The sequence below is a fragment of the Sedimentibacter acidaminivorans genome (assembly GCF_017873955.1).
GTDB classification, from domain to species: domain Bacteria; phylum Bacillota; class Clostridia; order Tissierellales; family Sedimentibacteraceae; genus Sedimentibacter; species Sedimentibacter acidaminivorans.
In genome coordinates, this window is record NZ_JAGGKS010000005.1 from 115,344 (window position 1) to 173,014 (window position 57,671).

The window sequence follows — 57,671 nt, forward strand, 5'->3', positions numbered from 1 at the left end:
AGATATTTATTATAGACTTAGTGTTTTAAATATTAATATACCTCCATTAAGAGACCGAAAAGATGACATACCACTACTTGTGAGCTTTAATGTAGCAAAATATAACAAAGTATTTAATAAAAATATTAAATATGTTTCTAATAAGCTATATGATAAGTTAAGAGATTATGATTGGCCAGGTAATATACGGGAGTTAGAAAATGTAATAATACATGGATTAAGCGTTGTTGATAAAACAAAAGAAAAACTAGAATTTAGAGATATAGAGGATAAGTACAATGAATTAATACAATTTAATGAGGATGTTGAGTTGAAAATTGAGCCATTGACAGAAATGGTTAATAATTACGAGAGATGTATAATAGAAAAAACATTAAAACATGTAGAATATAATGTGACTAAAGCTTCAAAACTTCTAAATATTCCAAGACAAACATTGCAAAGGAAAGCCAAACAATATAATTTAATATAAAAATTAGTGGTACTATATGAAAATAATAGTATCACTTTTGCGTTAAGGTGGGTTATTTTTATTAATAACATTAGATTATAGTTCATATATGAGCAGTTGTATGACCATAAATGAGCGATTTGTTTATATATAAAAAATTATTTTTTGTTAATTATAAAATAAACGTTGAAAATACTAGCATTTTTTATAATTAATGCTTAAGCAATTCTTGGCACTAAAATTGCTTATATAATAAGCATATATATTATTAGGAGGCAATAAATTGATTTTTGGAGTATTAAAAGACATTAAAAATGGTGAGTATAGGGTTATAGCGACTCCGTCAGAAGTATCAACAATTATTGGAGATGGTCATACAGTACTTGTTCAAAAAGATGCAGGTAAAAATGCAGGATTTAGTGACGAGGATTATAAAAAAGAAGGCGCTGAAATTGTAGGTACTATGGAAGAAATTTATCAAAGATGTGATTTAGTTGCTAAAGTAAAAGAAATTGAATCAAGTGAGTATAATTTATTAAGAGATAAACAAATAATATTTACATGTATTCATCCAGCTGCACATAGAGAAGAAGTAGACGCATTGTTAGAAAAAAAAGTAATTTCATTTACTGCTGAGGATTCCCATAGATATGGTTCGCCTAATTGCGAAGCAGCTGGTAAACAAGGTGCTTTAATGGGTTTAGAATCTCTATTATCAATAAATGGAGGGAGCGGTAAATTTGTTAGTGGACTTGCTGGAGCACCAGGAATAAAAGTTTTAATATTGGGTGCAGGTATAGTAGGTAGGAGTTCATTGCAGGTTCTTCAATCACTAGGTGCATGGGTTACGGTAATGGATGTAAATATAGCAGCTTTAAGAGAAGTGGGAAAGATTTACAATGAGCATGTTAATACTCAAATATCAACAAAATACAATATCAAAAAAATGCTGCCTGAAGTAGATTTGGTAATTAATTGCGTAAAATGGCCTAAAGGTAGTAAAGAGTTTTTAATTGATAGAGAAATGGTTAAATCTATGCCAAAAGGATCAGTAATAGTAGATATAAGTAATGATTTTGGCGTTATAGAAACATTCCGTGAGACTACACATGAAAATCCAAGATATATTGAAGAAGGAGTAGTTCATTATTGTGTTGGGAATATTCCAGGAGCGATATCTAATTCAACTTCAGTTGCATATGCAGCTTCGGTTTTACCTCATTTTAGAAACATATTAAATCTTGGTGTAAAGGAAGCTTGTATTAAGGATGGCTTTTTAAGAAGAAGTCTAACTACGTATAATGGATATTTGACACATGAAGAAACTAGTGGATTACAAAATAGACCGTGGATTAGACCAGAAGATATATTAGAAATAGCCGACAAAAAATTAGATTATGCACCAACAGCAACAGTAACAAGGTCAAATAACTTCTTGAAAATTTAATAATTTAAATAAATTTTAAATTTCGTAGCCTCATAAATATATTTATATATGAGGCTACATGATAAAAAATATTAGGAGGACAAAATGGAAGTAATGGATTTAGGAATTTTATCGTTAGTACCTGCTGTGATAGCGATTGTACTATCATTTGTAACAAGGAACACAGTAGTGTCTTTGGCATTAGCATGTTTGACAGGAACACTTATTGCAGGACAAGGATTATTAGGATTTCCAACATTGTTAAAAACAAGTTTAGGTTCAACAAGTTTTGCTTGGGTAATGCTTTTAAACACATTTATCGGTATAATAGTAGCGTTTTTTCAAAAAACTGGAGCAATACAAGGATTTTCTCAATATATACAAGACAAGAAACTAAGTAGAAAAGCTGTTCAGTTAGTTGCATGGTTTTTAGGAATGTTTGTATATTTTAGTGATTCTTTTAGTCCTTTATTCGTTGGAACAACTATGAGAAGTATATCTGATAAGGCAAAGGTTTCTAGAGAAAAATTATCATATATAGCAGACTCAGGAGCTGCTCCTGTAAGTGTTTTAGTTCCTATAACTGGATGGGCTGCATATCTTAGCAGTTTAGCTATTGGTGTAGGAGTAATTGCAACACAAGAAGATGCAATGAATTTATTTATAAAAGCAATTCCTTTTAACTTTTATGCTGTATTTACAATTATTTTTGTTGGCTTGATTGCTGGTGGAGTAATAAAAGACTTTGGTCCTATGAAAAAGGCAGAAGAAAGAGCTATAAAAGAAGGAAAAGTATTGAGAGATGGAGCAGAACCATTAATAGGTAAAGAATTAACTGAAATGGAACCATATCCAGGAATAAAACCAAGAGTATTTTTAAATTTCTTATTACCAGTAATGATGATAGTTGTTATAGCAATGGGAACTTATTTAACAATTAAATCTGCAAAAACAATGGAAGCTTTCTTATTTGTTCTTATATTTATGGGAATAAGCATGTTTGTACAAGGAATTCCATTTAAAGTAATTATGAATACACTTACAGACGGAGTTAAAGGTGCAGTGCCAGCTATAATAATATTAGCATTAGCATATTCAATTAACTCATTAAGTAAAACAATGGGAACAGCAAATTATATAATTTCAGTAAGCGAAGGATTATTAACTCCACAATTACTTCCAGCTATCATATTTATAATTTCTGCAATAATGGCATTCTCTACTGGTTCATCATGGGGTACTTTTGCAATCTGTATGCCTATAGCACTTCCATTAGCATTTAACCTTACTGGTGGAGATGTAACAACATTGGTAGTAGCATCATTTGCAGCTGTTGCAGGTGGAGGAGTATTTGGTGACCATTGTTCACCATTATCAGATACAACTATATTAGCATCAACAGGTGCTGCAGCTGACCATATTGACCACGTTAAAACTCAGATTCCATACGCTTTAATATGCGGAGGAGTTGCATTGGTAGGATATTTAGTATTAGGATTTATGAGTATATAATAATTGTTAAATTTAATATGAATATATTAGTTTAAAATATAAGGCTGGGAAAATCCCAGTCTTATATTTTTTTTAGCTTCAAGGTTATAATAATAAAAATAATTATTTATGTATAAGTTAAATTATAATAAATTTGTTTTTATATACCAGTATTAATTATCATTATTTACGTACTTTATAAAAGAAACTTAATATATTTTTAAATATAAAAACAGGTAAATTATGGAGGAACTTATGAAAGAATTATATTTGGCAACTGAAAATGGAAATGTTAAAATTAACCAAGATCAAATTGAAAAATACAATTTAAAAGAAGGTGGGGTTTCACCTTATACAAAATATCGTATAGTTGATGAAGAAGGAAATTTTAAGCATCAAATAAGTGAAGATAAAAAAACAAAGACAGAAATGCCCGAAGGTGAAGGCTTAGAGGATGATGAAATTATAGAATTTCCAGATGGACAAATATTGTCTCAGTCAGAAATTATTGATTTTTCTGAAGGAACAGATTCATCTGTAGAGGGTAATAAAGATGATTAACAAAATATTTTTATATTATATCATTAAGTTTAGTTAGCAAAATTATTCTACTAAGGAGTTAAAATACATGAAATCTTTTTATTCGCTATATGATCATCTTTTAAATGCTGCTATAAATAAAAAAATAGATGACGAGCTTAAAAAATTAACAAAATTTGATCCGCATCATTTAGATTGCCTTTTAAATCCAAACATGCATCCCACTGTAATTAGATTGGGTGACTGTGATTGTGATGAAGAGCAAAAGGAAAAATGCCAAAATATATGTGACTTTGGTGCAGTAACTAAAGATAGTAGTGGAAATTTTGTTGTGTTAGATGATCAATGTGTAGGGTGCTCAAAATGTATCGCAAACTGTATAAAACATAATCTCAGTGATAGGAAAGACTTATTACCAGTCTTTGATCTTTTAAATAATAGTGATAAATCAGTATATGCTATGATAGCACCTGCATTTTCGAGTCAATTTAGTGAAAATGTAACTCCAGGAAAACTCCGAAGTGCATTTAAAGAATTAGGTTTCACTGGCATGATTGAAGTAGCACTTTTTGCAGACATACTTACATTAAAAGAAGCTCTTGAATTTGATAAGGCCATAAAAACTGATAGTGATTACTTATTGACAAGTTGTTGTTGTCCTATGTGGATTGGAATGATAAAGAAAGTTTATAATGATTTAATTCCTCATATGCCACCATCAGTATCTCCTATGGTAGCATGTGGACGTTCAATAAAAAAATTATATCCAGATGCAAAAACAGTTTTTATTGGTCCTTGTGTTGCAAAGAAAGCGGAATCGAGAGAAAAGGATATTGCTGATGCTGTAGATTTTGTTTTAACATTTCAAGAGGTAAGTGATATTTTTAAGATTGCAAATATTAAACCAGAAAATCTCAAAGAAGATTTAAGGGACCATTCCTCAAAAGCGGGAAGAATTTATGCTAGAACTGGTGGTGTTAGTGAGGCTATTCAAAACACCTTAGATTATTTACGACCCAATAGAACAATTCCATTAAAGTCAAAGCAGGCAAATGGTGTTCCAATGTGCCGAGAGCTTTTAAATGAAATAAAAGAAGGAAAAATAACTGAAAACTTTCTTGAAGGAATGGGATGTGTAGGTGGATGTGTAGGAGGACCTAAAATAATAATTGATAAAGATCAAGGTACAAACTATGTTAATAAATATGGGGAAGAAGCAGTATATAATACACCAGTAGATAATCCATATGTAATGGAACTTCTTAAAAAATTGGGATATGATACTATTGAATCCCTTTTAGAAAATGATAATATGTTTATTCGTAATATGACAAAATAAAAGAGTAGTAGAGGTTAACACTCTACTACCTGTATAATATTTATTAAGCAAGCATTTTTAGTATAGCTGATTTTGGTCTAGCACCTACTATACTATTTACAACTTTACCATTTTTCATTACAGCTAATGTAGGTATGCTCATTACATTAAATGCTGCAGCTAGTTCTGGTTGCTCATCTATATTTACTTTACCAACTTTTGCATCTGTAACTTCACTTGCTATTTCTTCAACTATAGGCGATACCATTTTACAAGGCGTGCACCATGCTGCCCAAAAGTCAAGTAAAACTGGTTTATCAGAATTTATAACCTCTTTCTCAAAATTTTCCTTAGTTATTTTTAATGTACTCATAATTTATATCTCCTTTTCTTAATTATCATATTATGTATTCATTATATCAAAAAAAAAAGAGGTATCAGTGATTAAATCACATATATGGTGCGCTTTAGTTTTATGAATAAAACACAGCATTAAATTTAAAATTTAATGCTGTGTTTTTATTTATCTAATGAAATTTGTATAAACTCTTTTTTCTAGTACAGGCTTTTCTATTTTATCTTCGCCACACTCAATTAAATTCATAATCCATGCCATGTTTTTACCAAGTACTTTCATTATTTGAATGCCCTCTTCATCCTGCATCACCTCTCCAGGTTTTGCACCATGAATAACGTTCCAATAATTAGAATTAGGCATAATCATTTCAGCATAATTTATATAATTGTTTAATTGATTAAAAGCTGGTAATCCACCTGAACGTCTAACCGCTACAACTGATGCACAAACTTTGTGCCTATACATGTATTTGTTTGCGCTTCCTACATACATAGCTCTATCTAAGAATGCTTTCATAGTTGCAGTTATAGATGAAAAATGAACTGCAGAACCAAATATTACTCCATCTGCTTGTTTCATTTTTTGAATCCAATCATTTACTTCATCATCGATTATACATCTTTCATTACGAGTTTTAGAGCAACTGTTACATGCGGTACAACCTCGTATAATTTTATTTCCTACATGTACTATCTCTACTTCAATTCCTTGATTTTCTAGTTCGTCAGCTACAAATTTTATAGCGTGATACGTATTTCCCTCTTTTTTCGGACTTCCATTAAATGCAACAACTTTCATTTCTATACCTCACTTTTTTAGCTTTATATTTATTATACTTAAAGTTTTTTAAAATTGCAAGGTAAGTTATTTGTTAGGAAATTCAAGCTTAAATACAGTTCCTTTATTCTGAATACTATTAACTGAAATATTGATATTATGTCTATCTGCAATTTGTTTTGCAATAGCTAATCCAAGTCCAGTTCCATCTTTGTTATCCTCAGATTTCAATTTATAGAATCTATCAAATATAAATGGTAAATCATCATTAGATATTCCTATACCATTATCTTTAATTTTAATTATATTATCATTTATATCTATCATAACTATTTCATTAATACTTGAAAATTTTATTGCATTATCAACTAGTATCATAATCATTTGACGGAGTCTTCCATAGTCACCTAAAAACAATAATACTTCGCTATCTTTTTTATACTTTATATCTATATTTTTCAACTTAGCTATATTTCTAGCACTACGAACTACATCACTCACAACATCACACATGTTAATTTCCTGCATTTCAATTTTAAAATCTACATTTTGCAATCTAGATAAATCGAGCAAATCATTTACAAGCCTTTCTAGAAATTTGCTTTCATTAAGCATTTGTTGATGATATTCTTTAATTTGTTTTGGTTCTATAACAACTTCATCACATAAGGCTTCTAGAGAACCTCTAATTACTGTAACTGGTGTCCTCAACTCGTGTGATATATTAGAAACGAAATCACGACGTAATTTTTGAAGCTTTTCACTTTCTTGACTTGCTGTATTTAATCTGCAACTTAATACATCCATTGTAGAAGCTAAATCACCAATTTCATCCCTTTGTACTACACCAGTTTTTGCTGTATAGTCTCCTTTAGAAAGTTCCATAGCTGTGTTTTTAATTTTCTTCAATGGAAGAGTAAATGATACAGCAAATACTATAGATAAAATAGTTGATAATATAAGTGCAAATATGATACTTATACCTAAAATTTTAAAACCTTGGTTAATTGCACTGTTCATTCCTTCAACAGGTGTGTGTAACAATAATGCTCCTATAACGTTTCTATTTGATTTTATAGGAGTTCCGACGGTTAGCGTTGGTATGTTTAATAGGTTACTGAATCCCTCGCTAAAAGTTGTATTGCCTTCAAAAACCTTATCAACTACAGATTCCGCATCTTTAGGCAAATCAGTATAGTTATACTGCTTATTTGTCATATGACCAATTGTTATAAGATTTAAATTTTCATCAACTATCCATACATCTGCCATGGCAATAGTATCTAATGAATGAATATATGAGCCGTACCCATTTTGCATTCCACCCATCATCATTCCACCTTTATTATTAGCACCTTTTTTAGAAACATCCATGAAATCATTGAGAGTGCTAGCAATAGAAATTGCACGTTTTTCTAAATCTGATTTATAAATGTTGAGTGTGTGATTTTTAAATAATGTCATAAAGATACTACCAATAATAATAGAAAAAAGAATGAGTGTGGCTGAAAAATACATAATTAATTTAATTGCAATTTTATTTTTCATTAATATTTACCTCAAACTTATACCCTACACCCCAAATTGTTTTAATTTCCCAATTAGGATGATCAAATTCATCTAACTTAGAGCGAAGTCTTTTTATATGAGAATCAACTGTTCTGGTATCACCAAAATAATCGTAACCCCATAAACTGTTTAACAAGCTATCACGTGAGAAAACTTTATTTTTATTTGTAGATAGTGTCCATAAAAGTTCAATTTCTTTTTTTGTAAGAGAAATACTTTTGTTATTAATCATAACTAAATAGTCATCTATATTAATTTTTAAATTATCATATAAAAATAAATTTTGTTTTTCTTCTTCTATATGAGTTATTCTTCGCAAAACAGCTCTTACTCTTGCCATAACTTCTGCGGGCGAGAATGGTTTCAATATATAATCATCAGCACCGATATCAAGACCCATGATTTTTTCAAAGTCCTCACCCCTTGCTGTTATCATAATGATTGGTACATTTGAAGTTTTTCTAATTTTTCTACATACCTCAAAACCATCCACTAATGGCATCATAACATCAAGTAATATAACATCTGGATGAAATTTTTCAAAAATATCCAGTGCCTCACGACCATCTAGAGCTATTTTAGTAGTAAATCCTTCCTTTTTAGCATATTCCTCTAAAATAGATGTAATTTGTTTATTATCATCTGCAATTAGCATAACTGGCATAGTAACACCTCTTTAATTTAATAATTAATTGTATTTATTATATCATAAAGCAAGCCAGATAACGGCTTGCATCACAACGATTCAATAAATACATCAAGACAAAGACTTATGTCTTTGTTTCATTAGTTGTATTTATTATATCATAAAGAAAAAAATAATTGTGACAAAACTATGTTTTTATTTGAAGTTAGGTTGTAGAAAATTCTAATTGTAAAATCATGGTGTAGTGGTATAATATTATTGTTAGAATTAGTTAATAAAGAATTATTAAAAAAATGCAGGTGATAGTATGAAATATAAAGTAATATATGAAGAACATAAGAACTTCATGATAAAACATTTAAATTACTCTATAAGGTTAATTTTAATTTGTTCCATTTCTACAATACTGTCAATTGCTATGAGTAATGCAGGAATCGGCAAAGAAAATGCATTAATGGTATTTTTAGTGGGTGTTTTAACTGTGACATCATTTACTAGGGGATATATTTATGGTGCAGTAGCAGGTGTTTTAAGTGTATTGTTGTTCAATTATTTTTTAACTCAGCCTATTCATACATTAATTATAAGTTATTCTCAAGATTTTATTCTTATTGTATTTTTTCTTATTGCATCGTTAATTTCCAGTACTATGACTTCTAAATTTCAATATCAAACAGAGGTTGCAAAGAATAATGAACGAACTGCACGTCTATTATATGAAATTACTAGAGGTTTTTTGAATGTTACTGGTAAAGAAAATATCATACTTAAGGGTATAAATTTTATAAGTGATTATGTGGGTTATTATTGTTATGTAAAGTTGGATGATGAAGAAAAAATATTTTTCACACCAGGAATAGATGCTGATTATATTGAAACAAATCAAAAAGACTTATATAAAATACCAATAAAAGGCGTTGCTAAAGAAATTGGAACTATGGGTATAATAGATATAAAATTGCCAATGTCATCTGAAAACAATATGATAATTAAGACAATAGTCTATCAGATGGCCCTTGTTTTGGATAGAGAATTTATATATGATGAAAGAGAGAAAATTAAAATTGCTATGGAAAGTGAGAGGTTGAAAAGCACATTGTTAAGAAGTGTTTCACACGATTTGCGAACACCACTTACAGGGATTGTTGGTTCAAGTGAACTTATATTAGACAGCTATGATAATTTAGATTTAAAATCAATAAGGAAATTAGTATCAGATATTAAAGAAGAGTCAATATGGCTGATTAAATCAGTGCAGAATATTTTGGATATGACTAGAATTAGTGAGGGAAAGCTAACTGTTAATAAAAATTATGAAGCTGTTGATGATCTTATTAATCAAGCATTAACACATATGCCACATCTTACATCATCTTGTAGATTCCATGTTTTTGTACCAGATGATATAATTATTGTAATGGTTGACGGTAGGTTAATAGTTCAAGTACTTGTTAATATTTTAGATAATGCATACAAGCATACTAATGAGGAAACTCAAATACAACTTAAAGTATATAAATCGGGTAATAATGTAGTTTTTGAAGTGTCTGATAATGGAGATGGTATTGATCCAACTATTATGGATACGCTTTTTGATGGATTTGTTACATATCATAAGAATATTGTTGATGGTAGCAGGGGTGTTGGTCTAGGACTTGCAATTTGTAAAGCAATTATTACTGCACATAATGGTGTTATATCTGCATCCAATAAGAAAAATGGTGGAGCAATTTTTAAAGTTTTATTGCCAATAGAGGAGATTTAATGTGGATAAAAATATAAAAATACTAATAATAGAAGATGATAATAAAATAGCAAATTTTATGTCTATGGCATTAAAGGCTAAGGGTTATCAACATTTAGTATCTAGAAATGGAAATTCAGGTATTCTAAGTTTTTGTACTGATAATCCGGATATAATTCTATTGGATTTAGGACTGCCTGATATAGATGGTGTTGAAATCATTCGTGAAATAAGAGCGGTTTCGGAAATACCTATTATTATTGTATCCGCTAGAGAACAGGAGAGTGATAAAATTATTGCTCTAGATGCAGGTGCAAATGATTATGTTACAAAACCATTTGCAATGGGTGAACTTTTGGCTCGTATTCGTGTTATGGAGAGGTTTATTGATAGAAAGGATTCGAATTTGCAAGAAAGTGTTTATAAATTTGACTATCTTACAGTGGATAGTGAAAAGTATAAGATATTTATTGATGATACTGAAATTCATTTAACTCCTATAGAATATAAATTATTGTTGTTATTAATTTCAAATCGTGGGAAGGTTGTAACTCACAGTCAAATTTCAAAAGAAGTTTGGGGATATGGCGAAGCAGGTGATTCAAAAAGCATAAGGGTATTTATGGCAAGTTTAAGAAGAAAAATAGAAAAGGATACATCGTGTCCTCGATTTATACTAACTGAAATTGGTGTAGGATATAGATTCGCTGATGAATAAAAATAATTTTTAACATACAGTATTTTTATTTTTAAATTTATTAAAAGAATCCTAAGATAAATGTGTGTATTTTGTTTAGGATTCTTTTTATTAATTTATATAATATTATATTTGATTTGCAAGTCTAATAACATCATTAGATTTACCAAGTACAATAATGATGTCTTTTTCTTTAAAGATATAATCTGCTTTTGGTACAGCCATAATATTATTACCATTTTTAATCGTTAGAATATTGATGTGATATTTTTTTCTAACATCAATCCCTTGTAAACTAGAACCAATCCAGCTTTTCATGATAGGTATTTCAAATATTGAGTATTCTGGAGTGATTTCTATAAAGTCAAATACATTTTCAGCACTGCATCGTATAGCTAATTTTTTAGCCATATCTTTATCAGGGTAAATTACTTCATCAGCTCCATTTCTTAATAAAAATTTAGCTTGAATATCTCTGCTTGCTTTAGAAATTACATATTTAGCTCCTAATTCTTTCAGTAGAGATGTAATTTCTAATGACGATTGAAAATTATCTCCAATTGTAACAAAACAAATATCAAAGTTACTAACTCCGAGAGATCGCAAAACTTCTTCTTTGGTGCAATCACCTATATGTGCATCTGTAACTATAGTTGACATGTCATCAATAATAGTCTCGTTTCGGTCAACTATCATGACATCGTTTTTCAAATCAACCATTTTTTCAGTTAGATGCCTTCCAAATGCACCAATACCTATAATTAAAATAGATTTCATTTTATTCACCATTCCATATCTTTATTTTTTAACCTATTATTATTTTTTCAACAGGTCTACTAAGTGGCACTATTTCTCTTTTTTCAGCTAACACAAGTGCCATTGATAAGCTACCTACTTTGCCACCATACATCAAGAAAATAATAATTAACTTTGAAAGGTTATTTAGATGTGGTGTTATACCAAGTGATAAACCAACTGTTCCTGCTGCTGAAAACACTTCAAACAATACTTCTTTTAAAGAAAAAGTTTGAGTAGCACAAATTACTATTGTTGAAACTAATGCAGTAAACATGTATATAACTGTTATCGAACTAGCCCTTTTAAGTGCATTATCTTCTAATCTTTTTTTAAAAATTGTAAGGTCCGTAATATGCATTGCTGAAGATATAGATGCAATTATTAAAACCACAAGAGTAGTCGTTTTAATACCTCCTGCTGTGGAACCTGGACTACCACCGATAATCATTAATATCATGGTTAAGAAGATTCCGCTTTCCGAAAGATTTGAAATATTAATAGTATTGAATCCTGCAGTTCTAGGAGTCACAGACTGAAATAAACATCCTAGGATTATTTCAGTGATACTTTTCTTATAAAAAATACCATTCATCTCAAGTATATAAAAGAGTAAAGCACCGCATGTAATAAGAATAACTGTAGTTGTCAAAACTATCTTTGTATGCAATTGATATTTTCTAAAGTAAAAACGATTTTTTGCAATGTCATCCCACACTAGGAAACCAATGCCTCCAATAATAATAAGTATCATAATTGTTAAATTTACAATTATATCATTAGAATATCTAGTGAGTGATGTGAATTGTCCATACTTGCCCATAATATCAAATCCAGCGTTACAAAAAGCAGAAACAGAGTGAAATAATGCGTTATATATACCTGCTTTAAGACCCATTTCAGGGCAGAATCTAATTGCAAGTAAAATTGTTCCAATACCTTCAAATATAAGTGTTCCAATGGATATTTTTTTAATAAGCAAAACAATACCGCCAATTCTCATTGTGTTTGCAGATTCCATTAAAAGTCTTCTTTCTCTTAAACCTATTTTACGCCTTAGAAACATTGAAAAAAGTGTAACAATTGTCATAAAACCAAGACCACCAATTTGTATAAGTGATAGTATAACGATTTGTCCAAATATAGACCAATGTGTATATGTGTCATAAATTACTAAACCAGTTACACATGTAGCGGATGCAGCAGTAAAAAAAGAATTTAAAAAAGGAGTTGCTTCGCCACTTCTAGATGCGATTGGAAAACTTAAAAGAATACTTCCAATAAGAATTATAACTAATGTACCTAGGGCTATTATTTGTGTATATGATAATTTAAGTCTCTTGAATATGAACATCAGAAATTCCCCCTGGTCTCATTGAAGATGAAAATAAAATTTTTACAATTTGTGAAGCTTGGATATTATCTCCATATAAATATGGAATATGATTGTCTTCAAAAATCTTTTTGTTATATGGACAGTTACATATCGCAATAAACTCTGTAGAATTCATCATTTTTTTTCCTAGTGAACAAATCATTAAGTTTTCTAGATCAAATTTATCTACTGCAAATATAAACTTGTAAGACTTAAATTCATTTATTTCGTTTGTTTTAGTAATCATAGAATATGAGATGTTATAATTTTCTAGGATTTTTGCTATATCAAAAGAAATTTCATTGTCTCCAAATAGTAAGATATCTTGCGAACTATTTGTGTTTAAAATTGAGTTTTTATCATCAATTATGAAATCTTTTGGATTTAGTAGTACACAGATTTTATCAATAAAGATAAAACCTAAATAGAATATAATAATCATAGAGATGACTATAATAAAATCCATTTATTCTCCACCTCACATTTTTTGTTTAATCTATTTTTATTTTATCACTTATTGTATAAAATTGATGTTAAGAATTGAGATATGTTGCTAAGATTGTGTAAATATTGCATTATAAATCTTAACAGAATCTTTATTTGTAACACATGGAAATAATCGGTAAACACTATAAGGTGTTGCACTTATAACAAGATTATGTTAAAATAATAACTAAGCAATAATCTTACCTAAAGAAAGTTCTGAGGGAAGGATTTACAATTTAATTTTATAGATAAGAATCGTGCGGAGCGCATAAGGGTTTGTCCTGAATGGGAAGGCGATGGATATCATAGTAAAGATATATTCTATCCTTGTGCTTTTTTTGCACAAGGGTTATTTTTTTGTGGAGGTGTAAGCTTGAAATTTAATAATGTTATTAAGACACTGCTAATTCCTTTTTTATTAGTTCTCGTTTGGTGGATAGGTAGTTATTTAAAATTATGGAATGATTATGTATTACCAAGTCCTAATAGAGTTTTTGCGGTTTTTATAACAATGATTAAGTCTGGTGAATTAATTGAACATGTTTTATCCAGCTTATCAAGAGTGATGATTGGATTTACTATTGCATTTTTATTTGCTTTTGCAATTGGAGTTTATGCGGGTTTGTCACCAAAAAAAACAATATATTACAATTTGATTGTTGAATTTATGCGCCACGTGCCACCTCTTAGCTTAGTACCACTACTTATTTTATGGTTTGGTATTGGAGAAAAATCTAAAATAATAATAATTGTATTAGCAGCATTTTTTCCAATGTTTCTAAATATAAAAAAAGGAATAGCCTTTTGTAATTTAAAACTTTTAGAGGTAGGAGATACCTTAGGGTTTTCTAAACTTAAAAAATTTTATAAAATAGTACTTCCTTATGCCTTGCCAGATATTTTAGTTGGAATGCGAATTGGCTTTGGATATAGTTGGAGGGCTATTATTGGAGCTGAAATGATAGCTGCTGCAAGTGGTCTTGGATACCTAATTTTAGATGCTCAACAAATGTCACGTTCAGACAAAATTATTGTAGGAATATTCACAATTGGTTTAGTCGGAGTTTTATGTGATCGATTAGTTGCAATTTTAATAAATAAACTTTTGCATGGAGGTGTTAAAGATAGCTGGAGTTAAAATTGAAAACCTGTATAAAAACTTCTCTGTTGATGGAAAAGAAATTCCAGTATTAAAGAATTTGTATTTGAATATAGAAGAGGAAGGAATAACAGTTATTGTTGGGAAAAGTGGTTGTGGTAAAACTACTTTACTTAGATTACTAGCTGGATTAGAAATAGCTGATAGAGGTCAAATAACATTGGATGTTAAAGGAAAACTTGGAATGGTTTTTCAAGAGCCTAGATTAATGCCTTGGCTTACAGTGTGGAATAACATTACGTTTGGTCTCAATAAGGGGACATATACTAAGGAATTTATTGAAAATTTAATTAGTTTGGTTGGAATTAAAGGTTTTGAAATGGCATACCCTGACCAACTTTCAGGTGGTATGATGCAACGCGTTGCAATTGCAAGAGTATTAGCATATAAGCCCTCTATTATTTTGATGGACGAACCATTTGCTTCTCTTGATTATTTTACTAGAGAAACCATGCAAAAAGAATTAATAAATATTTACAAACAAAGCAAAAAAGCAATTGTATTAGTGACACATAGTATTGATGAAGCGCTAATTGTTGGTCAAAATGTAGTTGTTTTAAAGGATGGTCAAGTTTCAAATAGCTATAATTTGTCAAAGTATACATATCCAAGGGATATTTTAAATGATAATTTTGTTAAAATAAAGAAAGAAATTCTCGAAAATATATAAATAAATATAATAAAAAAAATATGAGTGTTTGACACTGCATTAAAAAAAGGAGATTAAAATGAAAAAAAATTTATTAATTACATTAGTTTTAGCTTTAATAGTAGTAACTGTAACAGGTTGCAGCACAAAAAATGAAATACCAAGCAATGGAACATCAGAAGAAGCGAAATTTTACAATGCGAGCAAAATAGCAGTAACTTATGTTAAATCACCACTTAATGTTCCTTCTATTATTGAAAAAAATAAAGGTTTTTTTCAGCAACACTTTGATGAATACAACTTACCAGTAGAATATTCAAACTTGACAACAGGCCCAGAACAGACACAGGCGCTGGCATCTGGTGATTTACAGTTTCTGAACGCAGTTGGTGCAACATCTGTAATATTGGCAGCATCTAATGGTAGCGATATCAAGATAATAAGCATGTATAGTCGTTCCCCAAAAGCCTTCATGTTATTTGCAAATGATAGTCAAATTAAGACAGCAGCTGATTTGAAAGGTAAAAAGGTTGCAGGTCCAAAGGGGACAATATTGCACGAACTATTGATTGCGTACCTAAAAACAGCAGGGCTAACTGAAAAAGATATAGAATTTATATCATTAGGTATTCCAGATTCGCAAGCTGCACTTGTATCTGGAGAAGTGGATGCTGCTTTATTAGCTGGTCCAGCAGCATATAATATTAAAAAAGCTGGTAACATGGTGTTGACTACTGGCGAGGGGTTGGTAGATGCAACAATTGTAGTTGCAACAAGTCAGAAATTTTATGATGAAAATAAGGTGCTTGTAGATACGTATTTAAAAGCACAAAAATTTACATTGGATTACATGAGAAAAAATTATGATGAAATTGTTCAAATTACAGCAGAAGAAACAGAACTTAGCATTGATGCAGTAAAGGAAATGTATACTATGTATGATTTTATTATGGAGATTACTGATAAAGATATAGAGGGAATGAAAAAAACAGAACAATTTTTATTTGATAATAAGATGATTGATAATCATGTTGATATTACAGATATACTCATTAAATAAGGAGAGAACATTCTATGGAGATGACAATAGTAGATAAGACAAAGCAAAAAAATATAGATTTAATTAACAAATTACTTCAAAAACAAATGCTTGATAAAGTTGAATTTGTCACATTGTTGAATTCCTTTACTAAGGAAATAAGTCAATATCTTTATGAAGTAGCTAGGGAGGTATCTAAAAAGCATTTTGGAAATAAAATATATTCCAGAGGACTGATTGAATTCACAAATTATTGCAAGAATGATTGTTATTATTGTGGTATTAGAAGAAGCAATAGTAAAGTAGAAAGATATCGTCTGAATTATGAAGATATAATGAATTGCTGTAGAAATGGTTATGCGTTAGGGTTTCGTACTTTCGTGTTACAGGGTGGAGAAGATTTAAACTATACGGATGAAGATATTGTTAATATTGTAAGTTCAATAAAAAAATTATATCCTGATTGTGCGGTAACACTCTCTATTGGTGAAAAATCTTATGAATCCTATTTGAAGTATTTTCAAAACGGTGCTGATAGATATTTGTTGAGACATGAAACTTCAAATGAATTTCATTATGGTAAGCTACATCCTAAGGAGTTAACAATATCCAATCGTAAAAGATGTCTTTTAGATCTTAAGAAAATAGGATATCAGGTTGGGACAGGAATTATGGTTGGTTCTCCATATCAAACTGTTGAAAACATAGTAGAAGATTTACTTTTTATGAAAGAATTAAACCCACAGATGATAGGGATAGGGCCATATATACCTCACCATGATACTCCATTTAGTGATGAAAAAACAGGTAGTTTAGATTTAACTTTATTTTTAATAGGAATTTTAAGACTTATGTTTCCAAATGCACTTATTCCTGCAACTACATCATTAGGTACTGTAGATCCCAATGGACGTGAAAAAGGAATATTAGCTGGTGCCAATGTTGTAATGCCAAATTTATCACCTGTTAATGTGCGTAAAAAGTACGAATTATATGATAATAAAATTTGTACAGGTGAAGAAGCAGCTGAATGCAAGGAGTGCTTGAGCAATAGAATGAAGAAAATTGGATATGAAATAGTGGTTGACAGAGGGGACTTTGTTCAAAAATAATAAAAGGAAATGTATAATATATAATCAAAAGTGGAGGAAAATATATGAGCATTACAGATACGCCTAGAGCCAATCAGCTGCATATTGGTATATTTGGAAAAAGGAATAGTGGAAAATCTTCATTGATAAATGCGCTCACAAATCAAGAAGTTGCACTTGTATCGGATATAGCGGGTACAACTACAGATCCAGTTTATAAATCTATGGAAATTCACGGTATAGGTCCATGTGTTTTCATTGATACAGCAGGATTTGATGATATAGGTGAGCTAGGTCAATTACGTATTGATAAAACTAAGAAAGCAATTGATAAAATAGATATTGCTATAATGGTGTTAAATGATAGTGAACTTAAAGAAGAATTAGAATGGATAGAAATTTTAAAGCAGCGTAAAATTCCTTTAATTTCAATATTAAACAAAATAGATATTATAAATAATATTGAGGATATGTGCAATGAAGTAAAACTTAAATATGATTTATCTCCAATTATAGCAAGTGCAAAAGATAAAATAGGCTTAGAAAAAATTAGAGAAGAAATTTTGAGGGTATTACCAGAAGGGTATGAAGTTAAGAGTATAACAGGAGGGCTAGCTCATATTGGTGACACTGTACTTCTTGTAATGCCTCAAGATATACAAGCACCAAAAGGACGACTTATATTGCCACAGGTACAAACTATTAGAGATTTGCTGGATAAAAAGTGTATTGTAATAAGTTCTACTGTGGATAGTTTAGACAAGGCACTAGACAGTCTTTCTAAGCCTCCTAATTTAATTATCACAGACTCACAAGTATTTAAAACAGTGTATGATAAGAAACCTCATGAAAGTAAACTAACTTCATTTTCTGTATTGTTTGCAAATTATAAAGGAGATCTGAATTTTTTTGTGGAAGGGACCAATTCAATTGAAAAGCTTACGGAAAAGTCTAAAGTATTAATTGCTGAAGCATGTACTCATGCACCATTATCTGAGGATATAGGTAGAGAAAAAATTCCTAATATGTTGCGTAAAAAGGTAGGTGAAAATCTTACCATTGAAGTGGTAAGTGGCTCTGATTTTCCAGATGATTTAACTTCTTATGATCTAATTATTCAATGTGGATCATGTATGTTCAATAGAAAATATGTTATGTCACGTATTGAAAGAGCAAGCAGGCAAGGCGTTCCTATGACTAACTATGGTGTTGTAATTGCTTACTTAGCTGGAATATTAGATAAAATTGATTTGAATTAATCAAAAGACTGCCTCAAGATAGAAATTTTATCTGCTTTGAGGCAGTCTCTTACATTTACACTTCATCATACAATGAAGATAATATCAATACAGTTGATGATTCTTTAACTCCATCAATTTTATATAATTCATCTTGAAGTGTTTTTAATTCAAGGGGAGTTGTGGCACGAATTTTCATTAGGATACACCAAGTACCTGTTACAATATGACATTCCTCAATTATTAAATTTGGAATTTTTAATTTTTTTAATTCTATAAGCATTTTATCATAATTAGTAGTTCTTACTCTTAGAGAAACCATTGCATTTGTAACATATCCGAGCTTAATCCAGTTTATGTTTGCTTTATATCCAGATATTATACCTTGATCTTCTAATTTATTGACTCTGTTATGAATTGCAGGTCTAGATAAATTTAGTCGTTTTGATAATTCTTCGTGTGAAATTCTTCCTTCTTTTTCAATAATATTTATAATTTGCATATCTAATGAGTCCATAATTGTTTCCTCGCTTTCTTGTATTTCATTCAAATCGTAAAATTATATGTTTCAAATCATACGAACAGACATAATATACCATATAAAATGACATTTTGTAAATGTTCTTTTAAAAATTTTTTTATTATTATAGTACTATACTATAAAATTATTAATTTTTTTGAATTATAATAAATTAAAATTTGTATATGGATAAAAAATTAGTTTTAGGAAATTATAGGAGTAAATATATAATAAATTTGGAGGAATTACATGAGAAACATGAAAAAAACAATAGTTATATTAATTTTTATATTATCCCTAAACCTTGTTTTTGTAGGTTGTACAAACAACGGAGAAGAAAATAATGGAAATGGAAATAATTTAAATAGAGACGAACAGACTGGAGAAAACAGTATTGGTTCACAAGGACAGGATGTTATATTAGGTAAATATAATACTCAGGGACGAATAGTTAAAATTGATGAAAGTGGAATTCACGTGCAAGTTAATGATAAAGTTGAAAAATATAATGTTGCAAATGAGAGAGCTAGCAATCATTATGTTGGTGAATATGTAGGACTGAACAAGCTTGATGGGGATAATTATGATATCTTTGCAGATGAAACATACGATTATAAGAATAGAGTTACACCAACAGGCGGCTCAATTAAAAGAGTAACAGGAACCGTTGGAGAAGTAAAAGATAATTTTGTAACTGCAGTAACAGAAATGGGTGATATGAAATTATCACATGAAGGAAATTTTAATTTAGAAAGTGGCTCTCAAGTAATGTTTGATTACATAGAGTTGCCAGACGGAAATCAAATGTTATCATATTATGATGAAGCTTCTAAAATCAATGTTGATGTTAAAGAAATATCAAGAGATGCATCTGGTATGATGATGATTTTTGCAGTTGCTTTAGATAATAAGGAATATGATATTAGGCTGGACACAGAGACTGTAACAAATTTTGCTCTTTCATCTTTAAAGGTCAATGATAAGATAATAGTTTATCCTGATGAGATGACAGGAGATGTACCAGCCGTGGTTAATGCAAAATTAATTGTTATGGCTGAAAAATAATTAGTGTATAATTATCTTGCAAATGATATAATTCTGTTAAATATAAGCGATATAATGGAATTTAATTGAGGAGGTAATTATTCTGGATAAAAATGAATTGATAAAAAGTAATAAATATCTTAAATTAGTTTCAGAATTAAAGGAAACATTGTGGATTAATGAAAAACAAAAACCTTATTTGAGAGCAGAATCTATAATAAATATAGGTACTGAACGAATTGATGATGCAGAACAAAGGTTGAATAAATTTGCACCATTAATCGAAAAATTGTTTCCTGAAACTAGATTATCCAATGGTATTATAGAATCGCCATTAAAAGAAATAAAAAATATGAAAAGAAAATTAGAAATTTGTAACAATGTGCAGATTTCAGGAAATTTACTGTTAAAAATGGATAGTCATCTTGCGATAGCCGGTTCGGTTAAGGCTCGTGGTGGAATTTATGAAGTTTTGAAATATACTGAATCTATTGCCTTGAAAAATAATTTAATTACAGAAGAGGATGACTATTCTATATTAGCAGAGAAAAAATATAAAAATTTTTTTGGTCAATATACAATACAGGTTGGTTCAACAGGAAATTTGGGATTAAGCATTGGAATAACATCAGCAGCACTTGGTTTTAAGGTTAAAGTACATATGTCATCTGACGCAAAAAAGTGGAAGAAGGACTTGTTAAGGTCTAAAGGGGCAGAGGTTATTGAATACAATAGTGATTATTCTAAAGCTGTTGAAGAAGGACGTAGAATATCTGATTTAGATTCTATGAGTTATTTTGTAGATGATGAAAATTCAATAAATTTATTTTTAGGGTACAGCGTTGCAGCAAGGCGATTAGATAAACAGTTAGAGGATATTAACATAAATGTCGATGATGACCATCCTTTATTTGTTTATATTCCATGTGGAGTAGGAGGTGCACCTGGTGGAATAACATATGGATTAAAAACCATATATAAAGATAATGTTCATTGCTTTTTTATAGAACCCACACACGCTTGCTGTATGTTAATAGGAATGGTATCAGGGTTACATGATAAAATTAGTGTTCAGGATTTAGGACTTGATGGCATAACACATGCAGATGGTTTAGCTGTAGGAAGACCATCAAAACTAATAGGAAAAATGATGGATCATATTTTAAGTGGTATATTCACAATTGATGATTATAAACTTTATGACAATATGCGTAGTCTCTATGAAACGGAAAATATTAAAATAGAGCCATCGGCATGTGCATCATTTCAAGGATTAGCAATGTTGTATTCTTCAGAGGAAGGACAAAAATATATTAAAAAAAATGGGTTGCAAGATAAAATGAATAATTCCACCCATATAGCATGGGCCACAGGAGGGAGCTTGGTTCCAGAGGAAGTTAATAAAACATTTTTAGAAACTTTCCTAAATAAATAAATATATTATTATGCTAGAATTAAATAATTGATGTTATTTTGTAAATATAATACTCAGTATGAATAAGTTTTAAAAATATGAATAAAAATTCCAATATGGTAAAATTTAGATATTGACAAAAACATTTTCATAGAATACAATTTAATAAATTAGAAAAAAATATGACAGCCTATAGATATAAGATATGAGGAGGCGAGTTTTGGTGTAATTGTTATGCCAAGATTCGCTTTTTGTTTTTTTCTAAACAAAATCTAAGGAGGCTTATTATGAATAAAGTAGTAATCACGGGGAATACATTAACATTAGAAGAAGTTGTTGGTGTTTGTAGAAAATATGATCAAGTTGAATTATCAGAATTGGCAAAAGAAAAAGTTTTGAAATCAAGAAAAATTGTGGACGATTTTGTTGATAATGAAGATGTAGTATATGGTATAACTACAGGTTTTGGAAAATTTAGTGATGTAATTATTTCTAAGGAAGAATCAAAATTGCTACAGAAAAATTTAATTATTACACATGCAGTAGGTGCAGGTAAACCATTTGCTACTGAAATTGTAAGAGGAATAATTTTGCTTAGAATTAATAATTTAGCTAAGGGTTATTCTGGTGCAAAACTTGAAACTATAGAAACTATGATTAATATGTTAAATAAAAAAGTTCATCCTATAGTTCCGGAGAAGGGTTCTCTTGGAGCAAGTGGTGATTTAGCTCCATTATCACATATGGTTCTTCCTATGATTGGTTTAGGAGAAGCTGAATATGATGGGGAAATTATGGATGGCAAGGAAGCAATGGAAAAAGCAGGTATTCCAGTTATAGAATTAACTTCTAAAGAAGGGCTTGCATTAATAAATGGAACACAGGTTATGACTTCTGTAGGAGCATTGGCTATTTATGATGCTATTAATTTGGTTAAGGCATCTGATATAGCAGCAGCACTTAGTTTTGAGGCTCAAAATGGAATTGTTACAGCTCTTGATCACAAAGTACATGATGTTAGACCTCATAAAGGGCAAATTGATTCAGCTAAAATATTGCTTCAACTTTTAGCGGATAGTCACATGACAACAAAACAAGGTGATATTAGGGTACAAGATGCTTATTCATTGAGATGTACACCTCAAGTACATGGCGCGAGTAAAGATGCTATAAATTATGTAAAAGAAAAAGTTGAAATAGAAATAAATTCAGTAACTGATAATCCAATTATATTCCCAGAAACACTAGAAGGAATATCAGGTGGTAATTTCCACGGTCAGCCAATGGCATTAAGTTTTGATTTCTTGGCAATAGCACTTGCAGAGCTTGCCAATATTTCAGAGAGAAGACTTGAGAGACTTGTAAACCCTGCATTAAGTGGACTTCCAGCATTTTTAGTTGAGCATGGTGGACTTAACTCAGGCTTTATGATTGTTCAATATTCAGCAGCAGCATTAGTTTCTGAAAATAAAGTATTAGCCCATCCAGCAAGTGTTGACAGTATACCGTCGTCAGCTAATCAAGAGGATCATGTATCTATGGGAACAATAGCTTCAAGAAAAGCAAGAGAAATATTAGAAAATGCTAGAAGAGTTATTGCAATGGAAATTATGTGTGCATGTCAAGGAATTGATTTAAGAGGTAACAAAGGTCTTGGTAAAGGTACAGCTCCAGTATACGAAGCTGTAAGAAAAGTTGTTCCAATGCTTACTGAAGATAGGCCATTGTATGAAGATATTAATAGATGTGAAGAATTAATAATAAATGAAACAATAATAAAGGCATGCGAAGAAGATGCTGGTAAAATTGAGTTTTAAAAATATTTAGCAATAAATAAGATGCAGTGGAGACAATCTATTGCATCCTTTTTTTGTTCCAGTATTTTGTAATTTTAATTATATAATATTGATTAAAATTTTTTGAGATGCTATAATATAGGACAAATCATAAAGGTGAAAGGAATAGTAATATGGCAGAAAATATATTAGCTAATTTAATAGTTTATAGAAATCTTTTGAATGATGAAATTGTAAAAAGGTATAATAATTTATATCTAGAGTACTTGAAATTTAATAGTTTAGAGAATAAGGATAGTTATTTAAATAAATATTATGAATTGTCTAGTTTAATTATTTGTAAGGGATATGATTCCATATTTGATTATGTTTCTGATAAAATACTTTCAGATGAAAACATTTTTAGCTTAGATTGTGAAAAAGGCGTATTAATAAATGACAAAATAAAGAAGGTAGTTTATCATGATGTATCTGTTTTAAAGAAGTTTTTTGAACTGCCTATAAAAGGTATGGCAAACTATGCTTCAGACATGAATAATTTTATTAATTTCAGTAATAAAGAAAGATTGACAGAAATTATTAAGAACAACAATATAGAAAAAATATACGATTATCTACAAAATGAATATACAATAAGTGGTTGTGGAAAATATAGGAATAATTATGCCTTTAGTGTTGATGCTGATGGGAAAATAGTATCGGTAGATAATTTTAATCCAGTAGAAATGGATAGCATTTATGGCTACAAAAGTCAGAAACATAAAATTATTGAAAATACTCAAAAATTTGTTTCGGGTCAATATGCACTTAATGCACTATTAGTTGGAGATAGTGGAACTGGTAAATCAACTACTGTAAAATCTCTCATACCAATGCTCAAAGATAAGAAGTTAAGGCTGATAGAAGTTGAAAAGGATAATTTATATTACATTCCTAAAATAGTTGAAACATTGAAAAATCGTGGAATGTATTTTATAATATTTATTGATGATTTGTCATTTGAAAGCAATGAAAATAGTTATAAGTATTTGAAATCAGTGGTTGAAGGAAGTATATATGAGCAGCCTAGAAATATTTTATTTTATGTTACTTCAAACAGAAAGCATTTAATTAAAGAAAGCATGATTGATAGACAAAATGAAGTTCATTTGAGAGATGCAATAAATGAGCAAACATCATTATCCGATAGATTTGGATTGACGATATTATATAGTGAACCAAATCAAAATGAATATTTTGAAATAGTATTAGGCTTGGCAGAATCATATAGTATTCATTATGATAGTAAGGAAGAGTTTCTAGCTGATGCTAAAAAATTTGCAATGCAAAATGGTGGAAGGACTGGTAGAAGTGCTGTTCAATATATTAAAACGCTATAATTAAATTATTGTTTAACTAGAGTTTTAAATATTTATTTATGTTATGGAACAATTATAGAAAAACTATCGTCTAATAAATAAGCGAACGGGGTGGAAAAATGAAAGACAATGAGCTATGGCTAATAGAACAAAGTCGGAAGGGAAATGTTGAAGCATTTGAAGAATTAATAAAGGAACATAAAAAAAGTGCATATAAAATAGCACTTAGAGTGCTTAGAAATGTAGAAGATGCAGAAGATATTTCTCAAGAAGCATTGATAAAAGTTTTTAAAAACATACAAAATTTTAATATGCAATCTACCTTTAAGGTTTGGATGTACAGAATAGTTGTAAATGCATGCCTTGACTTTAAACGCAAAAAAACAATTGATGCATATTCCCTTGATGAAACTATTAAATTTGATGGAAACAATGAAGTAAAAAAAGAAATTGAAGATAACACAAATAATCCCGACGTGATGATTGAAAAAAATTTTGATAGTAAAATGGTTAGTGATGCAGTAAATAAACTTGATGATGATTTTAAAACAATTATTATTTTAAGAGATATTAAAGGCTTTTCATATCAAGAAATTTCACAAATATTGTCTTGTAATTTAGGTACTGTTAAATCTAGATTGAGTAGAGCTAGAAAAAATCTAAAACAAATTATTGAAGAAGAAATAAAAATTCAGTACTAAGGTGGTGATAATAATGAATTGTAATGAGATAAAGGATATGCTTTCGTTATATATTGATGGAGAACTTGATGAAAATGAGAAAAAAACAGTCGAAGAACATGTCGGAATCTGTGAAAGCTGTAGAAATGAGTTAGAACAATATCAAAAAATCATAAATGTTTTACAAAATTTAATTGAAGAAGAACCGCCTAAAGGTTACTGCAAGAGGCTTCATGAAAAATTATTAAAAGCTAAGCAACAAAAGAAAATTTCTGCAAGGTCAAAATGGGTAAAATATGGAAGTATCGCAGCTGCTTTTGTACTTGTTGTATCAGTTATTTATGTATCTTCGAATTTGAGAATGGGAAGTTCTGTTAAAAATGAAAATAGTGTCGCTTATGATAGAGATATGCAAGCAACTGAGTCCCCTGCTGCACCGTCTGAAGGTGCAGAGATGTATGGTTTAGGCACAAATGATTCTAAAATTGAAGAACAAGAATCGGCTTCTGGTGGTAATAATACATTGATGAAGGCAAGTTTATCAATTGAAGAAGAGCGTAAAATTAAAATAATTAAATCAGGAAAAATTACAACTCAAACTGAAGGTTATGATTTGTTTATTAACAACCTAATATCAAAAGTTGAAGGTCTTGGTGGTTATATTGAACAAAACAATACAGATGTTAACAATTGGTATGGAGACAGGGATAAAAAAATCAAATCTGGTTATTTAAAATTGCGAGTACCAGATGAATACTTTGAAGAATTGGTTATTTATCTAGAAACAGAAAGTGATGTTTATCAAAAAAATGTTACATCTACTGATATGACTAAAGAATACTATGAGAAGGATAATCGAGTTAAAAACCTTGAACTTCAAGAGACTCATTTGAGAGAGTTGTTTGCAAATGCAAAAACAGTTGAAGAAACACTTCTTATAGAAAATGAATTACGAAGAGTAAGGACAGAAATTGATGCACTAAACATTAATTTATCAGATATTGATGATAGAGCATCGATGTCTACAATTTCATTAGAGGTTCAAGAAGTATTGAAGGCAAACTTAAGTATGTCAGATAGAGATAATGTTTGGGAAAGAGCAAAGGAAGGATTTGTTAATACTATAAATGGAATAGTTGATGTTACAGAGAATATAATTATATCATTAATTTCCGTAACACCAATATTAGTTCCGGCTTTGATTATATTAGTTATAGTATGGATTAAACTTAGAAAAAACAAGACAAAATCATAAAAACACATATTATAAATCAAAAAATATGTATTTGATAGATGTAGAATATATAAACAAACAAAAAAAGGGATTAAATAATCCTTTTTTTGTTTGACTTTTTTTATTAAGTATTGTACAATATGAATAATCAATATATGAACGTTATGTTCGTATGTTGAACATATAAAATTACATTATATAATGGATGGTGAGTCATTGGATAACATAACTAGTTTAGAAAAAGCTATAAAAATATTAGAAATATTGGAAAAACCTCCATATTCGTATAAGGTTACTGAGTTAAGTAATTTATCAGGATTAAATAGAACTACTGTACATAGGCTTTTGTCAACATTAGAAAAAGCAAAATTTGTTATTAGAAATGAAGATACTAAGGAATATAAAATTGGACCATCTATATATCAAATGGGATGTATATATCTTGATAATTTTAATTATAAAGATATGATTTTAAAAATCCTTGAGGATATTTCTAAACAAACTGAAGAATCTGTAGGGTATGCGGTTTTAGAAGGCGATACAGTTCTATCTTTATATGAAATTGAAATAAATCAACCGCTAAAAATGAATTATAAACCAGGTCTATATTATCCTATAAACAGAGGATGTTATGGGAAATGTCTGATGGCTTATAACGAACCAAAATTAGTAAGAAAAATTTTGCAAAATCAAAAATTCGAAAAAATAACTAAATATACATTAACTGAACCAGATGAAATAATCAACGAGTATCAATTAATTAGAGAACAAGGATATGTAGTCAGTTATTGTGAAGTTACTTCATATGCAATAGGAGTTGGAGTTCCTGTATTTAATTCTAAAGGGAAGGTTAAAGCATGTGTAGCTGTATCGTTTGTTAAAGGTAGTAATAAAAAAAGTGATATGGTAAAAATTGAAAAAATCTTAAATATTTTAAAGTCATATTCAGAAGAATTTACTAAGTATATTCTTTGATAATATATTTTTCATGGAATTTTCAATAAATCATAATAGGAGGCTTGAATTATGAATGAAAACATATACAAAAAACTAAAAAACAATATATCTGAGGAGGAATTAATAAATTTCATTGAGAATTTAGTAAAAATACCAAGTTATAATGGAATTGTAAATCAAGAAACCAAAGTTGCTGAACATATTCAACAAATATTTTTAAAAGAGGGAATAGATTCAGAAATAGTACCAGTAATAGACGGTAGAAGTAATGTAATTGCTAAAATCAAAGGAAATGGTAAAGGTAAAACATTATTACTAACAGGGCATATGGATACTGTACCACCATATGATATGACAGAACCATTTGAAATTAAAAATGACGGAGATAGACTAGTTGCTCGAGGGGTTGTTGATATGAAAGGTCCTTTAGCATGCATGATATATAGTATGATTTCTTTAAAAAGGGCAAACGTTAAATTAGATGGCGATATAATTTTTGCTGGTGTAATCGATGAAGAGGAAAAAAGTCTAGGGACGATAGATTTGTTAGAAAGAGGAGTTGTGGCAGATGCAGCTATAGTGGGCGAACCTACAAATCTTAATATATGTGTTGCTCATAGGGGTTTGGAGTGGTTTGAACTTCAGTTTCATGGAAAGACTGTCCATGGTGGAGCACAAAAGGAAGGTATAAACGCTATTCTATCAGCATCTAAATTTATTCAGAAAACTGAAGATATACTAATTCCTAAAATAGAGAAGGAAACCCATAGTATAATAGGAACTTCATCTATGAATTATGGAACTATAAATGGTGGAACTCAGCCAAGCACTGTTGCTGGTGAGTGTGTTATGAAGTTTGATAGAAGATGGGTTCCAGGAGTTAAATATGATGATGTAGTTAATGAATATAAGGATGTTATAAAAGAACTTTCAAATAATGATAATAACTTTAAATGTACACTTAAAGTTGTTGATGAAAGTGTAATGAAAGAGGGATATGTTCATGAATCAATGGAAACAGATATAAATCATCCAATAGTAAATATTACGAAATATATAACCAATGAAGTCTTTAATATATCACCAGAGATTACATATTTTCCAGCATGGTCAGATGGAGGGCTTTTAAGTAGTTATGGGAATATTCCAACGATTGTATTTGCTCCTGGCGATTTAACAACAGCCCATTCTTCTGTTGAACAATTAGAAATAAAACAAATATTACCTGCGACACTAATATATGCTTTAATTGCAATAGAGTATTGTAAATAAATGTATATATTAAGTATAAAAATTACTTAGAAAAGGAGGATTGAAAAAACTTAAATATAATATAAATAAGGAGGAGTAAAATGTCTGATGTTATAAACAAAGAAAAAAAGAAAAAATTCCCACATGTGTACGTTATTTTGTTAACAGTTGTTGTTATTTGTGCGATTTTGACATACTTTGTACCAGCTGGTCAATATGATATGGTAGAAAATGCTGATGGTAGAATGGTAGTTAATCCTGATTCTTTTCATTATGTTGAAAGTTCACCAGTTAGCTTTTTTGGAGTATTAAACTCTGTACCAAAGGGAATGGTGGAGACTGCTGGAATAATATTTTTTATATTTATTGTAGGTGGCTCATTTGCAGTAATACAAGCTACTGGTGCTATTGAAGCTGGGCTGGGAAAAATTACAAAGACCATGGCAGGAAAAGAGAAAGCAATCATTCCAATTGTAATGCTTGTTTTTTCACTAGGAGGAGCTATTTTTGGCATGGCGGAAGAAACATTGCCATTTATACCGATAATGGTTACTTTATCTATTGCTTTAGGATTTGATTCTTTGACAGGAGTTGGAATAGTGCTAGCTGGAGCAGGTGCTGGATTTGCAGGCGCGTTTATGAATCCTTTTACTGTAGGAGTTGCTCAAGGAATAGCAGGACTTCCACTTTTTTCTGGAATGGGTTTTAGAATAATAGCTTATTTAAGTGTAGTTTCTGTAGCAATTGGATTTATGTATATATACGCGGGACGTGTTAAGAAAAATCCTGAACTTAGCAGTATGTATGAATTCGATAAAACTAGAGAAGATATTTTAGATTTAAATAAAATTAGGGATTTAAATTTAAATGATAAACTTGTATTATTAGCCGTGGGTTTGACAATAGTTTTGCTTGTATTTGGTGTTGTAAAGTATGGATGGTACATACAAGAAATATCTGCTTTATTTTTAGGAATGGCAATTGTAGTTGCTTTGTTAGGTAAACTAGGATTTAACGGATTTGCAGAAAATCTTGTTGATGGAATGGCAAATATGGCAGGTGGAGCCTTAGTAGTAGGTTTTGCAAGAGCCATACTTGTAGTTTTGACTGAAGGTACAATTTTAGATACAATATTATATGTTACTTCAAATGCTGTATCGAATTTGCCTTCCTCTCTTACTGCTCTTGGAATGTATATTTTTCAGTGCTTGCTTAATTTCATTGTTCCGTCTGGAAGTGGGCAAGCGGCAGTTTCAATCCCTATAATGGCGCCATTGGCAGATTTAGTAGGGGTAACAAGACAAACTGCTGTTTTAGCATATCAATTTGGTGATGGAATATCCAATATATTTACACCTACATCGGGTTATTTTATGGCTGGATTAGCTCTTGCAAAAGTACCTTGGAATAAGTGGGCAAAGTGGATTATACCTATGATATTATTAGAGTATCTTGTTGGTGGAATATTTGTATTCATTGCTCATTATATACAATTCGGACCATTTTAATAGTCTATATACAAAAAGAGGGTTCTATCCCTCTTTTTTGTATACTAGGAAACCTCTTATCATAGTATACAAAATATTGATACTAAGAAGATGAACATAGGATCATCCTAATGTAAGTCGCGTAGCAATTCTTTTAATAGATATAACTAATTTCATATACCCTATGAGTTATGTTAAAAATTTATTTATACATCCAAGATAATATGGTATAATATATTTATTATGATTTAATTATTGCAATGGCTAGTTTAATATTACCATATGCAATGTTTTTAAAGGTTTTGGATTATTAATTGTAAAGAGTTTATGTTATTCATATTGAATAATTCTAAATAATGTATAATAATAGAAATATAAAATAATTAATGAGAGGTAAATTAATGGGACAGGCGAGTATAGGTGATATATTAAAGGAAAAAGAAAAAGAACAAATGAGAAATTTAGTTGCAACACAGAAAAAAATAATAGAGCTAAAAGCAGGTGAAAAAATAGATGCTTTCTATCTTATTAAAAGTTTTGATGTAAAAAAAACAACTGCAGGCAAGCAATATATAGATATAAATTTAGTTGATAAATCCGGAGAAATAAACGCTAAAATATGGGAATACTCCAAAGAAACAGACAATTTAGTTTCTGAAAGTAGCATTGTAAAAGTTAGAGGAGAAGTACTGGAATGGAATGGAACTAAACAGCTTAAAATTAATAAAATCAGAGCAAAACTTCCAACTGAAACTTTAAAAATATCTGAACTAATTCCATCAGCTCCTGTAGAATCTTCAGAAATGCTCCAAACAATAAAAATGTATGTAGAGAAAATTGAAGATGTTCAAATTAAGCTTTTAGTTAACAATATACTAGACAAATATAATACTAAACTTTTATATTATCCTGCTGCAAAGAAAAATCATCATTCATATATGGGAGGTCTTTTATATCATAGTATGAGGATGCTGCAGTCTGGAGAAAAGCTAGGACAAATATATAAATTTTTGAATATGGATTACATATTTGCTGGAGTAATTCTTCATGATGTATGCAAAATTTTAGAGATGGATTCTGATGAGTATGGTGTGGTTTCTGATTACACTATGGAAGGAAAGTTATTAGGACATATAATACAGGGCATTAAGGAAATAGAAATAGAAGGTGAAAAAATTAGTATAGATAGAGAAAAAAGCGTAATACTTCAACACATGGTGCTGTCACACCACTATGAGCCTGAGTTTGGAAGTCCTAAGAAACCTATGACACCAGAAGCTGAAATTCTTCATTTTTTAGATGTAATTGATGCAAGAATGTTTGATTTTGAACATGCATTGCAAGGTGTGGAACCAGGGTCATTCACAGATAAAATTTGGCTACTAGACAATAGAAACCTATATAAACAATAGGAGGGATTTTTTTGGGGCTTAAAATAATCGCAGGTCGAGGAAAAACTGGTAAATCCACATATATTTACGATGAGATCAATTCTTATATTAAAAAACAAATTGGTAGAAATTTAATATTGATTGTTCCTGAACAAATGACATATCAGACTGAATATGAAATTATAGATAGATTTAATAACTATGGTATTATGGATGTAGAAATACTTAGTTTTAAACGTCTTGCTTATAAAGTGTTTGAGGAAGTTGGGGGTTTAAAGGTTCAGGAAATAAATAATTACGGTAAAATTATGCTTTTGAAACAAACATTTGAAGAAAATATAAATGAACTTCAGATGTTCAAAAAAGCATCTAAACAGGATGGCTTCTTAAGAGAATTTGAGCATCTTATTAAAGAATTAAAACAAAATTGCATTAGTATCGAATTTATTAAAAATATTAATAAATATAAAATAGAGAATGAATTATTAAAAAGAAAGTTAGCTGACATTATAAAAATATACGATGAAATTAACTGTAAAACAGAGGGCCGGTTCTATGATGAAGAAGATAAAATGGATTTGTTTATTTCTTCAATAGAAAAATCAAGTTACATTAAAAATTCAGTAATTTGGATTGACGGCTTTGATAGTTTTTACGGTCAAAGATATAAAGTGATTAATAATCTTATAAAATATTCAAATGACGTTTCTATTTCGTTAAATATAGATGTTAAATGCTTAAATGGATTAGAAAATTTTGAAGATTGGGAATCATTTAAAACTACTTATGATACGTATAAGATTATTACCGAGGAAATAGAAGAAGTAAAGGTAATACCTATTTATGGATGCAAAAATGCAAGTTATGAAATTCAATTTTTAGAAAAAAATTTATTTACAGTTAATGAAGAAAAATTTATAGAAAAAACTGATAATATAAAAATTTATTCATCTATGAATCCATATACAGAAACGGAAAAAACTGCATCTAAAATTGTATCACTTGTACGGGATTATGGCTATAGGTGGAGAGATATTTCAATAGCTGTCGGAGATATAGATAGTTACAGCAACAATATAAAAAAAGTTTTTACTCAATATGAAATACCTTATTTTTTAGACGCTAAAAGAGATATTATGGACAATCCATTTACTAAATATGTATTGTCCATTCTTGACATGTTCATATGGAACTTTAAGCATGACAATGTTTTTGAATATCTAAAAACTGGATTTTCACCAATAAACTATAATGAAATGAGTAAATTAGAAAATTTTGCTCTTCAATATGGAATAGAAGGTGGTAAATGGTTTAGAGATTTTAAATTTAAAGCAAAAAATATTGGTTATTATAATGAGTTGAGGAGAAAAACATCTGAGGATTTTATTAAAGAAAGAAAAGAGTTTAAAGAACTATCTAATGCTTTGGATATAACTATGTTTCTTTTTGCTTTTATAAAAAAACATAAAATTCAAGAAAAAATAGAAAAACAAGTTGAGGTATTTAAAAAAACAGGTTTGTACGAAAAGTCTAGTGAGCATGCTCAAGTTTGGAATTCTGTTATTGAATTATTCGATCAAATAACATTAGTGGGTTCAGATGTAGAAATGACACCAAAAGAATATAGAAAAATGATTGAAGCTGGTTTTAGAGAAGTAAAAATAAGTGTAATTCCACCTACCTTAGATAAAGTTGCAATTGGTGGAATGGACAGGATTTCTTTTAGAAAATCAAAGGCATTGTTTATAATTGGTGCAAATGAGGGGAAATTAGAATCAAAGAGCAATGAAAAAGGTCTTTTGTTAGACGATGAAAGAGATGTTCTAGTACAATCGGGAATGAAACTAATAAGTAGTTCAAGTTTTGCAACGTATAAAGAAAAACATACATTATACAGAGTGTTTTCGAGTCCAACGGATAAGTTATATATAAGTTATGCACTTGGTACAGTTGAAGGAAGACCTATGCAAGTTTCTACGTATGTAGATAGATTGAAACAATTATTTCCAATGGTTAAAGAAGAGACGGATTTAAGCAACATAGATGAAATTAATTATATTTCAAATGCGACAGGAACAATAGAGCAAGTTGTATTAAAACTTAGGGACTATATGGAAGGTCGTGTTATCGATGACATCTGGAAAGATGTATATTCTTGGTATGAAAAAAATCATAATGATGTTTTTGATGTAATTACAAATGGCATAATTTATGATAATAAGGTAGATAAAATTCAAAAGGAATATGTAGAAAAAATATATAAAAATCCAGTATCTATGACTGTATCTAAAATAGAGAATTTTGCAGAATGTCCATTTAAATATTTTATGGAAACAGTTGTAAAGCCTAAGCCTAGATATGTTCAAAAGGTAGAGTTCTATGATTTAGGGAACATCTATCATAGAGCTGTAGAAGAATTTACAAATGAAATTTCTATAAAAAAAATTGATATAAATAATTTAGATAAAGCAGATATTTTAAATTTGTCTCAGATGTGTACTGAAAAAGTACTTTTAGAAAAAGAACAAGAAAATACTGCACTTGAAGCTAATGAACGCAATAAATATATGAAAAATAAAATTAAGAGGCTAGTAAATAGGGCATCATATACAATTATTGAACAATTGAAAAGAGGTAATTTCAGACCTGAATTCACTGAGCTAAAAATAGGAAGTTCTAGTAGTTCAAATTATATTGCTCCTGTTGAAATAAAAATATCTGATGAATATAGTATTTATTTGCAGGGAAGAATAGACAGAGTAGACACAATGGAAAAAAATGACAAGTCATACATTAATATAATTGATTATAAATCATCACAAAAAGATATAGATTTATCGGATGCAGTCCAGGGACTTCAACTACAACTTTTGGTGTATTTGTCGTCTGTTATGAAAAATGGTGAAAATATTATAAAAACAAAGCCTGAAATAGGCGGAGCATATTATTTTTGTATAGATGATCCTTTAGTTGATGGGGACAATCTATCAGGGAAATGTGCTGAAGATGAAATTTTCAAAAAGTTATCTTTGAAAGGTTATGTACTAGAAGAACTAGATGTTATTTACAATATGGACAACCAATTAGAAGATGCTAAAACTTCGGATATAATTCCTGTAGCTTTTAATAAAGATGGCAATATAAAAAAGACTTCAAAAACGCTAAGCAAGGAAGAATACAGAGCGGTTCTTAATAAAACTGATGAAGTCACAAAAGGGATTAGTAAAAAAATATTAGATGGTGAAATAGACATTAAACCTTATAAAAAAGATTTAGGTAACAAAACACCTTGCACATACTGCGATTATAGTGCTGTATGTCAATTTGATGTGTCTATTCATGGAAATAACTATAGAAAAATTACAAAACAATCAAAAGAAGAAATATTATTCGATATGTTAAATAAAGGTGGTGATTCAAGTAATGGAATGGACTAAAGAGCAAAAAAAAATAATTGAACTGAAAAATTCAAACATACTTGTTTCAGCTGCTGCAGGTTCAGGAAAAACAGCAGTTTTGGTTGAAAGAATTATTAATCTTGTAATTAATGAAAATGAAGATATAGATAAATTTCTCATAGTTACATTTACTAATGCTGCTGCAAATGGGATGAAGCAAAAAATACAAAAATCTTTGATAAAATCAATTAAGTCAGGTGAAAAGAATAAATTACATTTAAAAAAACAATTAAACCTCTTAAATAAAGCGAATATATCTACTATACATGCTTTTTGTATAGATATTGTTAGGAAAAACTTTCACATAATTGGAATTGACCCAAATTTTCGAATAGGAGACCCTAATGAAATAGATATATTACTACAAGAATCTTTGGATGAGGTATTAGAAAGAGCTTATACTGAAAAATCTGAAAGTTTTATAAAATTGGTTGAAGGATTTACAAAAAACAGGGGAGATTCCGAGCTTTGTGAAATAATTAAAGATATGTATCATTTTACACTAAGTTTCCCTAATCCTTTGGATTGGTTAAAAGAGTCTGTAGATATGCTTAAGGTAGACTATAAGGAACTAGAAAGTTCATTATGGATGAAAGCTGTTAGGGAAAATGCATCAATGCTTTTAGATGGTGCAATGGAATCTCTAAAACAGGCGAAAGAGTTAAGTGAAGAATCAGATGGGCCACTTCCTTATGTAGATGCCCTGACGGAAGATTTATATAATGTTGAGAATCTAAATAGTTTCTTGAATAATGATTTTGAGAGGTTCGTTCATAGCGTTCATTGTATTAATCATCCTAGATTAGGACAATTAAGAGGAAAAAACAAGGAAAATTGCAGTGAAGAAAAACAATTAGAGGTGAAATACCTAAGAGATGAATATAAAAAACTAATTGATTCTATAAAGAAACTTATTCCAAATAAAACACTGGAGGAATTTACTGAAGAAATAAATTACATGTATTTTCCTATGGCATCATTATATGATATTGTAGTTAATTTAAGTGAAACATTTAAGATGAAAAAGATGGAAAAAGCAATAGCTGATTTTAGTGATGTTGAGCATTATGCGTTGGAGATTTTAAAAAATAAGGAAATTGGAGCAACTTATAGAAAAAAATATAATTATATTTTTATAGATGAATACCAAGATAGCAATGGATTGCAAGAAACATTAATAGAACAAATAAAAAGAGAAAACAATGTGTTTATGGTGGGTGATGTTAAACAGAGCATATATAGGTTTAGATTAGCAGACCCAAGTCTTTTTATTAAAAAATATATGATGTATCAAAAAAATAATGAAGCATTAGAAACCTTAAATGAAATAAATGTAAGAGTTGATTTAATGAAAAATTTCAGAAGTAGAAAAGAAATTTTAGATGGAACTAATTATGTGTTTAAAAAAATTATGTCTGAAAAAATAGGAGAAATAGAATATACAGAAGAAAGTTTTCTAAACTCTGGTACAGAATTTAATATAAGCGATGAAAGTTATATTGAATTAGATATAATAGATAAAAATACTGAAGATGATGAAGATTTAGATGATGATATTAAGTCGATGAAAACTGCCGAAATTGAAGCTAAATTTGTTGTGAAAAAAATTAAAGAACTAGTTAAACAACAAACGTATATACCACAAAGTAAAGAGTTTAGAATGATTGAATACAAGGACATAGTCATTCTTATGAGGTCTGTTTCTAATTGGTCAGAAATATTTGAAGAAGTATTTGAAGAAGAAGGAATACCGTTTTATTTCGATGGAGGAGCAGGTTATTTTGAAACTATAGAAATAAAGATAATTATTAATTTGCTTAAAATAATAGATAATATTAGGCAGGATATACCTCTTTTAAGTGTCCTTAGGTCACCAATTGGAAAATTTACAGCGGAAGAGCTAATTAAAATAAGAATTATGAGTCCAAAACTTAACTATATAGAAGCAGTATATGCATATAAAAATAAAGGAAATGATTATTTATCAGATAAGTTGCAAAATTTTATTGAAAAGGTAGAATCATGGAAGAAAAAGAGTAGGTATATGCATTTGAATGATTTCATATGGGAAATACTAATGGAAACAGGCTATTATTATTTTTCAGGTGTTCTTCCAAAGGGTAATATAAGGCAAGCCAATTTAAGATTGTTAACTGATAAGGCATTTGAGTTTGAAAAAACATCTATGAGAGGATTGTTTAATTTTTTAAGATATATTGAAAAATTAAATGTATCATCTGGAAATGTAAGTACAGCTAAAACGCTTGGAGAAAATGATAATGTAGTAAGACTTATGTCTGTTCATAAAAGTAAGGGTCTTGAATTTCCTGTAGTTTTAATTTGTGGGCTAAATAAAAAATTTAATAGGGTAGATATTGCTAAAAACATACTTAAACATAAAACATATGGTATTGCTCCTAAGTATATTAATCCTGATGAAAGAATATATAAAGAAACATTTCCAAGGTTGGCTCTTAAAAATGTAGTAAAAGTTGAAAATCTCTCTGAGGAAATGAGGGTTTTATACGTTGCTATGACAAGAGCGGTTGACAAGTTGATACTAATAGGAACTGTGAATAAAATTGAGTCAAAGGCTAAGAGGTGGAAAAAGGGGTCTACCCAGTACAATATATATACGAGTGAAACTTTTATGGATTGGATTTGCTCAAGTTTATATAAGCATAGAGATTTCAAAGAAATAAAGCAAATTTTTGGAGATAATGATTGTAGGTTTGAAATAAATGATTTGTCATCAAAGTGGAAAGTAAATAGATTGACAATGTCGGATATTAATTACGAAGATTCTGCAAAAACAAATGATAGAATAAAAATTATAAATGAGATATTAGAATTTAAAAATAAAATTAACAGCCCGTATAATGAGGCAATACAAGAACGTTTAAATTGGAGATATGAGTATGTTAAATCTGTTAATGTACCTTCTAAGTTATCTGTAACAGATTTAAAAATGTTGGAGGATAATGAATTTGAACATGTGCAATATAAAATTCCTCTGCTTAAAGATATTCCTGCATTTAAAGAAAATGATGTAGAGTTTACAAAAGCCGAAATCGGTACTATAGTCCATTTTGTTATGCAGCATTTAGATTTGAATCTTGATTTATCATATGATAATATTCAAAATCAAATAAATGAAATGATAAAGAAAAAATTGTTGACAGAAAAAGAGGCAAATGTAGTTGAAGTTAATAAAATAGTTCAATTTTTCAACATAGATATTGGAAGAAGAATGAAAATATCTCCTACTGTGAAAAGAGAAGTTCCATTTGTAATAAAAAAGAAAGCTGATGAAATAATTACCTCGTTAGATAAAGATGATATAATTTTGATTCAAGGAATCATAGATTGTTATTTTTATGAAGGAGAGAAAGTTGTTATTATAGACTATAAAACTGATGATATATCACAAATGGGATTAAAAGTAATTAAAGAAAAGTATAAACCTCAAATATTATCATATAAAGAAGCCGTTGAAAAAATAACAAATAGAAAAGTTAAATCTTGCTATTTGTACTTATTTGATATAGGTGAAGCAATAGAAATAAAAGAATAACAGAATAACAGCATGGAGTAAGATAACCCTGATTGACTATATGGGTAATTGGAGATCGGTTAAAAAAATGTAAGAGGAGGGCGAGTGCCATCCTCTTGTTTTAGTTCGTCAGGAATATCTTCTCTTGCGGTTACGGGGTTTAATTTCTAAAGGCGTGGTATTATCATTAATATTTTCTGACGACTTTTTTGATTCGTTTAAAATCTCTTGTGAAGCAATTGGTTCAATAGGAGAATTTTTTTCTTTTGTATCTTGGATATTTTCAGTTTTTGTACTATCGTTGCTATGTATGGAGTTGTTTTCATCTTGAGATATATTATCTGAATTTGACGAGCTATTTGACATAATATTATTCATTAATGGCATAAAAGTCTCAAATAAACTACCTATATCCATATCGCTATTTTCACCTTTGTCATCTTCGCTACCTGGAGATTTATTATCATTATTGTTTTGAAGTTGGTTTGACATGGCTGAAATCATATCATTTAAATTTAAATTTAAGTTCCCATTCCTAATCATTGGAGCTATTAAATCCTTGGATACAGCCGATATTATTTTATCCATGTTGTTAGCTATAAGTGGTTGTGTTATCATTTTTCCTATAGGAAGATTCCCACTTGATACTAATGCAGTCACCTTTTCCATTGGAGTTTTTGCACTCAATGATTGTATTGGAGAGTAATTTTGTGCTCTATTTAAAAATGCGTACATTCCAAGCAATGTGCTTGCTTTTTCAAATAATGGTAAGTATGTATTGACCTTAGAAACTGTTTGAACTGATGTTAGAGGAGCAGCTGTTCTAACTAAGCCAATAATTGTTTCTATTCTGCTAGGATCAGATAATAAACCTGAAGTAAATGTTTTAGTAACTCCAGATAATTTTGTTGTAATTCCAGAAAATTTGTTGCTTCCTAGAATGTATCTTCCTGCAATTAGATATAAAAATATTGTAATTGGTATAATATCACCTTCTCAAAATAAACAAACATTTCAATATTACATTTTATGCTTTAACGATGATTGTGTTACAGAATAAAAAAAACATATTAAAAATATAGTTGTAATATATGCATTGTAATAGCATATTATTTAAAGACACAATGTATTAGGAAATAAGGAGGTTATTAATGTCAAATATATTTAAAAACTTTGATGATGACAATATAAAAGACATAACTAATAGCGAGCAATTTAAAAAGGTCGTAAATGATAAAAATGTTAAAAATTTTGTAGACAATGAACAATTTGTTCAGTTTAAAGAAAAGTATAAGAACAGATCAGATGATGAGATATTAAAAGATGCAAAAGAATATGGGAATAAACTTAAAGAACAATATGGTGAACAAGAATACAATAAAAAAATTGAAGATTTAAAAAAATTTGAAATGTTTCTGAATCCAGATCAAAAGAAAAAAATGAAAAAATTTCTAGAAAATTTAAAATAATGTGTATCATTAATCTAATAATTACTGCAAAAAATCGTTTAAAGACGATTTTTTGTTTTTTAAAATTTTCGTGCTTATAATTAACTATTTAAAATAAATAACAATTTAAATTTATTCATAAAAAATCAATATTAATGCATAAAAATAAGAAATAATAGATTGTGGAGAAAAATCTTGCAAAACTTAAAAAAATCCACAAAAAAATACAAATCGCCATGTAAACGATATTTTTTTATTAAATTATCAATAAATTACATCATTGTGTATAAAATGCAAAATATTGTAATAAAATATCAATAAATAGAATCGTTTTCAAAAAAATAAAATTTCCATACAACCAAAATATGTATAAATATTTATTAGTTGACAATTTATATATATTCAGTTATAATGTACAAGTCAATGTAAGTGTTTTTAATACTTATATCAAAACTTAGGAGGGAAACTAAATTATGAAAAGGTTTTTAAGCATTTTTTTAGTACTATGCTTATTACTAAGTGTAGTAGGATGTAACAAGCCAACTGAACCTGCAACAGGTGGAGATACTCCAGCTCCTGCTGAAACTCCAGCAACGGAAACACCTGAAGTTAGTGATGTAATACCATATGATGGTAATGGAAAGGTTGCAATTGTTACCAATACTCTTTCTCAAAACGAAGAAGAGTATAGATCAGCTCAACAAATGGTTGATAAATATGGTGAAGAAAAAATACTACATGTTCTTTGGCCAGACAACTTTATGGCAGAACAAGAGCAAATGGTAAGTATAGTATCTAAAATAGCTTCTGATCCTGAAGTAAAAGCTTTGATTATTAATCAAGCAGTTCCAGGAACAAATGCAGCAGTAGACAAATTGTTGGAAAACCGTGATGATATATTTATAGTATATTGTACACCACAGGAAAACCCACCAGATGTTTCATCAAGAGCAGATTTAATATTACAGCCTGATGAATTGAAAATGGGAGATAATATTCCAGTACAGGCACAAAAACTTGGTGCTAAAACGTTTGTACACTACTCATTCCCAAGACATATGTCTCAAGTATTGCTTTCTACAAGAAGAGAGCTTATGAAGGCTAAATGTGCTGAATTAGGAATAGAATTTGTTGATGCTACAGCTCCAGATCCAACAGGTGACTCAGGTGTAACAGGAGCACAACAATTTATACTTGAAGATGTTCCTAAAATGGTAGCGCAATATGGTAAAGATACAGCATTCTTCTCAACAAACTGTTCAATGCAAATACCATTGATAAAAGCATGTGTAGATGAAGGTGCAATATATCCTCAACCTTGTTGTCCATCACCATATCATGGATTCCCAACAGCACTAGGTATTGAATCAGGAGACTATTCAGAAAATAGTTTACAACATGTAATAGATGAAACTACTAGAATACTTGATGAAAAAGGTGTTCTTGGAAGATTTTCTACATGGCCAGTTCCAGTTGCTATGATGGGAACAGTAGCATCTACAGAATATGCTATTAAATGGATGGCAGGAGAAATTGCTGATAAAGATACTCTTGATATTAAAGTTTTAGAAGAATGTATGGCTGAATACGCAGGAGTTTCAGTTGTTACAAGTCCATATGCAGAAACAGCAAATGGAGATACAGTTACATATGATAATTATAGATTAATTATAATGGATTTTTTAACTTACGGGGAGTAACATATAGATAAAAAATAAATTATTAAAATATTAAAACTGAGGAATGTTTCAGAATTTCTGTTTAGGAACTTTTGTCACATTCCTCTTTACGCATACAATTATTACAATAACTTACCAGGAGGCAATATTTTGAGTGATAACCTTCTAAACATTAAAAATGTTTCTAAAGAATATTACGGCAATAAAGTATTAAAAAATATCAACATAGAAGTTAAAAAGGGTGAAATACATGCACTTATAGGAGAAAATGGTGCAGGTAAATCTACTTTAATGAACATTCTTTTTGGAATGTCCGTTATTCATACAACAGGGGGTTATGAAGGTACAATAGAGATAGATGGCAAAGAGGTTAATATAAAAACACCACATGAAGCTATGCTCCATGGCATTGGTATGGTTCATCAGGAATTTATGTTAATTCCTGGGTTTACTATTACAGAAAATATTAAAATTAATAGAGAAATAACTAATACAAATATTATAAGTAGAATTTTTGGAAAACGATATGAAAATTTAGATTTTAAAAAGATGGATAAAGATGCAAGAAAAGCATTGGATACTTTAGATATGGGTATAGAAGAGTATTCAACAGTTGCAGGTCTTCCGGTTGGTCATATGCAGTTTATAGAAATTGCACGTGAAATTGACAAGACAGGTATAAAAATTTTAGTATTTGATGAGCCTACAGCGGTACTAGCAGAGGCTGAGGCACAAAATTTAATGAAAGCAATAAGAAAGCTCGCGAAATCAGGAATTGGAATTATTTTTATTAGTCATAGACTTGATGAAATAATTGATGTTGCAGATAAAGTAACTATATTAAGAGATGGAGAACATGTAGTTACTAAAGATATTAAGGATACAAGTGCTGTTGAAATAGCACAACTAATGGTAGGTAGAAAGGTATCTATTGATAGGAGTGAAGCAACAGCTAGAAAAAAATCTGATGAAATAATTTTAAGTATTAAAGATTTACGTGTAGCAATGCCTGGAGAAAATGTAAAGGGAATTAGTCTTGAAGTAAAAAAGGGTGAAATTCTTGGAATTGGTGGATTAGCAGGTCAAGGCAAGCTTGGTATAGCAAACGGAATAATGGGTGTATACCCTTCAAAGGGTGAAGTTATATTTAATGGTAACAAACTGACTTTAAATAATCCAATGCTTTCAATTAAATCTGGCTTGGGATTTGTAAGTGAAGATAGAAAAGGAATTGGCCTTTTATTAGATGAATCAATTGAGTTAAACATAGCATTTACAGCAATGCAAATAAATAATGGGTTTTTAACAAATTATGGTCCTTTTAAGTTAAAAAATTCCAAAGAAATAAGAAAGCACGCTTTAGAGATGATAAAGGAACTTGATATAAGGTGCACATCTCCAACTCAGGCTACAGGAAGATTAAGTGGCGGTAATCAGCAAAAGGTTTGCGTAGCAAGAGCATTAACGCAAAATCCTACATTGTTATTTGTTTCTGAACCAACAAGGGGAATTGACATTGGTGCAAAAAAGCTAGTTCTTGACGAACTTTTAAAATTAAATGAAAAGTATGGTATGACAATAATAATGACATCATCAGAACTTGCCGAGCTAAGAAGTATTTGTGATAAAATAGCTATAATATGTGAAGGAAAAGTAGAGGGTGTTCTTTCTCCACTCGCACCAGATGCTGACTTCGGATTAATGATGTCGGGTAGTCGAAAAAGAGATGTAGTAAGGAGTGATTCTTAAATGACAGGAGTAGATAGAAAAAAAAGCAGCTTAAAAGATATTGTTTCTAAAGTAGGTCTACCTACACTTATAATTGCAGGTTTTTGGATTTTAACGCTAGTTGCCGGCGCGTTTTTGGATATTTCAACAGGGACTCTAATAAGTGATACATTAAAAAGAGCTGGGATGAATGGTATACTTGTACTTGCTATGGTTCCATCTATTCAATCCGGTACTGGACCAAACTTTGCTTTACCAGTAGGGATTGTTTGTGGATTGTTTTCACTTGTAACTGCAATAGAGCTTGGCTTTACTGGAGTATCTTGGCTAGCAGTTTCGATTTTATTGTCAATACCTATTGCAACAATAGCTGGATATCTTTATGGTAAACTTCTTAATGCCGTAAAAGGCTCAGAAATGACTATAGCAACTTATACAGGGTTTTCAATAGTTGCTTTTATGTGCTTGATTTGGCTTATGATACCATATAAAAATCCTAAAATGGGATGGTTTATAGGTAATGGTCTTAGGGAAACAATACAACTTGACGGTGTTGGGGCTGCTCAATTGCTCAATAATTTTCTTAGGTTTGAAATAGGCGATTTTATTATACCTACAGGTCTTTTGTTAGTGTTTCTATTCTTTTGTTTGTTAATGTGGCTATTCACTAAATCTAAATCAGGTATAGCAATAACTGCTGGAGGAATAAGTCCTAAATTTGCGAAGGCATCTGGGCTTAATATTGATAAAAATAGAATAATTGCAAACATTCTTTCTACTGTTTTAGCGGCCATAGGAATAATAGTTTATTCACAAAGTTATGGATATGCACAGTTATATAGCGGTCCTTTGCTTATGGCTTTTGCAGCGGTAGCTGCAATATTAATTGGAGGAGCTACAGCTTCAAGGGCTAAGGTTTCTCATGTAATTATTGGAGTAATTTTATTTCAGGGTTTATTAACAACTGCACTTCCTGTTGCAAATAAAATTTTTGTTGGTTTAGATTTGTCTGAAATTATGAGAATGGTAGTTCAGAATGGGATAATCCTTTATGCTTTAACTCAAGTTAAAGGAGGAGAAAAATAATGCAGAATACAACAGGTGAAAGATTGAAAAATAAAAAAGATTCTTCTTGGATTTTAGATAATATAGTAACAATAATATTCATTGTTTTTACAGTAGTAGGATTTATTGTTTCTAAAGATGTTTCATTAAATTATTTTTTAAACGAACTTACAAGTAGGCTGTTTAGAAATGCATTTCTAGTATTATCTCTAATAATACCAGTACTTGCAGGTCTTGGACTAAACTTTGGAATAGTTATAGGTGCAATGGCAGGGCAAATGGCAATTGCAATTGTAAGATATTTTACAATTGGTGGAGTATCGGGGCTATTTCTTTGCTTTTTAATAGCTCTTCCAATAGCAGCGTTATTTGGATATTTCGCAGGTCTTTTGTATAATAAGACAAGAGGTCAGGAAATGATAGCCAGTTTAATAGTAGGGTACTTTGCAAATGGAATTTATCAGTTTCTGTTCTTGTACACGGTAGGAGCGATAATAAAAGTTAATCCTACACATCCAATGATTAACCCTAGTGGTATTGGAGTAAGAATGACTGTTGATTTATTTCCTGTTAAAGATGGTGGACTTAAATATGCATTGGACAATATTATGAAAATTCCATTTATGTGGGCAGTTTTAATAGTGTCTGTATTTATTTTGGCTATAATAGTACTTAGTAACAATAATAAAAAGAAAAAGTCAAAAAAAACACCTATGTATTTTTTAAATGTGGCTGCTTGTACTATTATGATTTTTATTAGTGTTTTTTCTATAGTTACAAACAATAGTTTGATGCAGGTAAATAAAGTTCCTGTTGTTACGGCTATTTTAATAATTGCATTATGCATATTCAACGAACTTATTATGAAAACAAAGCTTGGACAGGATTTTAGAAGTGTTGGACAAAATCAACACATAGCGGCTGTTTCAGGTATAAATGTTGACAGAACAAGAATTATTGCTACAGTAATGTCTACGGTTTTTGCTGCATGGGGACAGATTGTTTTCTTGCAAAATATGGGTACGTTGAATACATACAATGCACATACTCAAATTGGTATGTTTTCAGTAGCATCATTGCTAGTAGGTGGAGCTTCAACATCAAAAGCAAGCAATAGGCATGCTATAATAGGTGTTTTACTATTTAACTCTATGTTTATAATGTCTCCTGATATAGGTAAAGCTTTGTTTGGTAATGCACTATTAGGTGAATACTTTAGAACATTCATGGTATACGGAGTTATAGGTCTTGCTCTTGGATTATATGTATGGAAAACTAACAAAAAATCCAGAATAACATTAGAATAGCAAAACGTAAGCGATATGTATAGCTTGCAATATTAGCTTACATGCGCAAATAAAGAACATTTAGAATTATTTTAAAGATTTGAGTCAAAAAAGATTCAAATCTTTTTTTTTTTTATGAAAGTTTAATTAAATTAGAAAAGAAAATTTTATTGACATTAACAAACTCTAAATGTATTATAGATGTATACAGATATAACACAATTTAAAAGGGAGTATAATTTTAATGGAAAATGTAGTAAATAAAAAACATACAAGGAAAAATTTATCTCAGTATGCATATAAAGAGATTAGAAATAGGATTTACTTAAATCATATAAAACCTGGTGATTTAATTAAAGAAGTTGATTTATCAGAAGAATTAGGAATTAGTAGAACACCTGTTCGTGAGGCAATAAAAATGTTAGCTAGTGAGGATCTTGTTGAGGTTAGAGAAGGTGTTGGGACCTTTGTAAAAATGTTATCTTTTAAAGATATTAAGGATATATTTGAGGTTAGAAAAGCTTTGGAAGTTATTGCAGTAAAAACTGCAGTGAATAGAATTACTGAAAATGATATAGAAAAATTAGAAGAAAATTTTAAGAATATCTCAATACAACTTGAAAAGGGCAAATTAAATAAAGAAGATTTCAATGAAGTTGATATGAATGTTCATGAATTAATTTTTAATAGATGTGATAACAATTATGCAAAAGGGTTATTCGAAGAAATAAAATTAAAAATTAAGCAATATCAATATTTGTCTTATGAATCTTTAAATGATACAACCGAAAGTATATCGCAACATTTAGAAATAATTTATTTATTAAGAAATAAAGAAATAGATAAATTGGTTGTTACACTAAATAATCATATTGATTGGTCTTTAAAATGTATGTTATCATATTATTGATAGTTTTTAATAAAATATATGTTAAAAAAATTGGATGTTGACAAATTTAATTTTACATGTATAATAGATGTATACATCACATATACATCTATTATACACAACAAATGTTAAAGAGGAGGGATAAGGTTGTCAATTTTGTTAGAAGAAGATATGAATATCAAGTTACCAAAAATGTATAAGGTAAAGCAATCCTTTGATACTAAAAAGTTATTAAATGTTGAGAAAACGTTAATAGATGAAATCCATAAAGATGTTATAAAGGATAAAATTTATCCTGGACAAAAGATTGCTGTAGCAGTAGGCAGTAGAGGAATTAAAAATTTATTTTTAATTGTGAAAACGGTTGTTAGAGAATTAAAGTCTCTTGGGGCTTGCCCTTATATAGTTTCTGCAATGGGCAGTCATGGAAATGGGTCTGAAGAGGGACAAAAAGAAGTTTTAAAAAGTTATGGTATTACTAAAGAAAATTTAGGTGTTGAAGTAGTTACAATAGTAGATGTCGTTAAACTATCTCAAACAAGTAAAGGGCTAGATGTATATTTTGATAAATCGGCTTATAATGCAGATTTAGTTATTCCTATTAACAGAATTAAACTGCATACAGATTTTGTTGGAGATTTACAAAGTGGTTTATGTAAGATGTTAGTTATTGGTTTAGGCAATCAAATTGGTTGTTCTTCTATTCATGAGGAGGATCCAGATGAATTTGCCAAAATATTAGAAGAGGCAGCAAATATTATTATTGATAAAGCTACTATAGGATTTGGAGTAGCAATATTGGAAAATGCATATGATGAAACTTTGATGATTGAAACTGTTCCAAGTGAAACCATGGTTAGCAGGGAGAAAGAATTAATAAAAATAGCTAGAGACAATATGCCTACTTTGATGATACCTGATATAGATATTTTAGTAGTGGAAGAGATAGGTAAAAATATTTCAGGTGCTGGTTATGATCCAAACATTTTAGGAAAAAGTTCAGTTTTGAAAACGTTCATTCTAGATGTTCCTAAAATCAAAAGAATGATTTTACTAGATATTACCAATGAATCTCATGGTAATGCTATTGGAGTAGGAATGTTTGACATAATAACAAGAAATGTATACGAAAAGCTTGACTTAGAATCTATGTACGCTAATGCTATAGCTTGTAAGTGTATTGAAGATGTTAGAATACCTCTAGTTTCAAGCAATGAAGATGAAGCTATTAAAATTGCAATAAAAGTATGTAGAGGAATAAATAAGAAAAAGTTAAAAATTGTAAAAATCAAAAATACTTTGTCCCTAGAATATATTTATGTATCTGAATCATTAATTGATATTGTTGATAGTAATAAAAGATTATCTTTAGTTGATTAGCATAACTAAAAATCTTATTTAAGAATTATTATGTTTTTTAATTACAGTTGTTTTAAGTGGATATAAATAAATTCAAGTTTATATCTTTTAAATAAATATTATATGAGTAATTTAGGAGGAAGAAAAGTGATTTTAACACAAGAGCAACAGGACATGCTAGATGGCAAATATGGAGAAGGTACAGCTTTTGCAATGAAAATTCAAGTAGCTATTGGCGAATCTTTCGATGCAAAAAAAATGGTTCCAATAACAAGAGCTCATGTTGCATTGAGTAATCAAGAGGCAGACCTTTGGTTTGCAGAAAAATTATTAAATGCAGGAGCTAAATGTAGAATTGCTCCAACAGTAAATCCGGGTTTTTGTTTATCGTTTTTTAAAAATAAAGATATGGTCTCTAAGGAAGATGCGGATTTAATGCAAAGGACCCATGATGCATACAAGGGGTTAGGAGCAGTATTAAGCTATAATTGTACACCATATATAGATACAAATGTACCTAATTTCGGTGAAGTAGTTGCATTTTCAGAATCAAGTGCTACTCCATATGTAAATTCAGTATGGGGAGCAAGAAGTAATAGAGAAGGTGCGAATAGCGCATTGTGTGCGGCTATTACAGGTTATGTACCTGAATATGGTTTGCTGTTTGATGAGAATAGAAAAGGTGATATATTAGTAGAAGTCAAAGCTGATATGAAAACAGATTATGATTATCATATTTTGGGCATGCTTGGAAAGAAAATAGGGAATGGAATTCCTGTATTTACGGGATTGCCAAAACATATTTCTAAAGAAGCATTAAGAAATTTAGGAGCTCAATTAAATACATCTGGAGCATATGGAATGTATCATATAGTTGGTTTTACTCCTGAAGCACCAACTATTGAGGCTGCATTTGGAGGAAATGAACCAAAGAGAAAAGTAGTTATAACTAATGAAGATATGGCTGCTATTTTAGAAGAAATATCATTAGAAGGTAATAGAGAAATTGATTTTGCAATGTTTGGATGTCCACACTTCACTTTAGAAGAGGTTAAATATATTGCTGACAGAATTCAAGGACAAAAGCTTAAAAAAGAAATGTGGATATTAACATCAAGTCATGTTAAGGAAATGGCTGTAAGAATGGGATTTGATGATATAATCTCAAAATCAGGAGGTTATATTGTTCCAGATACTTGTCCTGACCAACCTTGTTGGGGTCATTTAAATGGGAAAATAGGAATAACTGAATCTCCAAAATGTGCGTACTATCCACAAAGGAGAGGAATACATTTTGTAATTAGGGATTTGGATACTTGTATTGATGCAGCTTTAACAGGGGAGGTGAAGTAAATGGATAAAAAAATATTTAGTTGTCACAAGATTTCTGAAGGTGTTGTAGAAGCAGAAGCAATAATTTCAAAAGATGATATAATGTTTTATTTAATTGAACCTGAATCAGGTAAAATTATAGAACCTGCTCATGATTTAGAAGGAAAATCAATGGCAAAAAAAATATTGATTTTTCCAAGTGGAAAAGGAAGTTCTGTTGTGCAAGCTGATGGATTATATCAATTGAATCAAAGAGGAAATGCACCAAAAGCTATGATTTTACAACATCCAGAAACAGTACTAGTATCTAGTGCAATTATCATGGAAATTCCTATGGTTGATAAAGTAGATCCTGAATTTTATGAAGTTGTAAAAAATGGTGACAGAATTAAGGTAGATGCAACTAATGGTGTAATAGAAATTTTAAATTAATTAAAAAATTGGAGGAAAATATTATGAAAAAGTATTTTAGTTTAGTTTTAGTGGTAACGTTAATATCAGTATTTTCATTTGGATGTTCTAATTCTAAAGCTGGTGAGTCAACAGATGTAGATAAGACACAGGGTAAAGAAGAAACTATTTCATTACAAGTTGGGCATGTTGAACCTGAAGATAGATCTACTCATCAAGCTTTACTAGAATTTAAAAAAGAAGTTGAAACTAAATCAAATGGTAGTATTATAATAGAAATACATCCAAATGGTGCATTAGGCGGAGATGTTCAATTAACAGAATCAGTTGCAATGGGTACATTAGATATGGCATTACCTGCTACATCAGTTTTAGTGACATATTCTCCTGAGTTTGGTATACTAGATATGCCATATCTTTTCAGCAATACTGAAAATGCATTTGCTGCTATGGATGGAGAAGTTGGAAATCATTTTAACAGCATGTTAGAAGAAGTTGGGATTAAAAACTTAGGATATTCTTTCAATGGACTTAGAAGTATTACAAATAGTGTAAGACCAATTAATGAACCAGCAGATTTAAAAGGAATGAAAGTAAGAGTAATGGAGAGCCCTGTATTTATTGATTTCTTTGAAACTTTAGGAGCTAATGCTACACCGATGAGCTTCAATGAATTGTTTACAGGTTTACAACAAGGAACAGTTGAGGCACAAGAAAATCCACCATCACTAATATATTCAAATAAATTTTATGAAGTGCAAAAATATATAAGTTTAACTGAACATGTTAATAATTTCTTAGCTTTCATCATGAATAAAGATTTGTATGACTCGCTTTCAGCAGAACAACAAACCATTATATCGGAAGCCTCTAAAAATTATGTTGATTTACAAAGAAAAATGGAACTTGATGATACAGACAAATATGTTAAATTATTAGGTACAGAAGGCGGGTTAGAAGTAAATGAAGTATCTGTTGAGAACAAGCAAAAGCTAAGAGATGCATTAGAGCCTATGTATGAAAAATATAGAAGTGAATTTGGACAAAATTTATTTGACATGGCTGAGCAATATAATAAGTAATTGGTTTTGCTAGATAATTAATCAAAATTTGCTATAGGCAATATAGAAAGAAGATGTATATGATTAAAATTAAAAATTTCTATGACAAATTAGAAGAATATCTATTGGTTAGCAGTTTAATAATAAATGTTATAATTGTTTTTTCACAAGTTATTATGAGATCAGTATTTAACTATTCTCTTTCTTGGACAGAAGAGCTTTCTAGGTACATATTTATATGGCAAACATGGCTAGGAACGAGTACTGCTTTAAAATATGATCAGCACATAAAAGTAGATCTTATATATACACTTGTTAAAAATGAAAAAATTAAAAAAGTATTTAAAATTTTAGCTTATTTGATTTGGTTTGCTTTTAGTTTATTTCTTGTATATATTGGATGGAAACTTACTAAATCTATGGCAAGTAGAAATGCTCTATCATCAGGAATGAGAATATCGTTGGTATTTGTATATATTGTACTTCCGATTAGCTCATCGCTTGTTTGCCTTAGATTGATACCAAAAATTTATGCTAATATTAAAAATATTATCACTCCTGATGATAATATATCAAAAGGGGGTAACGTGTAATGGAAGCTATAACATTATTTGGTTCATTCTTTATTTTGTTATTCTTGTCTGTTCCGATTGGGTATTCAATTGGTATAGCTACTTTACTGTCATTATTAATACACTCAAATATACCTTTATTGGTGATAGCACAAAATTCAATTGCTGGAATAGATAGTTTTCCGCTATTGGCGATTCCGTTTTTTATGTTAGCGGGTAACCTAATGAGCAGTGGCGGTATAGCTAAAAGATTAGTAAATTTCTTTGAGAGTTGCATAGGACATAAAACTGGTGGGTTAGGAATGGTTACCGTTGTAGTATGTATGTTTTTCGCTGCTATTTCTGGTTCCGCAGTCGCTACAGTTTCAGCAGTAGGTGCTTTCATGATACCAGAAATGGTTAGTCATGGATACAATAAATCTTTTAGTGCTGCCTTAACAGCTGCGGCTGGAACTATAGGGGTAATTATTCCACCAAGCATACCATTCGTAATATATGGTGTAGTATCAGGAACATCAATTACTGATTTATTTACTGCAGGATTTTTGCCAGGTATTATGATGGGCGGAGCTTTAATGCTTGTTTGTTATATTGTATCTAAGAAATATGGATACAAAGGTAAAGCTGAAAAAGCTACTTGGAAAGAAAGATGGATAGCATTTAAAGATTCATTTTGGGCTATTTTATCACCTGTTATTATACTTGGAGGAATTTATTCTGGGTATTTTACACCTACGGAAGCGGCTGTGATTTCTGTTGTTTATTCGTTCATAGTTGGTGTATTTGTTTACAAAGAACTAGATATAAAAGGTGCTTACAATTCTTTTAAAGATACGATAGTGGTTAATGGAGCAACAACTTTTATGGTTGGGCTTTCAACAGCATTTGCGGTATTTTTAACTATGGAGCAAATACCAGCTATGATAGCTAATACTATTATAGGAATTACAGATAATGGTATAATAATATTGTTGCTAATTAACATATTCCTATTAGTTGTGGGAATGTTTATTGATAATATACCAGCAACAATTATACTGAGTCCAATATTACTACCAGTGGTTAAATCTCTAGGGATGTCTCCTGTAACATTTGGTATTATGCTGACAATGAATTTGGCTATTGGATTTTGTACTCCTCCATATGGAATAAATTTGTTTGTTGCATCTGCTATATCAAAGGTATCTATGGAAAATATGTCAAAACAAATTATGAAAATGATATTAGCGTTGGTAATCGTATTGTTACTAATAACGTTTATTCCGTTTTTTACAATGATGTTTTTATAAAAATATAAAATATAATTAAATAATACACTAAAAGGAGTTTTTATCCCTTTTAGTGTATTTGTTTTAGATGAATATTATATAAAAGGTATGCTTAAATTAGTAATATCTATTCTATATAAAATAATTGCATAAAACATGTCAACATAGTATAATCAAAACAAAGTTGTATATGGAGGAAAAAATGAAAGATAACAATATACTAATATTAGCGATTGAATCCTCATGTGATGAAACAGCTGCATCGGTAGTTGAAAATGGAAGAAATGTATTATCTAATATTATTTCATCTCAAATAGAAATTCACAAAGAATTTGGAGGGGTAGTACCAGAGGTAGCATCGAGGAAACATATAGAAAATATAAATGATGTAGTTATGGAAGCTTTATATAAAGCAAATATTTCTTATAATGAACTAGATGCAATAGCAGTTACATATGGTCCTGGATTAGTAGGAGCACTTTTAGTAGGTATTAACTTTGCTAAGGGACTATCATACGCATGGCAAAAACCATTAATAGGTGTAAACCATATAGAAGGACACATATGTGCAAATTATATTGAAAACAAAGAACTTCAGCCACCATTTGTCTGTTTGGTAGCCTCTGGAGGTCATACTCATTTAGTTTTTGTAAAAGCTTATGGCGAGTATGAAATTATGGGAAAAACAAGAGATGATGCTGCTGGTGAAGCATATGATAAAGTAGCAAGAGCGATAGGACTTGGCTATCCTGGTGGACCATTGATAGATAAAGTTGCGAAATTGGGTAATAGAGAAGCTATAAGATTTCCAAGGGCTGTTATAGATGATAATACTTTAGATTTTAGTTTTAGCGGACTAAAATCAGCAGTATTAAATTACATACACAACAGTGAACAAAAAAAAGAAAAAATAGTTGTAGAAGATATTGCGGCAAGTTTTCAGGAAGCAGTTGTAGATGTTCTTGTGGAGAAAACAATTAAAGCTGCACAATATAAAAATTGTAATATTATTACTTTAGCTGGTGGGGTTGCATCTAATAGTCGGCTTCGAGAAATATTGCAGGAAGAATGTAATAAGAATAATTATAAATTATTCAAACCATCTCCGATTTTTTGTACTGATAATGGTGCTATGATAGGGAGTGCATCATATTATAAATATTTAAAAGGTGAATTTTCAAATTCATCATTAAATGCAATGCCAAATTTAGAACTTGCAAAATGATTAACAGATAAATTGAAAAAGTTATCAACAGCTGTGCATAAAGCTGTTGATACAGTAATATAGCTAAGAAGTTATCCACAAACTATCAACATTAGGTGGATAACTTTTTTTAGTTTTCTTGAAGTTCTGACCATGTAGTATATAATTCTTCCAATTTTATTTTTGAAATGTTTAATCTTTCATTTATATTAATAATTAGATTTTTGTCGTCGTATGTTGAAGGTTGACATAATTCTAGTTCCAATTCTGATATTTCATTTTCATGCATTTCAATTTGGAATTCAATATCTTTTATCAACTTTTGCTGAGCTTTTCTATCCTTAATTATTTCTCGTTCCTTTTTCTTTTCTGCATTAATTTGAGTTTTAGTTTTTAATATCATTTCTTCATCGTCTTTTTCATTAAGTTCAGCCTTTTTTTCAAGGTAATAATCATAATTTCCTAGATACTCAAAAACACCATCTTTTGACATATCTATAATTTTATTTGTAACCTTGTTTAAAAAGTACCTGTCATGAGAAACTACAAGAATAGTTCCGTCATAGTTTAGTAGTGAGTCTTCCAAAACTTCCTTAGAATCTATATCTAGATGATTAGTAGGTTCATCCATTAATAGAAAATTTGATTTGGAGGTCATAAGTTTTAAAAGAGATAATCTGCTTTTTTCACCACCACTTAAATCACTAATAATTTTAAATAAGTCATCACCATTGAATAAGAAATTAGCTAACATTGTTCTTATATCATAATAATTTAAATCAGGACTTTCATCCCAAATTTCATCAATAACTGTATTTTCATTATTCAGACTAGTTTGTTCTTGATCGTAATATCCAATATTAACATAATGTCCCAAAGTCATATCTCCAGTATAGGATAATAATTTATTTGCAATTATTTTTAGTAATGTGGATTTTCCTATACCATTTGGGCCTATTATTCCAACTCTTTCGCCTTTATATATATTAAAGCTAATATTATTAAAAACTGTATGCTCGTTAAAACTTTTAGATAAATTTTCTACGAGTAAAACATCTCTTCCACTTTTAACTTTAGGAGTAAATCGCAGTTTTACTTTTCTATTGTCAATAGAAGGTTTATCCATTTTTTTAATTTTGTCTAACATTTTTTGTCTGCTAAATGCTTGTCTTATATTTCTTTTGCTTCCATAATTATGGAGGCGATTAATCATTTCTTCTTGCCTTTCTATTTCTTTTTCATATTCTTCATATTTCTTCATATCTTGTTCTAATTCTGCTTTGCGTTTTTTCATAAACTGAGAATAATTACCGCTGTATGATTTTAAGTTTGAGTTTTCCATAAGGAAAATTCTGTTTACTGTATTATCAAGGAAATATCTATCATGAGATATAACAATAACAGTACCTTTGAAATCTTTTATATACTTTTCCAACCATGAAATAGCATCTATATCTAAATGGTTAGTAGGTTCATCTAATAGTAGTATGTCTGCCTTTTCTAAGAGTAATTTGGCTAGCATAACTCTACTTTTCTGTCCGCCACTCAATAAATTAATAGGTTTTTCAAATTCATTTTCTGAAAACCCAAGGCCTTTTAATACACCACGTATTAAGCTTTTGAAACTGTATCCATCAGCTTCAACAAATTGTTCGTTTAATTTAGCATAGGAGTTCATTAAAATTTCAAGTTTTTCTGCATCATCACTTTCAGTGAAACTGCTGATTTCATGTTCCATTATATGAAGCTCTTCTTCTAATTTTATAACATATTCATAAGTTAAAAGCATTTCATCCATAATACTTTTTGAGCTTTCAATATGAGTGTTTTGCTTTAGATAACCGAGCTTTTTCCCCTTTGCTTTAAAAATAGTTCCTTTATCATAGTCTAATGAACCTGTTAATATATTAAATAATGTTGTTTTGCCAGCTCCGTTTAATCCAACCAAACCAACTTTTTCATTATCATTAATAGCAAATGAAACATTCTCAATAATATTATCAACTACATAAGCCTTGGATATATTATTGCAAGATAAAATAATCATTAAAACAGTCCTTTCATAAATTAATCAATTATAAAATAAAGTAAAGTTACTATACATCTTCTTTATTATTTATGGTATTTCTTATGTCATTGCTCATTAAAGAAAGTGAATCCATCATAAGTTGAAGGCATTTAATTAAATAAACCTTTGTTTCATAATTAATTAATTTTTCGTTAAATACAGTATTTTCATTTCTTTTAATTTGTAATAGCATTTTTTTTAGTTCTTTGGAAACATCATATAATTCCTTTTTTTGGAAATTGCATAGAAATTCAGCGTTAGGCACGTCTGATTTACCTAGCAAATAATCAGTTGAAACATTAAAATAATATGACATTTTAAGAATTAAATCTTTGTTTGGTGTCCTTTTGCCACATTCGTACAAAGATATTGACGACTCTGATAAATTAAGTATTTCACCAAGCTTCTTAGCAGTCAGATTGTGCTCTAAACGTAATTGTCGTATTCTCTCATTTAATTCCATAATACCGCCAACTTTAATTATAATAATATACGTAAGTATACTTACTACATTATAATAGATAGATATGTTAAAATCAACATACCTTGAAAAAAATTGCAATCCAAATTATTACAATTAGTAAAGTAAAAGAACATAGGTACGATAAAAGTTGACAAATTGCAAAGAATAGTTTAATATATTAATATAATGCTTTTTACAAAATAAGACAAATTTAGATTTTATAATTTATATAACTTTGTTATTTATATAGAAATTTAGCATTGCTAGAGTTGAGCATATTTTATTGGGTACATAGCAACTAATAAAATATTTACTAACTTTATTAAAGGAGGTATTTAATGTGAAAAAATTTAATTGTAATACCAATTTAATTTCAGATGGTTATGTAAAATTTTACAATTTTGATGATCTTTATGAAAACTATGAAAGTTTATTACGTAATCAAGAATATAAATATAATAATAACCATAATTTTTGCTGTGATAGGTATTTACTAGCTACAGTAGTGGGTTGTATTGAAGGAAATATAAAAATAGATGTTGAGAGTAATTCTTGGTATATTTGGTTTGGTCAATATCATGCTGGATATAAAGTAGATAGTAATAAAAAATTTCCTTACATTTTATTAAGCATTTATGAATTTATTAAAAACCATGATGAATATTATAATTTTATAAAAAAGTATTATGATTTGTGGCATTGTGTACCTAAATATGAAAATCTAGAATTTTTTTATGATGAGTTTCATATCATGGATATGCAAGATAATTATAAAAATCTGTTAACTACAATGAATAGAGATTTAAAAATTGCAAAGAAAAATATGGACAACTGTATTATAATGAC

The 57,671-nt window shown here is 29.6% G+C and carries 49 protein-coding genes (2 of these 49 cut by a window edge); 38 read left to right on the top strand and 11 right to left on the bottom strand.

The annotated features are described in order from the left end of the window. The 5 genes from J2Z76_RS09410 to J2Z76_RS09430 all read left to right on the top strand — a co-directional run. Nucleotides 1-472, top strand: the 3' end of a protein-coding gene (locus J2Z76_RS09410) for a sigma-54 interaction domain-containing protein (RefSeq protein WP_209511794.1). It extends 923 nt beyond the left edge of the window; only the last 472 of its 1,395 coding nucleotides appear in the window; its start codon lies off the left edge, out of view; it ends in the stop codon at nucleotides 470-472. Nucleotides 473-734: 262 nt separating this feature from the next. Beyond that, nucleotides 735-1,898 carry an alanine dehydrogenase gene (locus tag J2Z76_RS09415; protein WP_209511795.1) on the top strand — a complete coding sequence of 388 codons (1,164 nt, stop codon included), beginning with the start codon at nucleotides 735-737 and terminating at the stop codon, nucleotides 1,896-1,898. Nucleotides 1,899-1,982: 84 nt separating this feature from the next. Then, nucleotides 1,983-3,389, top strand: a complete 1,407-nt coding sequence (locus J2Z76_RS09420) for a Na+/H+ antiporter NhaC family protein (RefSeq protein WP_209511796.1) — start codon at nucleotides 1,983-1,985, stop codon at nucleotides 3,387-3,389. 234 nt (nucleotides 3,390-3,623) lie between these two features. Continuing rightward, entirely contained in the window at nucleotides 3,624-3,929 is a 306-nt protein-coding gene (locus J2Z76_RS09425; RefSeq protein ID WP_209511797.1) for a hypothetical protein, read from the top strand. Between the two features lie 67 nt (nucleotides 3,930-3,996). Continuing rightward, the gene (locus J2Z76_RS09430; protein WP_209511798.1) at nucleotides 3,997-5,247 is read left to right on the top strand and encodes a [Fe-Fe] hydrogenase large subunit C-terminal domain-containing protein; all 1,251 of its coding nucleotides are present in this window, start codon (nucleotides 3,997-3,999) and stop codon (nucleotides 5,245-5,247) included. 43 nt (nucleotides 5,248-5,290) lie between these two features. On the opposite strand, the gene trxA is transcribed toward J2Z76_RS09430, so the two are convergent. From trxA to J2Z76_RS09450, 4 genes are all read right to left on the bottom strand, one after another. Further along, entirely contained in the window at nucleotides 5,291-5,599 is a 309-nt protein-coding gene (gene trxA / locus J2Z76_RS09435) for a thioredoxin (RefSeq protein WP_209511799.1), read from the bottom strand. A 150-nt stretch (nucleotides 5,600-5,749) separates the two neighbouring features. Continuing rightward, the gene (locus tag J2Z76_RS09440) at nucleotides 5,750-6,382 is read right to left on the bottom strand and encodes a flavodoxin family protein (protein ID WP_209511800.1); all 633 of its coding nucleotides are present in this window, start codon (nucleotides 6,380-6,382) and stop codon (nucleotides 5,750-5,752) included. Nucleotides 6,383-6,448: 66 nt separating this feature from the next. Beyond that, entirely contained in the window at nucleotides 6,449-7,909 is a 1,461-nt protein-coding gene (locus J2Z76_RS09445) for a sensor histidine kinase (protein WP_209511801.1), read from the bottom strand. Continuing rightward, complete coding sequence (locus tag J2Z76_RS09450; RefSeq protein WP_209511802.1) at nucleotides 7,899-8,594, bottom strand: response regulator transcription factor; 696 nt, start codon at nucleotides 8,592-8,594, stop codon at nucleotides 7,899-7,901. The genes J2Z76_RS09445 and J2Z76_RS09450 overlap by 11 nt, the downstream gene beginning before the upstream one ends. 289 nt (nucleotides 8,595-8,883) lie before the next feature. Here J2Z76_RS09450 and J2Z76_RS09455 point away from each other — a divergent pair, with 289 nt between their 5' ends. Together J2Z76_RS09455 and J2Z76_RS09460 are read left to right on the top strand one after the other, a co-directional pair. Beyond that, nucleotides 8,884-10,341, top strand: coding sequence for a sensor histidine kinase (locus tag J2Z76_RS09455; RefSeq protein ID WP_245210396.1), 1,458 nt, complete (start codon nucleotides 8,884-8,886; stop codon nucleotides 10,339-10,341). A gap of 1 nt (nucleotide 10,342) precedes the next feature. Further along, nucleotides 10,343-11,038, top strand: a complete 696-nt coding sequence (locus J2Z76_RS09460) for a response regulator (RefSeq protein WP_209511803.1) — start codon at nucleotides 10,343-10,345, stop codon at nucleotides 11,036-11,038. 105 nt (nucleotides 11,039-11,143) lie between these two features. Here J2Z76_RS09460 and J2Z76_RS09465 read toward each other — a convergent pair whose 3' ends face one another. Genes J2Z76_RS09465 through J2Z76_RS09475 form a run of 3 tightly spaced genes read right to left on the bottom strand, consistent with a single transcriptional unit; the run spans nucleotide 11,144 to nucleotide 13,653 of the window. After that, entirely contained in the window at nucleotides 11,144-11,794 is a 651-nt protein-coding gene (locus J2Z76_RS09465) for a potassium channel family protein (RefSeq protein WP_209511804.1), read from the bottom strand. A 28-nt stretch (nucleotides 11,795-11,822) separates the two neighbouring features. Beyond that, complete coding sequence (locus tag J2Z76_RS09470; protein WP_209511805.1) at nucleotides 11,823-13,166, bottom strand: TrkH family potassium uptake protein; 1,344 nt, start codon at nucleotides 13,164-13,166, stop codon at nucleotides 11,823-11,825. Continuing rightward, entirely contained in the window at nucleotides 13,144-13,653 is a 510-nt protein-coding gene (locus J2Z76_RS09475; RefSeq protein ID WP_209511806.1) for a hypothetical protein, read from the bottom strand. Before J2Z76_RS09475 ends, J2Z76_RS09470 begins: the two co-directional genes overlap by 23 nt. Nucleotides 13,654-14,046: 393 nt before the next feature. Here J2Z76_RS09475 and J2Z76_RS09480 point away from each other — a divergent pair, with 393 nt between their 5' ends. The 5 genes from J2Z76_RS09480 to hydF are packed head-to-tail and all read left to right on the top strand — an operon-like array spanning nucleotide 14,047 to nucleotide 18,870. Further along, nucleotides 14,047-14,811 carry an ABC transporter permease gene (locus J2Z76_RS09480; protein ID WP_209511807.1) on the top strand — a complete coding sequence of 255 codons (765 nt, stop codon included), beginning with the start codon at nucleotides 14,047-14,049 and terminating at the stop codon, nucleotides 14,809-14,811. Further along, nucleotides 14,783-15,502 carry an ABC transporter ATP-binding protein gene (locus J2Z76_RS09485; protein ID WP_209511808.1) on the top strand — a complete coding sequence of 240 codons (720 nt, stop codon included), beginning with the start codon at nucleotides 14,783-14,785 and terminating at the stop codon, nucleotides 15,500-15,502. Before J2Z76_RS09480 ends, J2Z76_RS09485 begins: the two co-directional genes overlap by 29 nt. Nucleotides 15,503-15,560: 58 nt before the next feature. Then, nucleotides 15,561-16,541 carry an NrtA/SsuA/CpmA family ABC transporter substrate-binding protein gene (locus J2Z76_RS09490; RefSeq protein WP_209511809.1) on the top strand — a complete coding sequence of 327 codons (981 nt, stop codon included), beginning with the start codon at nucleotides 15,561-15,563 and terminating at the stop codon, nucleotides 16,539-16,541. Between the two features lie 14 nt (nucleotides 16,542-16,555). Beyond that, the gene (hydE, locus tag J2Z76_RS09495) at nucleotides 16,556-17,632 is read left to right on the top strand and encodes a [FeFe] hydrogenase H-cluster radical SAM maturase HydE (protein WP_245210397.1); all 1,077 of its coding nucleotides are present in this window, start codon (nucleotides 16,556-16,558) and stop codon (nucleotides 17,630-17,632) included. 50 nt (nucleotides 17,633-17,682) lie between these two features. Next, nucleotides 17,683-18,870 (top strand): [FeFe] hydrogenase H-cluster maturation GTPase HydF, encoded by a 1,188-nt coding sequence (gene hydF, locus J2Z76_RS09500; RefSeq protein WP_209511958.1) that lies wholly within the window; start codon nucleotides 17,683-17,685, stop codon nucleotides 18,868-18,870. Nucleotides 18,871-18,925: 55 nt separating this feature from the next. Here hydF and J2Z76_RS09505 read toward each other — a convergent pair whose 3' ends face one another. Next, on the bottom strand, nucleotides 18,926-19,366 hold the full coding sequence (locus tag J2Z76_RS09505; protein WP_209511810.1) for an Lrp/AsnC family transcriptional regulator: 441 nt from the start codon (nucleotides 19,364-19,366) through the stop codon (nucleotides 18,926-18,928). Between the two features lie 252 nt (nucleotides 19,367-19,618). Between J2Z76_RS09505 and J2Z76_RS09510 the strand changes: the two genes are divergently transcribed. The 12 genes from J2Z76_RS09510 to addA all read left to right on the top strand — a co-directional run bounded on the left by J2Z76_RS09510 (nucleotide 19,619) and on the right by addA (nucleotide 39,013). After that, a complete protein-coding gene (locus tag J2Z76_RS09510; RefSeq protein WP_209511811.1) occupies nucleotides 19,619-20,434 on the top strand; it encodes a hypothetical protein in 816 nt (271 codons plus the stop codon). An 82-nt stretch (nucleotides 20,435-20,516) separates the two neighbouring features. After that, nucleotides 20,517-21,848: a D-serine ammonia-lyase gene (dsdA, locus tag J2Z76_RS09515; RefSeq protein ID WP_209511959.1), complete on the top strand. Its 1,332-nt coding sequence runs from the start codon at nucleotides 20,517-20,519 to the stop codon at nucleotides 21,846-21,848. Nucleotides 21,849-22,114: 266 nt separating this feature from the next. Beyond that, entirely contained in the window at nucleotides 22,115-23,644 is a 1,530-nt protein-coding gene (hutH, locus tag J2Z76_RS09520; protein WP_209511812.1) for a histidine ammonia-lyase, read from the top strand. A 152-nt stretch (nucleotides 23,645-23,796) separates the two neighbouring features. Continuing rightward, nucleotides 23,797-25,002 carry an ATP-binding protein gene (locus J2Z76_RS09525; RefSeq protein WP_209511813.1) on the top strand — a complete coding sequence of 402 codons (1,206 nt, stop codon included), beginning with the start codon at nucleotides 23,797-23,799 and terminating at the stop codon, nucleotides 25,000-25,002. A 98-nt stretch (nucleotides 25,003-25,100) separates the two neighbouring features. Further along, nucleotides 25,101-25,682, top strand: coding sequence for an RNA polymerase sigma factor (locus J2Z76_RS09530; RefSeq protein ID WP_209511814.1), 582 nt, complete (start codon nucleotides 25,101-25,103; stop codon nucleotides 25,680-25,682). A gap of 13 nt (nucleotides 25,683-25,695) precedes the next feature. Then, complete coding sequence (locus tag J2Z76_RS09535) at nucleotides 25,696-26,916, top strand: DUF4349 domain-containing protein (RefSeq protein WP_209511815.1); 1,221 nt, start codon at nucleotides 25,696-25,698, stop codon at nucleotides 26,914-26,916. Nucleotides 26,917-27,111: 195 nt separating this feature from the next. Next, complete coding sequence (locus J2Z76_RS09540; protein ID WP_209511816.1) at nucleotides 27,112-27,870, top strand: IclR family transcriptional regulator; 759 nt, start codon at nucleotides 27,112-27,114, stop codon at nucleotides 27,868-27,870. 51 nt (nucleotides 27,871-27,921) lie between these two features. Next, on the top strand, nucleotides 27,922-29,124 hold the full coding sequence (locus J2Z76_RS09545) for a M20 family metallopeptidase (RefSeq protein ID WP_209511817.1): 1,203 nt from the start codon (nucleotides 27,922-27,924) through the stop codon (nucleotides 29,122-29,124). A gap of 80 nt (nucleotides 29,125-29,204) precedes the next feature. Then, complete coding sequence (locus tag J2Z76_RS09550) at nucleotides 29,205-30,611, top strand: YfcC family protein (protein ID WP_209511818.1); 1,407 nt, start codon at nucleotides 29,205-29,207, stop codon at nucleotides 30,609-30,611. A gap of 380 nt (nucleotides 30,612-30,991) precedes the next feature. After that, nucleotides 30,992-32,002, top strand: coding sequence for a 3'-5' exoribonuclease YhaM family protein (locus tag J2Z76_RS09555; RefSeq protein WP_245210399.1), 1,011 nt, complete (start codon nucleotides 30,992-30,994; stop codon nucleotides 32,000-32,002). A gap of 11 nt (nucleotides 32,003-32,013) precedes the next feature. Next, the gene (gene addB / locus J2Z76_RS09560) at nucleotides 32,014-35,418 is read left to right on the top strand and encodes a helicase-exonuclease AddAB subunit AddB (protein ID WP_209511819.1); all 3,405 of its coding nucleotides are present in this window, start codon (nucleotides 32,014-32,016) and stop codon (nucleotides 35,416-35,418) included. Then, nucleotides 35,405-39,013, top strand: a complete 3,609-nt coding sequence (gene addA, locus J2Z76_RS09565) for a helicase-exonuclease AddAB subunit AddA (RefSeq protein WP_209511820.1) — start codon at nucleotides 35,405-35,407, stop codon at nucleotides 39,011-39,013. Before addB ends, addA begins: the two co-directional genes overlap by 14 nt. 108 nt (nucleotides 39,014-39,121) lie before the next feature. On the opposite strand, the gene J2Z76_RS09570 is transcribed toward addA, so the two are convergent. After that, nucleotides 39,122-39,727, bottom strand: coding sequence for a hypothetical protein (locus J2Z76_RS09570; RefSeq protein ID WP_209511821.1), 606 nt, complete (start codon nucleotides 39,725-39,727; stop codon nucleotides 39,122-39,124). A 416-nt stretch (nucleotides 39,728-40,143) separates the two neighbouring features. Here J2Z76_RS09570 and J2Z76_RS09575 point away from each other — a divergent pair, with 416 nt between their 5' ends. The 13 genes from J2Z76_RS09575 to tsaD all read left to right on the top strand — a co-directional run bounded on the left by J2Z76_RS09575 (nucleotide 40,144) and on the right by tsaD (nucleotide 54,315). Then, nucleotides 40,144-40,461, top strand: coding sequence for a hypothetical protein (locus J2Z76_RS09575; protein ID WP_209511822.1), 318 nt, complete (start codon nucleotides 40,144-40,146; stop codon nucleotides 40,459-40,461). A 452-nt stretch (nucleotides 40,462-40,913) separates the two neighbouring features. After that, nucleotides 40,914-42,140 carry a DUF3798 domain-containing protein gene (locus J2Z76_RS09580; protein ID WP_209511823.1) on the top strand — a complete coding sequence of 409 codons (1,227 nt, stop codon included), beginning with the start codon at nucleotides 40,914-40,916 and terminating at the stop codon, nucleotides 42,138-42,140. A 129-nt stretch (nucleotides 42,141-42,269) separates the two neighbouring features. Beyond that, nucleotides 42,270-43,868 carry a sugar ABC transporter ATP-binding protein gene (locus J2Z76_RS09585; protein ID WP_245210400.1) on the top strand — a complete coding sequence of 533 codons (1,599 nt, stop codon included), beginning with the start codon at nucleotides 42,270-42,272 and terminating at the stop codon, nucleotides 43,866-43,868. Next, complete coding sequence (locus J2Z76_RS09590; protein WP_209511824.1) at nucleotides 43,869-44,933, top strand: ABC transporter permease subunit; 1,065 nt, start codon at nucleotides 43,869-43,871, stop codon at nucleotides 44,931-44,933. After that, a complete protein-coding gene (locus J2Z76_RS09595) occupies nucleotides 44,933-46,219 on the top strand; it encodes an ABC transporter permease subunit (RefSeq protein WP_209511825.1) in 1,287 nt (428 codons plus the stop codon). Before J2Z76_RS09590 ends, J2Z76_RS09595 begins: the two co-directional genes overlap by 1 nt. 223 nt (nucleotides 46,220-46,442) lie before the next feature. Beyond that, the gene (locus J2Z76_RS09600) at nucleotides 46,443-47,108 is read left to right on the top strand and encodes a GntR family transcriptional regulator (RefSeq protein WP_209511826.1); all 666 of its coding nucleotides are present in this window, start codon (nucleotides 46,443-46,445) and stop codon (nucleotides 47,106-47,108) included. 126 nt (nucleotides 47,109-47,234) lie between these two features. Then, on the top strand, nucleotides 47,235-48,467 hold the full coding sequence (locus J2Z76_RS09605; protein ID WP_209511827.1) for a nickel pincer cofactor-dependent isomerase, group 22: 1,233 nt from the start codon (nucleotides 47,235-47,237) through the stop codon (nucleotides 48,465-48,467). 126 nt (nucleotides 48,468-48,593) lie between these two features. Further along, a complete protein-coding gene (locus J2Z76_RS09610) occupies nucleotides 48,594-49,799 on the top strand; it encodes an aconitase X (RefSeq protein WP_209511828.1) in 1,206 nt (401 codons plus the stop codon). Beyond that, a complete protein-coding gene (locus J2Z76_RS09615) occupies nucleotides 49,800-50,210 on the top strand; it encodes an aconitase X swivel domain-containing protein (RefSeq protein WP_209511829.1) in 411 nt (136 codons plus the stop codon). A 23-nt stretch (nucleotides 50,211-50,233) separates the two neighbouring features. Next, on the top strand, nucleotides 50,234-51,271 hold the full coding sequence (locus J2Z76_RS09620) for a TRAP transporter substrate-binding protein (RefSeq protein WP_209511830.1): 1,038 nt from the start codon (nucleotides 50,234-50,236) through the stop codon (nucleotides 51,269-51,271). A gap of 59 nt (nucleotides 51,272-51,330) precedes the next feature. Continuing rightward, nucleotides 51,331-51,843: a TRAP transporter small permease gene (locus tag J2Z76_RS09625; RefSeq protein WP_209511831.1), complete on the top strand. Its 513-nt coding sequence runs from the start codon at nucleotides 51,331-51,333 to the stop codon at nucleotides 51,841-51,843. Next, the gene (locus J2Z76_RS09630) at nucleotides 51,843-53,111 is read left to right on the top strand and encodes a TRAP transporter large permease (RefSeq protein ID WP_209511832.1); all 1,269 of its coding nucleotides are present in this window, start codon (nucleotides 51,843-51,845) and stop codon (nucleotides 53,109-53,111) included. Before J2Z76_RS09625 ends, J2Z76_RS09630 begins: the two co-directional genes overlap by 1 nt. A 181-nt stretch (nucleotides 53,112-53,292) precedes the next feature. Further along, entirely contained in the window at nucleotides 53,293-54,315 is a 1,023-nt protein-coding gene (tsaD, locus tag J2Z76_RS09635; RefSeq protein ID WP_245210402.1) for a tRNA (adenosine(37)-N6)-threonylcarbamoyltransferase complex transferase subunit TsaD, read from the top strand. Between the two features lie 109 nt (nucleotides 54,316-54,424). Here the strand turns inward: tsaD and abc-f are convergent, their stop codons facing one another. Both abc-f and J2Z76_RS09645 read right to left on the bottom strand, forming a co-directional pair. Further along, the gene (gene abc-f, locus J2Z76_RS09640; protein ID WP_209511834.1) at nucleotides 54,425-56,341 is read right to left on the bottom strand and encodes a ribosomal protection-like ABC-F family protein; all 1,917 of its coding nucleotides are present in this window, start codon (nucleotides 56,339-56,341) and stop codon (nucleotides 54,425-54,427) included. Nucleotides 56,342-56,390: 49 nt separating this feature from the next. Beyond that, entirely contained in the window at nucleotides 56,391-56,825 is a 435-nt protein-coding gene (locus tag J2Z76_RS09645; RefSeq protein ID WP_209511835.1) for a helix-turn-helix domain-containing protein, read from the bottom strand. A gap of 340 nt (nucleotides 56,826-57,165) precedes the next feature. On the opposite strand from J2Z76_RS09645, the gene J2Z76_RS09650 reads away from it, so the two are divergent. Next, nucleotides 57,166-57,671, top strand: partial view of a hypothetical protein gene (locus tag J2Z76_RS09650; protein WP_209511836.1) — the 5' portion only. The gene runs 67 nt beyond the window's last position; the window shows 506 of its 573 coding nt (coding positions 1-506); its start codon is at nucleotides 57,166-57,168; its stop codon lies beyond the right edge, outside the window.

Coding starts and splice junctions, on each gene's coding strand:
- J2Z76_RS09600 (WP_209511826.1), top strand. CDS start 46,443: ATGGAAAATGTAGTAAATAAAAAACATACAAGGAAAAATTTATCTCAG.
- J2Z76_RS09455 (WP_245210396.1), top strand. CDS start 8,884: ATGAAATATAAAGTAATATATGAAGAACATAAGAACTTCATGATAAAA.
- J2Z76_RS09510 (WP_209511811.1), top strand. CDS start 19,619: ATGAGAAACATGAAAAAAACAATAGTTATATTAATTTTTATATTATCC.
- J2Z76_RS09505 (WP_209511810.1), bottom strand. CDS start 19,366: ATGGACTCATTAGATATGCAAATTATAAATATTATTGAAAAAGAAGGA.
- J2Z76_RS09450 (WP_209511802.1), bottom strand. CDS start 8,594: ATGCCAGTTATGCTAATTGCAGATGATAATAAACAAATTACATCTATT.
- J2Z76_RS09625 (WP_209511831.1), top strand. CDS start 51,331: ATGATTAAAATTAAAAATTTCTATGACAAATTAGAAGAATATCTATTG.
- J2Z76_RS09475 (WP_209511806.1), bottom strand. CDS start 13,653: ATGGATTTTATTATAGTCATCTCTATGATTATTATATTCTATTTAGGT.
- J2Z76_RS09630 (WP_209511832.1), top strand. CDS start 51,843: ATGGAAGCTATAACATTATTTGGTTCATTCTTTATTTTGTTATTCTTG.
- J2Z76_RS09550 (WP_209511818.1), top strand. CDS start 29,205: ATGTCTGATGTTATAAACAAAGAAAAAAAGAAAAAATTCCCACATGTG.
- J2Z76_RS09645 (WP_209511835.1), bottom strand. CDS start 56,825: ATGGAATTAAATGAGAGAATACGACAATTACGTTTAGAGCACAATCTG.
- J2Z76_RS09440 (WP_209511800.1), bottom strand. CDS start 6,382: ATGAAAGTTGTTGCATTTAATGGAAGTCCGAAAAAAGAGGGAAATACG.
- J2Z76_RS09490 (WP_209511809.1), top strand. CDS start 15,561: ATGAAAAAAAATTTATTAATTACATTAGTTTTAGCTTTAATAGTAGTA.
- hydE (WP_245210397.1), top strand. CDS start 16,556: ATGGAGATGACAATAGTAGATAAGACAAAGCAAAAAAATATAGATTTA.
- J2Z76_RS09425 (WP_209511797.1), top strand. CDS start 3,624: ATGAAAGAATTATATTTGGCAACTGAAAATGGAAATGTTAAAATTAAC.
- J2Z76_RS09590 (WP_209511824.1), top strand. CDS start 43,869: ATGACAGGAGTAGATAGAAAAAAAAGCAGCTTAAAAGATATTGTTTCT.
- J2Z76_RS09420 (WP_209511796.1), top strand. CDS start 1,983: ATGGAAGTAATGGATTTAGGAATTTTATCGTTAGTACCTGCTGTGATA.
- J2Z76_RS09555 (WP_245210399.1), top strand. CDS start 30,992: ATGGGACAGGCGAGTATAGGTGATATATTAAAGGAAAAAGAAAAAGAA.
- J2Z76_RS09575 (WP_209511822.1), top strand. CDS start 40,144: ATGTCAAATATATTTAAAAACTTTGATGATGACAATATAAAAGACATA.
- J2Z76_RS09595 (WP_209511825.1), top strand. CDS start 44,933: ATGCAGAATACAACAGGTGAAAGATTGAAAAATAAAAAAGATTCTTCT.
- J2Z76_RS09445 (WP_209511801.1), bottom strand. CDS start 7,909: ATGAAAAATAAAATTGCAATTAAATTAATTATGTATTTTTCAGCCACA.
- addA (WP_209511820.1), top strand. CDS start 35,405: ATGGAATGGACTAAAGAGCAAAAAAAAATAATTGAACTGAAAAATTCA.
- J2Z76_RS09620 (WP_209511830.1), top strand. CDS start 50,234: ATGAAAAAGTATTTTAGTTTAGTTTTAGTGGTAACGTTAATATCAGTA.
- J2Z76_RS09580 (WP_209511823.1), top strand. CDS start 40,914: ATGAAAAGGTTTTTAAGCATTTTTTTAGTACTATGCTTATTACTAAGT.
- J2Z76_RS09485 (WP_209511808.1), top strand. CDS start 14,783: ATGGAGGTGTTAAAGATAGCTGGAGTTAAAATTGAAAACCTGTATAAA.
- J2Z76_RS09430 (WP_209511798.1), top strand. CDS start 3,997: ATGAAATCTTTTTATTCGCTATATGATCATCTTTTAAATGCTGCTATA.
- J2Z76_RS09470 (WP_209511805.1), bottom strand. CDS start 13,166: ATGTTCATATTCAAGAGACTTAAATTATCATATACACAAATAATAGCC.
- hutH (WP_209511812.1), top strand. CDS start 22,115: ATGAATAAAGTAGTAATCACGGGGAATACATTAACATTAGAAGAAGTT.
- J2Z76_RS09545 (WP_209511817.1), top strand. CDS start 27,922: ATGAATGAAAACATATACAAAAAACTAAAAAACAATATATCTGAGGAG.
- J2Z76_RS09530 (WP_209511814.1), top strand. CDS start 25,101: ATGAAAGACAATGAGCTATGGCTAATAGAACAAAGTCGGAAGGGAAAT.
- J2Z76_RS09570 (WP_209511821.1), bottom strand. CDS start 39,727: ATGTACGCATTTTTAAATAGAGCACAAAATTACTCTCCAATACAATCA.
- J2Z76_RS09525 (WP_209511813.1), top strand. CDS start 23,797: ATGGCAGAAAATATATTAGCTAATTTAATAGTTTATAGAAATCTTTTG.
- abc-f (WP_209511834.1), bottom strand. CDS start 56,341: ATGATTATTTTATCTTGCAATAATATATCCAAGGCTTATGTAGTTGAT.
- J2Z76_RS09535 (WP_209511815.1), top strand. CDS start 25,696: ATGAATTGTAATGAGATAAAGGATATGCTTTCGTTATATATTGATGGA.
- tsaD (WP_245210402.1), top strand. CDS start 53,293: ATGAAAGATAACAATATACTAATATTAGCGATTGAATCCTCATGTGAT.
- J2Z76_RS09465 (WP_209511804.1), bottom strand. CDS start 11,794: ATGAAATCTATTTTAATTATAGGTATTGGTGCATTTGGAAGGCATCTA.
- J2Z76_RS09615 (WP_209511829.1), top strand. CDS start 49,800: ATGGATAAAAAAATATTTAGTTGTCACAAGATTTCTGAAGGTGTTGTA.
- trxA (WP_209511799.1), bottom strand. CDS start 5,599: ATGAGTACATTAAAAATAACTAAGGAAAATTTTGAGAAAGAGGTTATA.